The sequence below is a fragment of the Microbacterium sp. Leaf203 genome (genome assembly GCF_001421275.1).
Lineage (GTDB): Bacteria > Actinomycetota > Actinomycetes > Actinomycetales > Microbacteriaceae > Microbacterium > Microbacterium testaceum_A.
This window is the reverse complement of sequence record NZ_LMKF01000022.1, coordinates 756872-813592: the sequence shown is the minus strand read 5'-3', so window position 1 is coordinate 813592 and position 56721 is coordinate 756872. Positions and strand designations below refer to the sequence as shown.

53 protein-coding genes (1 of these 53 running past the window's edge) are annotated in these 56721 nt (G+C 70.6%); 31 read left to right on the top strand and 22 right to left on the bottom strand.

Annotated features, from left to right (window positions below; genetic code table 11):
- The 4 genes from purD to ASE56_RS04965 form a co-directional block, all read left to right on the top strand.
- On the top strand, positions 1 to 950 hold the 3' portion of the coding sequence (gene purD, locus ASE56_RS04980) for a phosphoribosylamine--glycine ligase (RefSeq protein WP_056225748.1). Its footprint begins 322 nt before the window's first position; 950 of the gene's 1272 nt are visible here — the last part of the coding sequence; its start codon lies beyond the left edge, outside the window; it ends in the stop codon at positions 948 to 950.
- Positions 951 to 1042: 92 nt separating this feature from the next.
- Positions 1043 to 1384 carry a hypothetical protein gene (locus ASE56_RS04975; RefSeq protein WP_056225745.1) on the top strand — a complete coding sequence of 114 codons (342 nt, stop codon included), beginning with the start codon at positions 1043 to 1045 and terminating at the stop codon, positions 1382 to 1384.
- 9 nt (positions 1385 to 1393) lie between these two features.
- The gene (locus tag ASE56_RS04970; RefSeq protein ID WP_056225741.1) at positions 1394 to 1984 is read left to right on the top strand and encodes a class I SAM-dependent methyltransferase; all 591 of its coding nucleotides are present in this window, start codon (positions 1394 to 1396) and stop codon (positions 1982 to 1984) included.
- Positions 1984 to 2493, top strand: coding sequence for a hypothetical protein (locus ASE56_RS04965; protein ID WP_162234488.1), 510 nt, complete (start codon positions 1984 to 1986; stop codon positions 2491 to 2493). Before ASE56_RS04970 ends, ASE56_RS04965 begins: the two co-directional genes overlap by 1 nt.
- A 253-nt stretch (positions 2494 to 2746) precedes the next feature.
- Here ASE56_RS04965 and ASE56_RS04960 read toward each other — a convergent pair whose 3' ends face one another.
- The gene (locus tag ASE56_RS04960) at positions 2747 to 3994 is read right to left on the bottom strand and encodes an ice-binding family protein (RefSeq protein WP_056225734.1); all 1248 of its coding nucleotides are present in this window, start codon (positions 3992 to 3994) and stop codon (positions 2747 to 2749) included.
- A gap of 384 nt (positions 3995 to 4378) precedes the next feature.
- Here ASE56_RS04960 and ASE56_RS04955 point away from each other — a divergent pair, with 384 nt between their 5' ends.
- Complete coding sequence (locus tag ASE56_RS04955; RefSeq protein WP_056225731.1) at positions 4379 to 4690, top strand: hypothetical protein; 312 nt, start codon at positions 4379 to 4381, stop codon at positions 4688 to 4690.
- A 134-nt stretch (positions 4691 to 4824) separates the two neighbouring features.
- Here ASE56_RS04955 and ASE56_RS04950 read toward each other — a convergent pair whose 3' ends face one another.
- The 3 genes from ASE56_RS04950 to ASE56_RS04940 all read right to left on the bottom strand — a co-directional run bounded on the left by ASE56_RS04950 (position 4825) and on the right by ASE56_RS04940 (position 8983).
- Positions 4825 to 6381, bottom strand: a complete 1557-nt coding sequence (locus ASE56_RS04950) for a DHA2 family efflux MFS transporter permease subunit (protein WP_056225730.1) — start codon at positions 6379 to 6381, stop codon at positions 4825 to 4827.
- Positions 6378 to 7001, bottom strand: a complete 624-nt coding sequence (locus tag ASE56_RS04945; protein ID WP_056225727.1) for a PadR family transcriptional regulator — start codon at positions 6999 to 7001, stop codon at positions 6378 to 6380. The genes ASE56_RS04950 and ASE56_RS04945 overlap by 4 nt, the downstream gene beginning before the upstream one ends.
- Before the next feature lie 230 nt (positions 7002 to 7231).
- Positions 7232 to 8983 carry a BCCT family transporter gene (locus tag ASE56_RS04940; protein ID WP_056225722.1) on the bottom strand — a complete coding sequence of 584 codons (1752 nt, stop codon included), beginning with the start codon at positions 8981 to 8983 and terminating at the stop codon, positions 7232 to 7234.
- A 78-nt stretch (positions 8984 to 9061) separates the two neighbouring features.
- On the opposite strand from ASE56_RS04940, the gene ASE56_RS04935 reads away from it, so the two are divergent.
- From ASE56_RS04935 to ASE56_RS04920, 4 genes are all read left to right on the top strand, one after another.
- Positions 9062 to 10027, top strand: coding sequence for a phosphoribosylaminoimidazolesuccinocarboxamide synthase (locus ASE56_RS04935; RefSeq protein ID WP_056225718.1), 966 nt, complete (start codon positions 9062 to 9064; stop codon positions 10025 to 10027).
- A gap of 115 nt (positions 10028 to 10142) precedes the next feature.
- A complete protein-coding gene (locus tag ASE56_RS04930; protein WP_056225713.1) occupies positions 10143 to 11480 on the top strand; it encodes a uracil-xanthine permease family protein in 1338 nt (445 codons plus the stop codon).
- A 192-nt stretch (positions 11481 to 11672) separates the two neighbouring features.
- Positions 11673 to 12998 carry a Na+/H+ antiporter NhaA gene (gene nhaA / locus ASE56_RS04925; RefSeq protein WP_056225710.1) on the top strand — a complete coding sequence of 442 codons (1326 nt, stop codon included), beginning with the start codon at positions 11673 to 11675 and terminating at the stop codon, positions 12996 to 12998.
- An 81-nt stretch (positions 12999 to 13079) separates the two neighbouring features.
- Positions 13080 to 13304, top strand: coding sequence for a TipAS antibiotic-recognition domain-containing protein (locus ASE56_RS04920; protein WP_056225707.1), 225 nt, complete (start codon positions 13080 to 13082; stop codon positions 13302 to 13304).
- 19 nt (positions 13305 to 13323) lie between these two features.
- Here the strand turns inward: ASE56_RS04920 and ASE56_RS04915 are convergent, their stop codons facing one another.
- Together ASE56_RS04915 and ASE56_RS04910 are read right to left on the bottom strand one after the other, a co-directional pair.
- Positions 13324 to 13914, bottom strand: coding sequence for a hypothetical protein (locus tag ASE56_RS04915; RefSeq protein ID WP_143017941.1), 591 nt, complete (start codon positions 13912 to 13914; stop codon positions 13324 to 13326).
- A gap of 174 nt (positions 13915 to 14088) precedes the next feature.
- Positions 14089 to 16614: a bifunctional lysylphosphatidylglycerol flippase/synthetase MprF gene (locus ASE56_RS04910; RefSeq protein WP_162234487.1), complete on the bottom strand. Its 2526-nt coding sequence runs from the start codon at positions 16612 to 16614 to the stop codon at positions 14089 to 14091.
- 157 nt (positions 16615 to 16771) lie between these two features.
- Between ASE56_RS04910 and ASE56_RS04905 the strand changes: the two genes are divergently transcribed.
- The gene (locus ASE56_RS04905; protein ID WP_056225696.1) at positions 16772 to 17446 is read left to right on the top strand and encodes a response regulator transcription factor; all 675 of its coding nucleotides are present in this window, start codon (positions 16772 to 16774) and stop codon (positions 17444 to 17446) included.
- A complete protein-coding gene (locus ASE56_RS04900; protein WP_056225695.1) occupies positions 17443 to 18528 on the top strand; it encodes a sensor histidine kinase in 1086 nt (361 codons plus the stop codon). The genes ASE56_RS04905 and ASE56_RS04900 overlap by 4 nt, the downstream gene beginning before the upstream one ends.
- 8 nt (positions 18529 to 18536) lie before the next feature.
- Here ASE56_RS04900 and ASE56_RS04895 read toward each other — a convergent pair whose 3' ends face one another.
- From ASE56_RS04895 to ASE56_RS04870, 6 genes are all read right to left on the bottom strand, one after another.
- Positions 18537 to 19550: a LacI family DNA-binding transcriptional regulator gene (locus ASE56_RS04895; protein WP_056225692.1), complete on the bottom strand. Its 1014-nt coding sequence runs from the start codon at positions 19548 to 19550 to the stop codon at positions 18537 to 18539.
- Between the two features lie 260 nt (positions 19551 to 19810).
- The gene (locus tag ASE56_RS04890) at positions 19811 to 21478 is read right to left on the bottom strand and encodes an HNH endonuclease signature motif containing protein (protein WP_056225689.1); all 1668 of its coding nucleotides are present in this window, start codon (positions 21476 to 21478) and stop codon (positions 19811 to 19813) included.
- Between the two features lie 310 nt (positions 21479 to 21788).
- Positions 21789 to 23243 (bottom strand): GH1 family beta-glucosidase, encoded by a 1455-nt coding sequence (locus ASE56_RS04885; RefSeq protein ID WP_056225685.1) that lies wholly within the window; start codon positions 23241 to 23243, stop codon positions 21789 to 21791.
- A 29-nt stretch (positions 23244 to 23272) separates the two neighbouring features.
- Complete coding sequence (locus tag ASE56_RS04880) at positions 23273 to 24178, bottom strand: carbohydrate ABC transporter permease (protein ID WP_056225682.1); 906 nt, start codon at positions 24176 to 24178, stop codon at positions 23273 to 23275.
- The gene (locus tag ASE56_RS04875; RefSeq protein ID WP_056225680.1) at positions 24175 to 25260 is read right to left on the bottom strand and encodes a carbohydrate ABC transporter permease; all 1086 of its coding nucleotides are present in this window, start codon (positions 25258 to 25260) and stop codon (positions 24175 to 24177) included. The genes ASE56_RS04880 and ASE56_RS04875 overlap by 4 nt, the downstream gene beginning before the upstream one ends.
- 76 nt (positions 25261 to 25336) lie before the next feature.
- The gene (locus ASE56_RS04870; RefSeq protein ID WP_056225676.1) at positions 25337 to 26611 is read right to left on the bottom strand and encodes an ABC transporter substrate-binding protein; all 1275 of its coding nucleotides are present in this window, start codon (positions 26609 to 26611) and stop codon (positions 25337 to 25339) included.
- Positions 26612 to 26853: 242 nt separating this feature from the next.
- On the opposite strand from ASE56_RS04870, the gene purS reads away from it, so the two are divergent.
- The 6 genes from purS to ASE56_RS04840 all read left to right on the top strand — a co-directional run bounded on the left by purS (position 26854) and on the right by ASE56_RS04840 (position 31633).
- Positions 26854 to 27102, top strand: a complete 249-nt coding sequence (gene purS, locus ASE56_RS04865) for a phosphoribosylformylglycinamidine synthase subunit PurS (protein WP_056225673.1) — start codon at positions 26854 to 26856, stop codon at positions 27100 to 27102.
- Positions 27099 to 27806 carry a phosphoribosylformylglycinamidine synthase subunit PurQ gene (gene purQ, locus ASE56_RS04860; protein ID WP_056225670.1) on the top strand — a complete coding sequence of 236 codons (708 nt, stop codon included), beginning with the start codon at positions 27099 to 27101 and terminating at the stop codon, positions 27804 to 27806. Before purS ends, purQ begins: the two co-directional genes overlap by 4 nt.
- Before the next feature lie 125 nt (positions 27807 to 27931).
- Positions 27932 to 28636 (top strand): GntR family transcriptional regulator, encoded by a 705-nt coding sequence (locus ASE56_RS04855; protein ID WP_056225667.1) that lies wholly within the window; start codon positions 27932 to 27934, stop codon positions 28634 to 28636.
- A 101-nt stretch (positions 28637 to 28737) separates the two neighbouring features.
- Positions 28738 to 29232: an ureidoglycolate lyase gene (locus ASE56_RS04850; protein ID WP_056225664.1), complete on the top strand. Its 495-nt coding sequence runs from the start codon at positions 28738 to 28740 to the stop codon at positions 29230 to 29232.
- Entirely contained in the window at positions 29229 to 30707 is a 1479-nt protein-coding gene (locus ASE56_RS04845; protein WP_056225661.1) for an FAD-dependent oxidoreductase, read from the top strand. Before ASE56_RS04850 ends, ASE56_RS04845 begins: the two co-directional genes overlap by 4 nt.
- Positions 30704 to 31633, top strand: coding sequence for a 2-hydroxyacid dehydrogenase (locus tag ASE56_RS04840; protein WP_056225658.1), 930 nt, complete (start codon positions 30704 to 30706; stop codon positions 31631 to 31633). The genes ASE56_RS04845 and ASE56_RS04840 overlap by 4 nt, the downstream gene beginning before the upstream one ends.
- Before the next feature lie 37 nt (positions 31634 to 31670).
- Here the strand turns inward: ASE56_RS04840 and ASE56_RS04835 are convergent, their stop codons facing one another.
- The 8 genes from ASE56_RS04835 to ASE56_RS04800 all read right to left on the bottom strand — a co-directional run bounded on the left by ASE56_RS04835 (position 31671) and on the right by ASE56_RS04800 (position 41270).
- Entirely contained in the window at positions 31671 to 32456 is a 786-nt protein-coding gene (locus ASE56_RS04835; RefSeq protein ID WP_056225655.1) for a lytic transglycosylase domain-containing protein, read from the bottom strand.
- A gap of 100 nt (positions 32457 to 32556) precedes the next feature.
- The gene (locus ASE56_RS04830; protein ID WP_056225652.1) at positions 32557 to 33768 is read right to left on the bottom strand and encodes an ROK family protein; all 1212 of its coding nucleotides are present in this window, start codon (positions 33766 to 33768) and stop codon (positions 32557 to 32559) included.
- A 116-nt stretch (positions 33769 to 33884) separates the two neighbouring features.
- Positions 33885 to 35105 carry a multiple monosaccharide ABC transporter permease gene (gene mmsB / locus ASE56_RS04825; protein WP_056225649.1) on the bottom strand — a complete coding sequence of 407 codons (1221 nt, stop codon included), beginning with the start codon at positions 35103 to 35105 and terminating at the stop codon, positions 33885 to 33887.
- Between the two features lie 5 nt (positions 35106 to 35110).
- The gene (mmsA, locus tag ASE56_RS04820; RefSeq protein ID WP_056225647.1) at positions 35111 to 36640 is read right to left on the bottom strand and encodes a multiple monosaccharide ABC transporter ATP-binding protein; all 1530 of its coding nucleotides are present in this window, start codon (positions 36638 to 36640) and stop codon (positions 35111 to 35113) included.
- Positions 36641 to 36731: 91 nt separating this feature from the next.
- Positions 36732 to 37853, bottom strand: a complete 1122-nt coding sequence (gene chvE, locus ASE56_RS04815; RefSeq protein WP_056225645.1) for a multiple monosaccharide ABC transporter substrate-binding protein — start codon at positions 37851 to 37853, stop codon at positions 36732 to 36734.
- A 261-nt stretch (positions 37854 to 38114) separates the two neighbouring features.
- A complete protein-coding gene (locus ASE56_RS04810) occupies positions 38115 to 39644 on the bottom strand; it encodes a tripartite tricarboxylate transporter permease (RefSeq protein WP_056225641.1) in 1530 nt (509 codons plus the stop codon).
- A 1-nt stretch (position 39645) separates the two neighbouring features.
- Positions 39646 to 40209 (bottom strand): tripartite tricarboxylate transporter TctB family protein, encoded by a 564-nt coding sequence (locus ASE56_RS04805; protein ID WP_056225638.1) that lies wholly within the window; start codon positions 40207 to 40209, stop codon positions 39646 to 39648.
- Positions 40209 to 41270, bottom strand: coding sequence for a tripartite tricarboxylate transporter substrate binding protein (locus tag ASE56_RS04800; RefSeq protein WP_082450314.1), 1062 nt, complete (start codon positions 41268 to 41270; stop codon positions 40209 to 40211). The genes ASE56_RS04805 and ASE56_RS04800 overlap by 1 nt, the downstream gene beginning before the upstream one ends.
- Before the next feature lie 119 nt (positions 41271 to 41389).
- Here ASE56_RS04800 and ASE56_RS04795 point away from each other — a divergent pair, with 119 nt between their 5' ends.
- Positions 41390 to 42670, top strand: coding sequence for an ATP-binding protein (locus ASE56_RS04795; RefSeq protein ID WP_235556931.1), 1281 nt, complete (start codon positions 41390 to 41392; stop codon positions 42668 to 42670).
- Positions 42667 to 43383: a response regulator gene (locus ASE56_RS04790; RefSeq protein WP_056225635.1), complete on the top strand. Its 717-nt coding sequence runs from the start codon at positions 42667 to 42669 to the stop codon at positions 43381 to 43383. Before ASE56_RS04795 ends, ASE56_RS04790 begins: the two co-directional genes overlap by 4 nt.
- 7 nt (positions 43384 to 43390) lie before the next feature.
- On the opposite strand, the gene ASE56_RS04785 is transcribed toward ASE56_RS04790, so the two are convergent.
- The gene (locus ASE56_RS04785) at positions 43391 to 43960 is read right to left on the bottom strand and encodes an NTP transferase domain-containing protein (protein WP_056228182.1); all 570 of its coding nucleotides are present in this window, start codon (positions 43958 to 43960) and stop codon (positions 43391 to 43393) included.
- A 51-nt stretch (positions 43961 to 44011) separates the two neighbouring features.
- On the opposite strand from ASE56_RS04785, the gene ASE56_RS04780 reads away from it, so the two are divergent.
- Genes ASE56_RS04780 through ASE56_RS04755 form a run of 6 tightly spaced genes read left to right on the top strand, consistent with a single transcriptional unit; the run spans position 44012 to position 48411 of the window.
- The gene (locus ASE56_RS04780; protein WP_056225632.1) at positions 44012 to 44977 is read left to right on the top strand and encodes an XdhC family protein; all 966 of its coding nucleotides are present in this window, start codon (positions 44012 to 44014) and stop codon (positions 44975 to 44977) included.
- Positions 44974 to 46272, top strand: a complete 1299-nt coding sequence (locus ASE56_RS04775; RefSeq protein WP_056225628.1) for an amidohydrolase family protein — start codon at positions 44974 to 44976, stop codon at positions 46270 to 46272. The genes ASE56_RS04780 and ASE56_RS04775 overlap by 4 nt, the downstream gene beginning before the upstream one ends.
- The gene (locus ASE56_RS04770) at positions 46269 to 46892 is read left to right on the top strand and encodes a helix-turn-helix transcriptional regulator (protein ID WP_056225625.1); all 624 of its coding nucleotides are present in this window, start codon (positions 46269 to 46271) and stop codon (positions 46890 to 46892) included. The genes ASE56_RS04775 and ASE56_RS04770 overlap by 4 nt, the downstream gene beginning before the upstream one ends.
- Positions 46889 to 47836, top strand: coding sequence for a PDR/VanB family oxidoreductase (locus ASE56_RS04765; protein WP_056225621.1), 948 nt, complete (start codon positions 46889 to 46891; stop codon positions 47834 to 47836). Before ASE56_RS04770 ends, ASE56_RS04765 begins: the two co-directional genes overlap by 4 nt.
- Before the next feature lie 57 nt (positions 47837 to 47893).
- Positions 47894 to 48157 (top strand): type II toxin-antitoxin system Phd/YefM family antitoxin, encoded by a 264-nt coding sequence (locus ASE56_RS04760; RefSeq protein ID WP_056225618.1) that lies wholly within the window; start codon positions 47894 to 47896, stop codon positions 48155 to 48157.
- Complete coding sequence (locus ASE56_RS04755; protein WP_056225615.1) at positions 48154 to 48411, top strand: type II toxin-antitoxin system RelE/ParE family toxin; 258 nt, start codon at positions 48154 to 48156, stop codon at positions 48409 to 48411. Before ASE56_RS04760 ends, ASE56_RS04755 begins: the two co-directional genes overlap by 4 nt.
- A gap of 6 nt (positions 48412 to 48417) precedes the next feature.
- Here ASE56_RS04755 and ASE56_RS16850 read toward each other — a convergent pair whose 3' ends face one another.
- Positions 48418 to 49677: an MFS transporter gene (locus ASE56_RS16850; RefSeq protein ID WP_056225613.1), complete on the bottom strand. Its 1260-nt coding sequence runs from the start codon at positions 49675 to 49677 to the stop codon at positions 48418 to 48420.
- A gap of 382 nt (positions 49678 to 50059) precedes the next feature.
- Between ASE56_RS16850 and ASE56_RS04745 the strand changes: the two genes are divergently transcribed.
- The 6 genes from ASE56_RS04745 to ASE56_RS04720 all read left to right on the top strand — a co-directional run bounded on the left by ASE56_RS04745 (position 50060) and on the right by ASE56_RS04720 (position 56641).
- Positions 50060 to 51310: an amidohydrolase family protein gene (locus ASE56_RS04745; RefSeq protein WP_056228177.1), complete on the top strand. Its 1251-nt coding sequence runs from the start codon at positions 50060 to 50062 to the stop codon at positions 51308 to 51310.
- A gap of 27 nt (positions 51311 to 51337) precedes the next feature.
- A complete protein-coding gene (locus ASE56_RS04740; protein ID WP_200914124.1) occupies positions 51338 to 52114 on the top strand; it encodes an ABC transporter ATP-binding protein in 777 nt (258 codons plus the stop codon).
- Complete coding sequence (locus ASE56_RS04735) at positions 52111 to 53001, top strand: ABC transporter permease (RefSeq protein WP_056225610.1); 891 nt, start codon at positions 52111 to 52113, stop codon at positions 52999 to 53001. The genes ASE56_RS04740 and ASE56_RS04735 overlap by 4 nt, the downstream gene beginning before the upstream one ends.
- Positions 53002 to 53123: 122 nt before the next feature.
- On the top strand, positions 53124 to 54299 hold the full coding sequence (locus tag ASE56_RS04730) for a hypothetical protein (protein ID WP_056225608.1): 1176 nt from the start codon (positions 53124 to 53126) through the stop codon (positions 54297 to 54299).
- Between the two features lie 234 nt (positions 54300 to 54533).
- On the top strand, positions 54534 to 55865 hold the full coding sequence (locus tag ASE56_RS04725) for an FAD-binding oxidoreductase (protein ID WP_056225605.1): 1332 nt from the start codon (positions 54534 to 54536) through the stop codon (positions 55863 to 55865).
- Positions 55862 to 56641: a creatininase family protein gene (locus ASE56_RS04720; RefSeq protein WP_056225601.1), complete on the top strand. Its 780-nt coding sequence runs from the start codon at positions 55862 to 55864 to the stop codon at positions 56639 to 56641. Before ASE56_RS04725 ends, ASE56_RS04720 begins: the two co-directional genes overlap by 4 nt.
- The last annotated feature ends 80 nt before the right edge of the window (positions 56642 to 56721 follow it).

Genomic DNA, 56721 nt, shown 5'->3' with positions numbered 1-56721 from the left:
GGATCATGGATGCCGCGGGCGTCCCCACCGGCGGATCGGTCCGCGCGCACGACACCGCCGCCGTCGAGGCCGCCCTCGACCGGTTCGGCGCCCCGTACGTGGTCAAGGCCGATGGTCTGGCCGCGGGTAAGGGCGTCATCGTGACCTCCGACCGCGCGGCGGCCCTGGCTCACGCCGAGAGCTACCTGCCGAGCGGCGCCGTGCTGATCGAGGAGTTCCTCTCCGGACCCGAGGTCTCGCTCTTCTTCCTGAGCGACGGCGACCACGTCGCCCCCCTCAGCCCCGCCCAGGACTTCAAGCGTCTGCGCGACGGCGACGAGGGCCCCAACACCGGCGGCATGGGGGCGTACTCGCCCCTCCCCTGGCTGACGGAACGCTTCGGCGGCGAGGACGAGTTCGTGGCGCAGGTCACGCGCGACATCGCCGAGCCCGTGATCCGCCAGATGGATGCCGAGGGCACCCCCTTCATCGGGCTCCTCTACGCCGGGCTCATCCTGACCGAGCAGGGCGTGAAGGTCATCGAGTTCAACGCCCGTTTCGGCGACCCCGAGACGCAGGTCGTCCTGCCGCGTCTGATCGACCCCCTGTCCCGCCTCCTGCTGGCTGCGGCTTCGGGCACGCTCGAGGATCAGCCGCGTCCCGCTTTCGCCGAGGCGACCGCGGTCACGGTCGTGCTCGCGAGCGAGGGGTACCCCGAGGCGCCCCTCACCGGTCGCGTGCTGACCGGGATCGACGAAGCCGAAGAGGTCGACGGCGTCCACGTCGCCCACGCCGCGACGGCGCTGCGCGACGGCGACCTCGTCGCGACGGGTGGGCGTGTGCTCAGCGTCGTCGCCACCGGCACGACCTTCGGCGAAGCGCGCGAGGCGGCCTACGCCGGGCTCGAGCGCATCGGGCTCGAGGGCGGGCAGTACCGCACCGACATCGCCGCGCGCGCGGCCCAGGGCTGACGGGCCCGACCCGTTCCGCCGACCCGCGGTCGCCCCCTCGGCGAACCGCTTCGTGCTCGACCCGGGCCGCGCGCGCCGCTAGCGTGTGGGCCATGGTCGACAGGGATGCCACGGCACGGGGCCGTGAGATCTTCGACCCGATCGCCGAACGCCAGTGCGACCTGCCGGGCGTCGACATCGGGCGGATCTTCGGCACCGAGGGGCTGCGCATCCGCGAGAAGGTCTTCGCGTTCGTCGTCCACAGCGGCTCGCTCGTCGTGAAACTGCCCGAGGAGCGGGTCGGCGAGATCGTCGACGAGGGGATCGCCGGCCCCATGATCATGCGGGGGCGCCCGCTGCGCGAGTGGGCTGAGGTCCCGGTCGACGCGGGAGCTGCGCGCTGGAACCAGCTCATCGACGAAGCAGGAGCCTTCGTCGACGCGATCACGCCGTAGCCTCGACCGATGACTTCGACCGCGTACGACGCCCGAGCCGACGAGTACATCGACGCCCTCGGGACGATGGATGCCGTCCACCCGGTCGACCGGAGCATCGTCGAGGCCTGGGCCACCGCCGTCACCGGCCCCGCGCTCGACGCCGGCTGCGGCCCCGGTCACTGGACGGGGCACCTGGCCGGACTCGGACTCGACGTGCGGGGCGTCGATCTCGCGCCGCGGTTCATCTCGCACGCGCGGGCGGCTCATTCCGGCATCCGGTTCGATCTCGGCTCGATCGACGAGCTCGAGGTGGAGGACGGTGGGCTCGGCGGCATCCTGTCGTGGTTCTCGACGATCCACCACGAGCCCGCTCGCGTCGACGTCCCGCTGCGGGAGTTCGCCCGAACGCTCCGTCCGGGCGGGCGACTGCTGCTCGGCTTCTTCGTCGGAGAGAGCATCGAGGCGTTCGATCACGCCGTGACCCGCGCCTATCGCTGGCCCGCCGCTGAGCTGGGCCGGAGAGCGGATGCCGCGGGCTTCGACATCATCGAGACCCACACGCGCGCGACCCTCGGCGCCCGGCCGGTGGGGGCGCTGCTGTGCGAGCGGCGGGCGTGATGCGGGCGCGGAGTGTTGTCGCGCTCGGGCTGAGCGCCGTGGTCCTGGGGCTCGCGGGGTGCTCCTCGGAGAGGGGGCGCCAGGACGTCGACGCGGTGCTCTGGCGGCAGACGATGGCGCACGAGAAGGTGGGGGCGCTCCTCGATGTCTCGCAGCGCGAGACCGGGACCGTGCTCACGGGGCTCCGGAATGCCGCGTGGGATCGCATGGGACAGACACCACCCGATGTCCGCGAAGGCGCGATGGTCGTCTACGACCTGCACATCGCCGAGCCCACCGCTACCTTCTCCGTCTTCCTTTCGTCGGGTCCCCGGCCGGACCTCCCCCGCGATGGCGGCGGGCTCTACAACGGTCCGAGTGAGGTCTACACCTGCTGGGACGTGACCGCGACGTTCGGCCGGACGCCCGCGACGACGACCCGCGAACTGGGCACGGAGTGCCCGCCGGATCTCGTCGAGCAATTGCCCGACGACGCGGCCTTCGTCCGGCGCGACGCCTTCGACGGCTGAGCCCACGGCGACAACGGCGACCACAGATGCGCTTCTCGGCCGGCGGACCCGTCTCGCGGGCTTCGGCAAAGTCGAACGCGGACTCCCACCGCGTCTCGATCACATGGCAGGACACGTCGCGGTCACGCTGGATCACCCCGAAGTCCCGCTGAGGACGGCGGGAGAGGCGTGATGGACGTCCTCTCACCCTGCACAAAAGGCTCGAGGCCGGTAACCCTCAGGGGTCACCGGCCTCGCGTTCGTGGGGAATCGGTCAGGAGCGACGCGCGCGGCGGCGGGCGATGACGACGACCACGAGCCCTGCGGCGAGCAACCCGCCGGCGAGGGTCATCGCCATCGTCGGATCGGTACCCGTGACGGCGAGTCCACCGGGAGTGTTCGCACGCGTGCCCGGGGGCGGAGTCGCGTTTCCAGCCGCCGGAGTGGATGCCGACGGTGCCGGAATCGCGCCGGGCGAAGACGGTGAAGGGCTGGGCGCGGGTGCAGGCTGACCGACGACGAGGGTGACGGTCTGCGTCGCGTCGGGCGAGGTGCCGTTCGACGCGGTGATGACCACGGCGTAGTCGCCGGGGGTCGTGGGCGTGCCCGAGATGACGCCGGTGCTGCCGTCGAAGACGAGACCATCAGGCAGCCCGGTCACGGTGACGGTCGGTGTGGGGTTTCCCGCGGCGGTGATGGTCGCGGTGTAGCCCTCACCGACGGTGGCGTCGCCCGGCGGGGGCGAGGTGATGGTCGGCGCGGTCGTCTCCGACACCGTGCCGGGAGGAGGGCAACCGGTGGACGCGTTGATCGTGTTGGTGTCGAGGGTCACCGCACCGTTCTGAGCGATGAGTCGGCCCTGGACGGTTGCGCCGGTGGTCGCGGTGACGGACTGCTGTGCAAGTACCGTTCCCTGGAAGTCTGCGGCGGTACCGAGGGTGGCCGAACTGCCCACCTGCCAGAACACGTTGCACGAGGTCGCTCCGCCGGTGATCGTGATCCGGCTCCCGGATCCGATCGTGAGAGTGGATGCCGCCTGGAACACCCACACCGAGTCGGCGTCTCCGGCGAGGGTCAGAGCGCCCGTGTCGGCGAGGGCCAGAGCGCCACCTGAATAGACGCCGGGCGACAGCGAGAGCCCGTTGAGCTCATCGAGTCCTGTGCGGATCGGCGTCAGCGAGGCCGCGGTGCCGTACGCCGTCAGAGCGTCCTGCTGCGCCTGGGCGGCCGCGGCATCGGTCTGGTGGACGGTGCCGTTGACCACGCCGTCCGTCGGGCCACCGAAGCCGGTGATGGACGTCCCGGGAGAGAGCCCCAGGTCGCCGTTGACGAGGGTGGGGCCGGTGTTGGTGACGGCGCTGGCACCGAGCACTCCGTAGGTGCTGGCGGTACCGAGATCGACCGGGCCGTCGATGACGGTCGCGGCCGAGGCGGGGGAGATCAACGCGACCCCCATGGCTGCTGCGAGGCCGACACCGGTGGCGGCGAGAGTGAGGGGGCGGAGAAAACGGGACGTGGCCATGAGTGGCCCCTGTCTGATGACGAAGAGGCACAAGGGCGAACGTCGACGACACGCGCATGATCTCCGGTCTTCGAAGTATGCGCCTCTCAGGTTCTCCATAGGCGGATGCGCAGACATTGGCGACCAACTGCCAGCTTCGTCCCCGTTCGAAAGTCTCCACGGCGTACCTGACGCGGGGTCCCGACGGCGCAGACGCCGGATCACCGAGAAATTTCCCACCGCGGCGTGACGAAATGCCCCGTCGCCTCGTCTTCGTCGTGTTCCGCGATGCGGACCTCGAGGCCGCCCGGCCGGTGCGCCCCCCAACTCCGCACCGGCCGGGTGTCGCGGCGTAGGGTTCTCAGGGCGGCGCCCATGCACCGCGAACGGATGAGGGGTGATCGGATGCGGCGCCAGAACGCGCGTGAACGTCTCGCCGCGGCTCTCCTGCCCGGAGAGGTACCCCTCGTCACGGTCGACGCCGACACGTCGTCTGCCGCCCCCGGAGGACTGCTCGCAGTCACTCCCACCCGCGTCGTCTACACCGCGAAGAACGACAGCTGGGCGATGGAACTGGACCGCGTGATGAATGTCTTCTTCGAGCAGGAGTATTCGCGCGGTCTCATCCGCATCGAGTCGGCCGAGACGCGACTCTTCACCGCTGACGCGTCCGACGCGCAGCGGGTCGTCGCCGCGCTGCGCGCCGGGCGTCCATAGGGGCGCACCCTCACATCACGGGCGGAGGCTCCTCCCGGGCGCGGGATCGAGTCCGCGGCATCCCCGAAGCATCCCCCGATGACACGCCGAACGCCGCCGCCCCGCAGAGGGACGACGGCGTTCGATCGCGCGGGTTACTCCCCCGCCGCGGCGGGGGCCGCCTGTGCCGCCTGGGCCGGAGCCGCGTCGCGCGGAGCGCCGTGCGGCCGGATCATCGACGGCCGACGCATGAACAGCACCGCGGCGAGGCCCAGGGCGATCACGATGATCGGCAGGGTGAGCGACTCGCCCATGGCCTGCGAGAAGCCGGTGACGACCTGCGGGGGCAGTTCCCCGCCACCGAAGCTCGCGGACGCATCCGCGGCTCCCGGCAGGTTCGCCTCGAGGCGCGCCTGCATGAAAGCGGCGATGGATGCCGAGCCGATGACCGATCCGACCGTGCGGGTCGTGTTGTAGATGCCGGCACCCGCGCCCGCCTGACGCGGCGGCAGGTTGCGCGTCGCAGTGGTGGCGAGCGGCCCCCACATGCCGGCGTTTCCGATACCCATGAAGACGGAGGGGATCAGGAACATCCAGATCGGGGCGTCGTTCAGGATGAGCGCCACGTACAGCCCCAGCGAGCCGCCGACCAGCAGGAGTCCCGGCACGAGCAGGAAGCGCGGGTCGGTGCGGTCGAGCAGCTTGCCCGCGAACGGCGCGAGCACGCCCGACAGGATCGCGAGCGGCACGAGCAGCAGCGCCGACTCGGTCGGGGTGAGACCGCGGGCGAGCTGCAGGTAGAACATCTGCGGCAGCGCCATGCTCGTCACGGTGAAGCCGACCGCGGCGATCGCGAGGTTGGCGATCGAGAAGTTGCGGTCGCGGAACAGCGCGAGCGGAACGAGCGGCTCGCCCTTGCTGCGCGCCTGCGTCCACACGAACAGCGCCATGACGACGACACCCGCAGCGACCATCGCCCAGATCCACGCGGCCCACGAGTAGTGCTCGCCCTCTTGCAGGCCGAACACGATGAGGAAGAGTCCGACGGCACTGAGCACGACGCCGAGGATGTCGAACTTGTGCGCGGTGCGCGGCAGCTGCGGCACGAGGATGACGGCGGCGACGAAGCCGATGATGCCGACGGGGATGTTGATGAAGAAGATCCACTCCCACCCGAGGCCGTCGACGAGCAGGCCGCCGGCGAGCGGACCGACGAGGGTCGCGACACCGGCGGTGGCGCCCCACAGGCCCATGGCCGCTCCACGGTTCTGCGGCGGGAAGGTGCGGGTGATGACGGCCATGGTCTGCGGCGTCATCAGCGCGGCACCGAGACCCTGCACGGCGCGGGCGACGATCAGCACCTCGAGGGAGGGCGCCAGACCACACGCGAGCGAGGCGAGGGTGAAGAGCGCGAGGCCCGTGAGGTAGATGTTCTTCGGGCCGAAGCGGTCGCCGAGACGGCCGGTGATCAGCAGCGGGACCGCGTACGTCAGCAGGTAGGCGCTGGTGACCCACACGACGTTGTCGAGGTTGTTGGTGTCGGGGTCGAGGGCGGCCTTGATGGCGGGGTTCGCGACCGAGACGATCGTGGTGTCGACCAGGATCATGAAGAACCCGATGACCAGGGCCCAGAGGGCCGGCCAGGGGCTGCGTTCGTGGGTCTTGTGAGACCCGGTGGTGGATGCCGCGGAGGCGGCGCGGGAGTCGGTCATGGGGTGGTCTCCTTTGAGACGCGGTGCTTCTTCTTGATGTGTTCGGGGATTTCGGCGATGCCCCAGGCGAGGGAGCGATCGGCGAGGCGCGCACGCAGGGAGTCCTGCCACGCGAGTTCGGCGTGGAGCAGAGCGGATTGGCGCCGCAGCTCGATGAGGAATTGTTCGGGGGTTTCGCGCTCGGCCGCGGCGGTCAGTCCGTCGTGATGGTCCTCGACCGAGGCGACGAGCTGGGCGCGACGCTGGTCGAGCAGGTCGATGACTTCGGCGCGCTCGAGATTGTGGGCTTCGGAGAGGGCGACGCGGAACTCGCTCGGCCTGTCGATGCGGGGCAATTCGGCACGCACCCATTCTTCGAGGGCCCGATGGCCGGCATCCAGAATCGTGTAGGTGGTGCGTTCCGGTCGATTGCCGTCGCGATCGACGCCGGCTTCGGCGAGGAGTCCGTCGCGTTCGAGGCGGGCGACCGTGTGGTAGATCGTGCCCTTCTGCAGCGGGATGAGCCGGTCGTCGCGGCGTTCCTTCAGCAAGCGCACGAGCTCGTACGTGTGCATGTCGGCCTCGCGGAGCGTGGCCAGGATCATGACGGCGACGGGGGTGAGGCGGCTGGCCTGCAGCATCCATCCTCCTCATGGTCCGTGTCGACTAGTCCACGTGGACTATACGCGGTCTCGCCACGCCTCGCGAACCCGCACGGATGAACATCGGGTGTCCGACGCACCTCCGCCTCGCCGCGCGGGGTCGGTCACCCCGTGGACGCCCGCCGGCGGGGAGGGCGTGCGCCCGACGCAGAGCACGCCGCACCCGGTCAGGGCGCGGCGTGCTCGGGACAGATTCCGGATGCCGGGACTCAGGCCGACGAGGAATCGTTCGCGACCTCAGCAGGCTCGTCCGCTTCGGTCCGGCTCTCTGCCGGCGCCGTCACCGCTCGACGCTGACGCCAGCGCACCGGGATGCCGAAAATTCCACGCTGGTTGGGCTCTTCGACCTCGAGGCCGTAATGCTCGCCGATCGAGTCGCGCAGCTGCGCCCGCTCGGCCTTGTCGTACGCCTTCATCTCGCGGCGGAACGCCACCACCGTGGCCCAGCAGATCGCGAGCAGCACGACACTGAAGGGCAGGGCGATACTGATCGCGGCGGTCTGCAGGGCGTTCAAGCCACCCGCGATGAGAAGCGCGAACGCGATCACCGCGGTGGCGAGGGCGAAGAACACGCGCACCCAGTTCTTGGGCTCCTCTTCGCCGCCGGTGGCGATCATGCTCATCACGAGGGCACCGGAGTCGGCGGACGTCACGAAGAACACCGCGATGAGGATGAGGAAGCCGACGATCAAGATCCCGGATGCCGGGACGTTCTCGAGCATCTGGAAGAGAGCCGTCGACACATCGACCGACCCGTCGGGCCCGGTGTAGGTCGCTGTGCCCGTGAGCTCGCCGTAGATCGCGGTGCCACCGAGCACCGTGAACCACAGGATGCCGACGAGCGTCGGGACCAGGATCACTCCGACCACGAACTCGCGCACGGTACGCCCCCGCGAGATGCGCGCGATGAAGATGCCGACGAAGGGCGCCCACGAGATCCACCAGCCCCAGTAGAACGCCGTCCAGGCGCCCTGCCAGGCGACGCCGTCATCGCCCGCGTAGGCGCTGACGGTGAACGAGAGCCCGACGAAGCTCTGGATGTAGTTGCCGATCGACTGCACCACGTCGCGCAGCAGGAACTCCGTCGGACCGGTGAACAGCAGGAACAGCATAAGGAGACCCGCGAGCACGAGGTTGATGTTCGAGAGCCACTTCATGCCCTTGCCGACGCCGGACAGGAGTGAGAAGAGGACGAACCCCGTGATGATGCCGATGATGATCGCCTGGCTGATGATGCTGGGCGGGACGACACCGAGGAAGTCGAGGCCCGCGCTGATCTGGATGACGCCCAGGCCGAGCGAGGTGGCGACACCGAACAGCGTGCCGACGAGGGCGGCGACATCGATCGCGTTGCCCCACCCGCCCTGGACCAGACGCGCACCCAGGATCGGCTCGAGAGCCCAGCGGATCGTGCGCGGCCGGCGACGGCGGTGGAAGGCGTAGGCGAGCGCGAGACCGAGCACGACGTAGATCGACCACGCGTGCACGCCCCAGTGCAGGAAGGTCTGCGACATCGCCTGTTGTGCGAGCTCGGCGGGAGTGCCCTCGACACCGGGGCGGGGCGAGACGAAGTGGCTCAGCGGCTCACTCACCCCGTAGAAGACCAGGCCGATACCCATGCCGGCGGCGAACAAGAGAGAGAACCACGAGATCGTCGAGAACTCCGGCTCGTCGTCGTCCTGCCCGAGCTTGATGTCGCCGAAGCGGCTGAAGCCCATCGCGAGCGCGAAGGCGACGAAGAACGCCGCGATCAGCACGTAGTACCAATTGAAGGTCGACACGATGAAGGTCTGCACCGAGGCGAAGGTGGCTTCGGCGGCCGCGGGGAAGAACAACGCGAAGGCGATGAACGCGAGGGCGATGCCCGCGGCAGGCCAGAAGACCCAGCCGCGAATCGTCTTGTGGCTGCTGCCCGCGTGGGGGTCGATGGCGACCGCGGGTCCGGGGATGTCATCGGTCATTCCCCCGAGGGTAGTCAGGCGGGTCGTCGCGGCCGGGGGGCAGGCGCGCGCGCGGGCTGTGTGACACAATCCGCGCCGATGCGGGGCGCGCGCACCCGCAATAATGAGCGGGTGACCTCCGCTCCCCCGCTCGAGCTTCCCGGCTGGCGCCACGTCTACTCCGGCAAGGTGCGCGACCTCTACGTCCCCGCCGACACCGCCGAAGACGCCGCGCCCGCGCACCTCCTCGTCGTCGCGAGCGATCGCGTCAGCGCCTTCGACCACGTGCTCTCCCCCGGCATCCCGGAGAAGGGCGAACTGCTGACCACCCTCAGCCTGTGGTGGTTCGACCAGCTCGCCGGCGCCGATGGCGGCCGTTCCATCCCCCACCACCTGGCGGCCGACCACGCACTGCGGGGCGACGACCCGGTGTCGTTGATCCCGGATGCCGTGCAGGGGCGCTCGATGCTCGTCCGGTCCCTCGACATGCAGCCGATCGAGTGCGTCGTGCGCGGCTACCTCACCGGCTCGGGCTGGGCCGAGTATCAGGCGGAGGGCACGGTCTGCGGCGTCCCTCTGCCCGAAGGCCTGAACGACGGCGACCGACTGCCGGAACCGCTCTACACCCCCGCCTTCAAGGCGCCGATGGGCGAGCACGACGAGAACATCACCTTCGAGCGCTCGGTCGAGCTCGTCGGGGCCGAGACAGCCACGGCCCTGCGCGACCTGTCGCTCGAGATCTACCGTCGTGCGTCCGCGACGGCGGAGGCCCGCGGGCTGATCCTCGCCGACACGAAGTTCGAGTTCGGCTACGACCCCGACGGCGTGCTGACGCTCGCCGACGAGGTCCTCACGTCGGACTCCTCGCGGTACTGGGATGCCGAGGCCTGGCGCACCGGCTCCACCCCCGCCGAGCGCATGGCGAGCTTCGACAAGCAGATCGTGCGCAACTGGCTCGCCGCGAACTGGGACAAGCAGGGCGAGCCGCCCGTCCTCCCCGACGAGATCGTCGAGCGCACGCGCGAGCGCTACGCGACGCTGCTGCGTCTGCTGACCGGCGTCTGACCCGCCCCTTCTCGAGACCGCACCCGTTCACCGAAACCGCACCGCATCCTCGACGAAACGGTGCGTTCTCGCCGAGCGCGTACGGTCTCGGCCATACCCCCACCTGAGGAGACACATGTTCCGCTGGAAGCTGCACGGCAACGGCCGCACGGTCGAGCCCGGGGCCGTCGTCGACCCCGGCGAGCGCTTGAACTGGGGCGCGACGATCGCGATCGGCCTCCAGCACGTCATCGCGATGTTCGGCGCGACGTTCCTCGTGCCGGTTCTCACCGGCTTCCCGGTGTCGACGACGCTGCTGTTCTCGGGTGTGGGCACCCTGCTGTTCCTGCTCATCACGAAGAACCGCCTCCCCAGCTACCTCGGCTCGTCGTTCGCGTTCATCGCGCCGATCACCGCCGCCACGGCGACGGCCGGGACGGGCTCGGCCCTGGCGGGCATCGTCGCCGTCGGCGTGCTGCTGGCCGTCATCGGCTTCATCGTGCAGTTCGTCGGTCTCGGCTGGGTCGACAAGGTCATGCCGCCGGTGGTCGCGGGCGCGATCGTCGCCCTCATCGGCTTCAACCTCGCCCCCGTCGCGTGGTCGAACTTCCAGCTGCAGCCCCTGCCGGGCACGATCACGCTCGTCGCGGTGATCCTGTTCAGCGTGCTGTTCCGCGGCTTCCTCGGCCGCATCTCGATCTTCCTCGGCGTGATCGTGGGCTACGTCGCGACCGTGATCATCCAGGCGGTCTCGGGCGAGACGCTCATCGACTTCGACGCCGTGGCGCAGGCCCCGTGGGTGGGCCTGCCGACCTTCGAAATCGCCGACTTCACGACGCCGGCGACCTGGTCGGTCATCGCGATGTTCCTTCCCGTCGTGCTGGTGCTCGTGGCCGAGAACGTCGGTCACGTGCGGGGTGTGGCGGCGATGACGGATGCCACGGCCAACCGCTCCACCGGTCGCGCCCTCATCGCCGACGGTGTCGCCACGACCCTCGCGGGAACTTTCGGCGGCTCGGGGACCACCACCTACGGCGAGAACATCGGCGTCATGGCCGCGACCCGCGTCTACTCGACCGCGGTGTACTGGGTCGCCGGCATCACCGCGATCGTGCTGAGCCTCTCCCCCAAGGTGGGCGCGGTGTTCAACACCATCCCCGCGGGTGTCCTCGGCGGCGTCACGACGGCGCTCTACGGCCTGATCGGCATCATCGGCATCAAGATCTGGGTCGACAACCGCGTCGACTTCTCGCGCCCGGTCAACCAGTACACCGGCGCGGTCGCGCTGGTGCTCGCGATCGCCGGGTTCACCATGCAGTGGGGCGACTTCCAGCTCGGTGCCATCGTGCTCGGCTCAGTCGCGGCCCTGCTGATCTACCACCTCGGCAACGCGATCGCCCGCGCCCGCAAGACCGGCGCCGACGACGGCGGCCCCATCCCCGCGGTGGGCCCCCTGGGCGGCGACCCGAGCTGAACCGCCGGGGTCCCGGCATCCCCTCCCCTCGTCGCCCGCCGCGGCGCCGAGCTCACACGGTTTCCGCGAGGTGACCCGCCATTGCGGGTGATCTCGGCGCGCGGCAAGCGACAGCGGCGGCACGGTAAACTGGATCCCGGTGCGTCGGGAAGTCTGGTCGACATTTCGTCGATCGACCCCTCAGGAGGCCTCATGAGCCACGACACCACCCGCGCGCCGAGCTGGCCCGGCTACGCCGAAGTCCACCGCGTCACGACGCTGCTCCGCCGCGAATCCGTCGGCGGCATGCTGCTGGTCGTCGCCGCGATCGTCGCGATCGTCTGGGCGAACTCGCCGGCCTCCGACGCCTACTTCGCGCTACGCGACTTCCGCTTCGGGTACGAGCCGTGGCACCTCGACCTGAGCCTCGGAACGTGGGCGGCCGACGGCCTGCTCGCGGTCTTCTTCTTCATGGTCGGCCTCGAGCTCAAGCGCGAGATCGTCAGCGGCAGCCTGCGTCGCTTCGGCACGGCGATCGTTCCGGTCACGGCGGCGTTCGCGGGCGTCGCCGTTCCGGCCCTGATCTACGTCGCCATCGTGCACACGCAGCCGAGCCTGCTGGCCGGATGGGCGATCCCCACCGCGACCGACATCGCGTTCGCCGTCGCCGTGCTCGCCCTCGTCGGCTCGCACCTGCCCGGGCCCCTGCGCATCTTCCTGCTGACCCTCGCGGTGGTCGACGACCTCATCGCCATCGCGATCATCGCGATCTTCTACACCAGCGACATCTCGCTGCTTCCCCTGGCCGTCTTCGCGGTGCTCGTGGCGATCTACGGCGTGATCGCGCACCGGGCGCGGGCGTGGTTCTCGCGCCACGCGTGGGGCGCGTGGGTCGTGCTGCTGCCGATCGGCTTCGCCGCGTGGGCCTTCCTGCACGCCTCGGGCGTGCACGCCACGATCGCCGGTGTCGCCCTCGCCTTCACCATTCCCGTCGCCGCCTCGCGCCGCCAGCCCGAGCACCACGGCATGGACCTCGCCGAGCAGTTCGAACACCGCTTCCGGCCGCTGTCGAGCGGCATCGCGGTGCCGATCTTCGCGTTCTTCGCCGCGGGGGTCGCCGTCGGCGGGGGCGAGGGCATCATGCGAGCGCTCACCGACCCCGTGACCATCGGCGTGGTGGCCGGTCTCGTTCTCGGTAAGCCGATCGGCATCCTGCTGGGCGTGCGCATCCTGACCCTCGTGACGAAGGTGCGCCTCGACCCGGCGCTGAAATGGATCGACCTCGCCGGGGTCGGCCTGCTCGCGGGCATCGGATTCACCGTGTCGCTGCTGATCGCCGAGCTGAGCTTCCCCGAGGGCTCCCCGCACACCGACGACGCGAAGATCGCGATCATGGCGGCCTCGCTCCTGGCATCCGTCCTCGCCTCCGCCGTGCTGCTGGTGCGCAACCGCCGCTACAAGCAGCTCGCGCAGGACGAAGCGGTGGATGCCGACGGCGACGACGTCCCCGACGTGTACCAGCGGCCCGACGCCCGCTGAGCGGAGCGCGCGCCGGACGACGTCACGAGACCAGGCTTCGCGACCGGGACAAGACGATTTCCGCAGGAACGGCCTATTCTCGTGACCGGTGGCTCGACCCTCGAGCGTCCCCGCGAGGCCCTATCGGCGCTCTACCCGATCCCGCGGCAGACGAACGTGCACCTCGGGCGCCTGTACGTCACCGACGAGTGCTTCGCCGCCGAGGACGCCCGCGTGCGTCCCGGCGGGGCCGCCTGGCTGCGCGACGCGACCGAGGCGAGCGACCGCGCTCTCGGCGTTGTTCCCGCCACCGCCGAGTGGGCGTGACCGTCGTCGACGGAGCCGGTCAGCCCAGGCCCATGCTCGCGAGGACGTTCGTGTGCGTCCGCGTGAACGCGTGCACCTCCGCATCGCCGTAGCTCTCGTCCGAGGTGGCAGAGAACTGGTCGCTACGCACTCGTTCGCCGAAGAGCGACTCGACAGCGGTCGAGAGCTCAGCGCTGACCAGGCCTCCGTACTCGTTCTTTCGATACCCGGAGACCACGGCAACGTCCACGCGCTGACTCTCCGCGACCGGAACCACGGCGATCAGCGTCTCGCGCAGCACCTCCTCGGACACCCATCGGTCGGGATCATCGACGTCGGCGGGCTCGACGCGCACCGCGACGTAGAGGTTGCACGGGCCCTCGCAGTTCTCGCTCGCGGACTCCGCCACCAGGTGCCAGCGGTCACCACCGGCACCGCTCTCGTCGAGCGCCGCCTGAATCGGGGGAATCGCCTTCTCGATGTCGCTCTCGCTCGATCCGAAGGGGTCGTCGAACGGGGATCGCCCGTCGACGAGGGGGATCATGAAGCAGCCCGACAGCACGACGGCGATCGTCGCGGCGAGCACCGCGGCGAGCGCCCCTCTGATCGGCGCGCGCCCTCGGGTCGGCATCGATGCTCTGTGCACGGCGAGTCCCCCCTCTGAGAAGCGGCGGCACCCCCGCGCTGCCCGTTCAATCCGCCCTCAATGTATCCCCGCTCGCGCGTCGCCTCACGCCCCGGCGCAACCCCCACCGCGCGGCCTGTTCTCGTGGCATCCCCTGTCCTCGTGACGAGACGGACAGCGTCACCGCGAGGCGGCCTCCCGCGGCCGACGCAGCTGCGCGGCGAGCGAGGCGGCGGAGCGGAGGGTGAGTCCCGGGATATAGCAGCGCACCAGCGCGATGGCGATGGCGGGGATCTGCGTGGCATCCGGATAGATCATCCACAGCGGCGCGAAGTCGGGCTGGAACTTCTTCTTGAAGTTCGCGAGCGAGCGGAACCCGTAGGCCGGCTCGAGAAGGCCGCTGATCACGTCCAACCCGCGGTCGAGAGGACCGAGCGCACCCTCGCCGTCGACCGAGTGTCGAGCGAGAGGCGAGCCCGACAGGCTCATCACGGTCATCCCGTCGTCGCGCAGCCGTTCGACGGCGTTGCCGATGAGGAACTCCATGACCCCGGGCATGGCGTCGTCGCGCCGGCGCATGACGTCGAGGGCGTATCCGGCGATCGCCCCGTCGCGGTGGATCGGGATCCAGCTCGTGAACGCCGTGATGCGCCCCGATCCGTCGCGCGCGATCAGCAGGCGCACCTCGGGGTCGTCGAGCTGGTCCGTCGAGCCGAGGGTGAAGCCCATCTCGGGGATCGTCTTGTCCGAGACCCATGCCTCGGAGATCGCGCGGATCTGCCCGCGGTCGAAGAACGACAGCTCGCTCCACCGCGCCCACCGCGCGGTCAGTCCCTCACGCGCGGCACGGTTGGTCGCGGTGCGCACGTCCTGACGTTTCTTGCCCGCGGGCGTCCACGTCTGCGGGTCGAGGAAGGCCTCCTCGGCCACCTGCAGCGCCGACCAGCCGAAGGGGGCGAGCCGCTCGCGCTCGGCGTCGTCGACGCTGTAGAAGACCGGCGTCCACCCGTGCTCCTCGCAGAAGGCGACGAACCCCGCTCCGACGGAGGGGTCGTCCCGATCCGGTCCGAAGGCTCCGCCGAGGGTCACGGCGAACCCTCCGCGTACCCGGTAGGCGATCGCCGCCTCGACCTCGGCCGCGAACCAGTACACGTTGCCCTGCCAGAGGGTCATGTGACCGAGGGTGTCACCTGAGCCCGCGGCGAGGAGCGAGCGCGCGCGCTCGCGATCCGGAGCGGCCTCGGCAGCCCCCGAGCGCACGATGAAGCGGGCGGTCGCGGCGACCACGCTCCCCCAGAAAAGCAGCGGCGGCAGGTACCAGACGGCCTGCGCGAACCCGGTCATGGGCACGAACACGAGCGCCTCGGGCGGAAGGAGCGAGGGCGGAACGAGGCGCAGGGGCAGCGTCGCGAGGACCGTCGTCACGTTCGGCCACGGACGGAAATCGGCGGATGCCACGAGGATCCCGACCAGCGCCAGAGCCAGGGCCCCGAGGCCGGCGATCGCGACCGTCCGCACGAACGCCCGACGCACGGCGGGCGTCGAGCCCACCTGAACGGCCGAGCGGAACCGGATGAGCAGCGCGGCGACGAGGAGCGGGAGGGCGGCACCCACGACCATGCCGACGACCGTCTGCCAGACATCGGCGACGTCGTAGGCGGCGCGCACGGTCGCGAGCTGTTCGAGCGTGTCGGTCTCGCTCAGCAGGAGCAGGATGCTCATCGCGACGAAGGTGAGGGCGTTGACTACCACGGCCAGGTGGAGGGCACCCCGTCGCCCCCGCAGGATCCCCCAGGCCGCGATCAGCAGCACCAGCTGGGGAAGCGCGGCGATCCACCCCGAGGCGGGCTGGAGCTCGGTGTACGTCGCAACGAAGCTCGGGCACGGGGCGCCCGTCGAACCGATCGCGCAGACGAGCCCGTCGGCCACGTTCAGAGGGTCGTACGACAGCCAGCTGTAGACCGACAGCACGCCGGCCCCCGAACCCCAGAGGGTCGCGACGACCGGTCCGATCGCGGTGATGGCGGTGAGCGCGGCGAGCAGCACGCGCTTCTCGCGGAGAGAGCTGCGCGGGATGCCGACGGCCCGCGTCCCGCCGAGCACGAGGCCGGTCGCCATGCCTACGGGCAAGGCGATGAGCGTGTACAGGTCCGACGCCGACGCGGCGTAGAGGAACATCGTCACGGCGAGGACGACCCCGCCGATGCGGATGCGACGGCGCCACAGCGGCGAGGCGAAGCAGCTCGCGACGATCGCGACGCACAGCAGCGCCGCGATGGGCGGCGCTCCGGTGTCGGGGGTGACGTTCAGCGACACCTCGGGGATGACCGTGTCTTCGAACCACCCGATGACCTCGCCGATCGCGCAGACGAGAAGGCCGCCGCCCACGAAGGCGGCGAGCAGTCGACGCGTGCCCATCAGCCCCTCGGCCAGACCGCAGACGACGAGGGTCAGCACGACGGTCGCGAGGAGCACGAGCGGATCGTCGACGCGCACCAGGGCGAGCAGCATGTCGCGCAGGTCGAACGGGCCCGCCTCGAACGTGCTCTGCGTGACGATGGTGATCACGCTGACGACCAGGATCGCCAGCGTCACCCCGAGCGTTCCGACACGACGGCGCAGGAGCCCGGGGATGTCCCACCGGGGCGCGCCGCGCTCCGGCCGCGGGGCCCGAGCCGTCTCTGGCGCCGTCTGCACCTTGTCCATCACCGCGACCATCGGTCCTCCCCGAGCGTGCGCACGCCGACCACCGGCATCCTCTCCATGCTCGCGAGACCCCCGCGTCCGGCACATCAGCCGGTCGGCCCCGGCGGCGGGCCGATCGGGTGATCCGGGCGGCCCCCGGAGTGCCTAGCCTGGTCGCATGGCATCCACCGCCTCTCCGGTCATCCGCGTCGCCGTCATCGACGACGAGGCGCTCATCCGCTCGGGCTTCTCGCACATCCTCAGCGCGGCCGGCGACATCGAGGTCGTGGCGACCGCCGACGGCGTCCACGCCATGGAGGTCCTCGCCGAGGCCCGCCCCGATGTGGTCCTCCTCGACATCCGGATGCCGGGACGAAACGGGCTCGACGTGCTCCGCGACATCCGCTCGGCCGGGTGGGAGATGACGGTGGCGATCCTGACCACCTTCGACTCCGACGACCACATCGCCTCGGCCCTCGACGCGGGCGCGGCCGGGTTTCTGGTGAAGGACACCGATCCGCGTCAGCTCCCCCAGCTCGTGCGCACCCTCCACGGCGGCGGCGTGGTGTTCTCGCCCACCGTGAGTCGCGCGGTGGTGGCCGGGTATCTGCGCCCCGAGCCCGCCGCCGACACCCACCTGATCGACGCGCTGAGTCCGCGCGAGCGTCAGATCCTCGTGCAGCTGGGTCGGGGGCTGTCGAACATCCAGATCGGGGCGGCGATGTTCCTCAGCCCCGCCACCGTCAAGGCGCACATCAGCACGATCCTGGGCAAGCTCGACGTCGACGGTCGCGTGCAGGCGGCCCTCGTGGCGGAGCGCGCGGGGCTGCTCCGCGACGAGGAGGCGCGATGAAGCGCCGCGATGTGCTGATCGACCTGGGGCTCGTCGCCGTCGCCGCGCTCGACGGGGTGCTCGGGCTCTACACCACCGACATGCTCGAGCTGGTGCTGACGCTCGTGGGGGCCGCGGGCCTGCTGCTGCGCCGGCGGCTGCCGCTGCTCTCGCTCGCCCTGGCCCTGCCCGCCCTCTTCCTCACCGGAGGGCCGATCGCCTCGGTCATCGCCCTGTACACCGTCGCCAGCGCGGCGACGGGGATGATCTGGCTCGTCGCCGCGACCGCCATCACCTTCTTGGGCCTGGGTCTGTCGTGGGACACCTTCACCTCGGTCAACGACCATGTCCTCGCGATCGTCTACGCCACGATGACGTCGGGCGGCGCCGTGGCGCTCGGCCGACTGCGTCGGAACCAGAGTCGGCTTTCCGCCAGCCTCGACGAACTCCGCCGCGCTCGGGCGGACGAGAACCGGCGCGTCGCCCGCGAGGCGGTCGCTGAGGAGCGCGCACACCTCGCGCGCGAGATGCACGACGTCGTCTCGCACCAGGTGAGCCTGATCACCGTGCAGGCGGGCGCTCTGATGGTGCGCGCCGACGATCCCGAGGTGGCCGAGACGGCCGACACGATCCGCACCCTCGCTTCCACGACCCTCGCGGAGTTGCGCCAGATGCTGCTCGTGCTCCGCGCCGACGGCCCCGAGGCCGCCCCGCTCGGGCCGCAGCCGACGCTGCGTCACCTCGACGAGATCCTGCATCCCGTCGACCTCGAGGTCGACGCCCGCATCGACCTGCGCGAGGGGCTGCCTCCGGCGACGCAGCGCGCGGTCTACCGCACGATCCAGGAGGGCCTCACGAACGTGCGAAAGCACGCCCCCGGGGCGCGCGTCGAGGTCACGGCCACCAGCACCGACACGGGCGCCGTGCACGTCGCCCTCCGCAACGCCGCCTCTCCCGAGCCCCACCCCGACCCGGCTCCGACGGCGCGGCTCGGACACCTGGGGCTCTCCGAGCGCGCGCACATGCTCGGCGGGTCCTTCCGCGCGGGCCCCCTCGCCGACGGCGGGTACGAGATCGACCTGCGCCTGCCCGCCGCGCACTGATCGCGTCCTCAGGCCGAGGCGCGCTCCACGACCTCGATCGGGAGGATCGTCGCGTGAGCCGCGGGACGCCCGGCGAGGATGTCGAGCAGAACGGATGCCATGTGCCGGCCCTGCGTCAGAGAGGGCTGCCGGACCGTGGTCAGCGCCGGGGTGACGGCGGTCGACACCGCGGAGTCGTCGAAACCGACGACGGCGACGTCGCGGCCGGGTTCGAGGCCGTTGTCGCGCAGGACGCCGTAGACGCCGCGTGCCATGAGGTCGCTGGCGACGAAGACCGCCTCGGGGACGACCCCGCTCGACAGGATCCGCGTCATCGCGAGGGCGCCTCCCATCTCGGTGAAGTCGCCGTTCTCCACGGCCGCCGGTTCGATGCCCGCCTCCGCCATCGCGTTGCGGAATCCCTGCAGGCGGTCGATGCCCGCGGGCATGTCCGACGGGCCCGAGACCGTCGCCACGCGCCGATGACCGCGTGCGAGCAGGTACGCCGTGGCCACGCGCCCGCCTTCGACGTTGTCGACGTCGACGTAGTAGTCGTCGGCACGGATACGGGCGGGCCGACCGCCGTAGACGACGGGGACGACGTCGGCCACCCGGTCGAGGAAGGTGTCGCTCGTGTGGTGCGAAGCGACGATCGCCCCGTCGACGCTCCCGCCGCGAAGGTAGCCGAGCGCCTTGGCGCTGGCGTCGTCGCTCGCGATGAGCATGTTCATGATGTAGTCGGACTCCCCGATCACCTCGCCGATGCCCGCGACGATCGAGGCGAAGAACGGGTCGCCGAAGAAGCGATCGGTCTGCTCCGGAATCACCAGGGCGATGGCGCGGGTCTGCCTGCTGGCGAGAGAGCGTGCCGCACGGTTGGGCACGTACTGCAGCTCGTCGATCGCCCGGCGCACGGACTCGAGGGCGGAGGGCGAGACGGCGGTGGAGCCGTTGACGACACGCGACACCGTCGATCGCGATACTCCGGCACGCGCCGCGACCTCTTCGATCGTGGCGGCGCCGCGCACGGATGCGGGGTCCATCGCTTCCCTCCTTCGGGACGGCGGTGTTGCACCGCGCTTCGGGTGGCCAGGTGCGCTGCGCGCTGCTGCGAGCGTACTGCGGGCGCTGCGGGCGCACGAGTTCATCGTCGCCCGACCAGGTGCATCGGCGGGTGAATCCCAGGAGCCCACTGCGTCTTTCGATGGGGGCCAAGAGCGGCTGCGCACCCGTTCCCGCCCGGTGGCGGGGAGGGAAAGGGGCGAGCCGGTCGCTCACGCGCGGAGCGGGGAGGGCTGCCGCTTTAGAAGGGTGGTGGGTCGGTGTTATAGGTGCCGCCGAGAGGAGATATCCAGGCGGTGTTGCCGTCCGGGTGATCGTCGATGTCCCAGCGACTCTCGTGCCGGAGGCGGTGGTGATGGCGACACGTGGGGTCGAGATTGTCGTCGTCGGTGGTGCCGCCGTCGGCCCAGGCGGTGAGGTGGTCGATGTCGCAGTCTCGTGCGGCGCGAGCGCAGCCGGGGAAGACGCAGGTGGGTGAGGTGATGCCCAGCCACCGCCGCAGGGCGACGGGCACCCGATACGTTCTGCGGTCGAGCACGAGCGGTGCGCCGGTCACGGGGTGGGTGAGCAGCCGGATCCACGACCTCGCGGTGCCAGCCAGGCGTCGGGCGGTGTCGAGGTCGATCGGTCCGTAGCCCTCGAGGGTGGCGGGTTCGGCGTCGTGGCCGAGGAGGGTCAGCGCGGGAACCGTGACGATGACCGTCGCCGGCGGGGCGGAGCGGAACGTGCGTGGGGCGTCCGGGGCCAATCCGGTTGGTGCCGCGGATGGGGGGGCTGCGTTCTCGGCCGAGGTGTCAGCGGTCGGTCCCATGGGCGGGGCGTCCGCGGTCGCGTTCGGGGCGGAAGTGGTGGATGAGACAGCCGGGGCGTCCGTCATCGTGATGAGGTCGGCAAACGCGTCAGCGCGGAGTTGGGCGAGGGTGCGTTCTTCGTCGGGCGCGGCGCGCAGGTGCCGGGCGGCTTTGTCGAGACGCGACATGACGGCCCGAGCCCGGTCAGCGGGGAGCAGCGCGTGGAGGGAGGCCATGCCATCCAGCTCCGCTCTCATCCACACCCCCCGATCCACCGCGGCGCGGCGATGGCGGGCCTCGATCGATTCAGCGTGCACGCGTTCGCGGATCGCGCGCGCCGCGACAGCGAACTTCGCCGGGGTCAGCACGAGCGCCGGCGGGCACGCCTCGTCGTCGAAACGCTCGAACGCGTCGGCGTCACCGGCGGGAAGCGTCGACGCCAACCGAGCTGAATCGACGGCGTGCTTTTCGGAGAGACGCCCTTCGCTGAACGCGGCCCACAGCTTCGGGCACCCCACCGCCAAGGTCTGCGCGTGCGCCGCGCGCGTGCGGACCGTCTGCTCGGACAGGTGAAGCCGCACCGCAATCTCCGCGACCGCGGCCCGCTCGGCGAGATCGACGCGGTCCCGGCGCACCGCACCCGGGGTGCGGCCCCGCGAATCAACCCAGGCACGGTCGAGCGTGGGGTCGGGCCCGACCCAGGGGGTGGGGTCGAACGCGGCGTCGTCGAGGATTGCCAGGATCAGGCGGTACTCCTCAGCAGTGGCCCGCTGCCGCTCGGCGACCACATTCTCCAGGTGCCCCACCCGCGCATCGACATCTGACATCGCCAGAACCGTGCTGTCGAGCGGGCGCACGAAGACGTCCCCCTCCCACGCATCGACGTCGCCGGGACCGTCGGGTGGCACATACCCGCGCGGCTCGCTCGGCACAGGAGAGGCCAATCCGTCACCGGGCGCCGGGGTGCCGGCATCCGTCCCCCACTCGACATCGCCGCTCTCACGAAACGCCGCCCACTCCGCTTCGAACTCCAGCTCGTCATCGCTCGGCCACGGCGCTCCATCGCACTCCCGAAGCGCCGGCATCGGCCGGTGCGCGGAGGGTGCGGGGCGGGTCATGGCAGAACGATATCGCCGACCTCCGACATTGGATCGGGGCGATATCGAGGGCCAGCTGTTCGCCGACACCCCCCGCATGGTCGAGCCGTTATCCCCGGCTCGGCAACGTCCGAGACGCCTGTTCGACCCCATCGCCTGTCCCGCCGTCGAACACAGCGCGGCGCAGCCCCGCTCATGCTCCACCGTCCCGTTGCACCCGCCAGAGCGCGCGCAGCAGAACCCGCACGCCCGGCAAGGGGGCATGCGGCTTCTGGGGCGCGTTATGCGTCGCGTATGGACCGTTGCGTGACCGGCCCCGGAGAGATGACCGTCAGCCGACGGTCGCCGACTCCAGCGCGCGGTCCGCGATCACCCACGCGTACGCGAGCCCCGAGTCCTTGATCGTCCGCTCCTGCGTGGCGTAGTCGACGTAGACGATGCCGAAGCGCTTCTCGTAGCCCCAGGCCCACTCGAAGTTGTCCATGAGCGACCAGTAGAAGTAGCCGCGCACGTCGACGCCCTTGTCCACGGCATCCAGAACCGCTCCGAGGTGCGCTTCGACGAACTCCACGCGTTCGACGTCGTGCACGCGGGGCTCGCCGCCGTCGGTGACCAGCTCGTCGTCGTACGACGCGCCGTTCTCGGTGACGTAGAGCGCCACGCCCGCGTCGGCCGAGTAATCCTCGCTCACCCGCTCGAGGAGGCGGGTCAGCCCCTCGGGCTGCACCTCCCAGTGCATGTTGGTGCGGGCGAGGCCACGGTCGTGCCAGTACAGGTTCTCGTGGGCCGGGAAGGGCTTGCCGACCGGGCGCGGGGTCGGCGCGTCGCCCGCGGGCGGGTCGACCTCGGGCGCCGTGCCGCCGACGAACTCGCCGTGGTAGTAGTTCACGCCGAGCGAGTCGATGGGAGTCGAGATGACGTCGAGGTCGCCGGGCTGCACGGCCTCCTGCCAGCGCGCCACCGCCTCGGCATCCGTCGTGCGGAAGTCCTTGATGATGTCGGCCGGGTACTCCCCGCGGAACACCGGGTCGAGGAACCACCGGTTGAACTGCCCGTCGATGCGACGCGCGGCGTCGAGGTCGGCGGGATTCGCCGGGTCGACGGGATCCGCGACCGTGAGGTTCAGGGTGAGTCCGAGGTTGAGCGACGAGTCGCGCGCGCGCAGTTCGCGCACGGTCTGGCCGTGGCCGAGCAGCAGGTGGTGAGCGGCGAGCATGCCCTCGGCCTGCGAGTAGTGGCCCGGGGCGTGGATCCCCGCGGTGTAGCTGAGGAACGACGAGCACCACGGCTCGTTCAGGGTGGTCCACACGTCGACGCGGTCGCCGAGGGCGTCGTGCATGTCGAGCGCGTACTCCGTGAAGCGGTCGCTCGTCTCGCGGACGGTCCACCCGCCCTTGTCCTGCAGCGCCTGCGGAAGGTCCCAGTGATACAGGGTGAGCCAGGGCAGGATGCCGGCATCCAGCAGCTCGTCGACGAGGCGCTTGTAGAAGTCGACGCCCTTCGCGTTGAGCTCTCCCCCGTCGGGGCGCACGCGCGACCACGAGGTCGAGAAGCGGTACGTCTGCAGGCCGAGCTTCTTCATCAGCTGCACGTCACCGGCGTAGCGGTGATAGTGATCGCACGCGACATCACCGTTGTCGGCGTTGATCACCGCATCGGGCACGCGGCTGAACGCGTCCCAGATCGAGGCCGTGCGGCCGTCTTCGAAGGCCGCCCCCTCGATCTGGTAGGCCGCGGTGGCGGCGCCGAAGAGGAAGCCTTCGGGGAACGAACGGGAGTGGGACATGGATCGGGTTCCTTCCGTGGGCGCGAGGGTCATCCCTTGACCGCCCCTTGCATGATGCCACTGACCAGCTGCTTGCCCGCGAAGACGAACAGCACCAGCAGCGGAATCGTCGACAACAGCACGCCCGCGAGGACCTTCGAGTAGTCGACGAAGTAGTTGGACTGCAGGAGCGACAGGGCCACCGGCAGCGTCGGATTCTGGCGATCGAGCACGATGAACGGCCAGAAGAAGTTGTTCCACGCGCTCACGAAGGTGAACAGTCCGAGCATCGCGGCGGCCGGGCGCGCGGCGGGCACGCCCACCGTGAGGAACGTGCGGAACGAGCTCGCCCCGTCGACGCGCGCGGCCTCGATGAGCTCGTCGGGGACGGCCTGGCGCAAGTACTGGGTCATCCAGAACACCCCGAACGCGCTCGTGAGCGCCGGAACGATGATGGCACCGAGCTGACCGGTCCACCCGAGCTCGCTGAAGAGGATGTACAGCGGCACCACGCCCAGCTGCATGGGCACCGCCATCGTGCCGACCACGAACAGCAGCAGCCACGGGCCGCCGCGGAAGGTCAGCTTCGCGAAGGCCCACCCGGCCAGCGTCGAGAAGAAGACGACGGATGCCGCGATGATCCCGGAACTGATCACCGAGTTCATCAGCGCGGGCCAGAAGTTGACCGCCGGATCGCCCATGACGGCCGCGGCATTGGCGAGGAAGTTCCCACCCGGGATCCACGACATGTTCGGGTCGCGGACGGTGGAGGCGTCGCCCGAGCCGATCAGCAGCGACCAGTAGAACGGGAACACGCTGGCCAGCAGCACGGCGCCGAGGGCGGCGTAGACGAACCAGCCGGGGCGCGATCCGCGCACGGCACGCGGACGGCGGCGCCCACGGGCGGGCAGGTCGCGATCGATCACGGGCACGGGGGCCGGGGTCACGGCGGTCATCGACGCGCCTCCTTCGTGGGGGTGGACAGGCGGGCGGCGTCCGCCGCGAGACGTTGCTTTGCGGCGCGCGCCTGTGCGCGTCGCTCTCGACGGGACCGCTGGTCGCGGCCGCCTTCGTCGCGGACGAGCGAGCGGGTCACGAGCATGTTCATCGCGCCGATGATGAGGATGATCAGGAAGAGGATCCACGCGAGCGCAGCCGCCCGGCCGAAGTTCCACTCGCCCCACCCGATGTTGTAGAGCCACAGCGTCACGGTCAGCCACTGGTTGTCGGCTCCGCCCGTGCCGTACTGGTCGTACATGCGGGGCTCGTCGAAGATCTGCAGTCCGCCGATGGTGGAGGTGATGATGACGAAGATGAGCGTCGGCTTGAGGCTGGGCAGGGTGATCGAGAAGAACTGACGAACCTTGCCGGCACCGTCGACGGTGGCCGCCTCGTAGAACTCCCGGGGAATGGCCTGCATCGCCGCGAGGAGGATCAGGGTGTTGTACCCGGTCCAGCGGAAGTTGACCATCGTCGCGATCGCGACGTGACTCGCGAGGGCGTCGGAGTGCCAGGGCACCGCGGGAAGACCGAGGTTCTGCAGGGTGGTGTTCACGACGCCGTACTGGTCGCCGAACATGTTGCTGAAGATGAGGGCGACGGCGACGGGGGCCATCACGTAGGGGATGAGCACGCTCATGCGCCAGAACGTCTTGGCGCGGATGTTCTGGTCGAGCATCGCCGCGATGAAGATCGCGAGGATCAGCTGCGGAACGCTCGAGAGCAGGAAGATGCTGAAGGTGTTGCGCAGAGCGACCCAGAACTTGGGCTGCGAGAGCACCCACGCGTACTGGTCGAAGCCGATGAAGTGGCCGGAATTGCGGACCAGGTCCCAGTCCATGAACGAGATCACGGCCGTGTACGCGATGGGGAAGAGGCCCGTGATCGCGAACAGGATGAAGAACGGCGAGATGTAGAGGTACGGCGAGAACTTCAGGTCCCACGCGCTGCGGCGCTGGCCGAAGCCGATGCGTCGCGGCTGCCGCGCGCCGGCGGGCGCCGGCGCCGACCGAGTGGGCCGTTCGAGTGTGCTTGTCACGGTGGTGTCTCCTCCTCGAGACGAGGGGCGGATGCCGGGGGCCGGTGCTGCGACCCCCGGCATCCGCCCGCGTCGGTCACTTCAGGGCGTCGATCTCGGTCACCCACTGCTGCCACGAGGTGGCGGCATCCTGGGTTCCGTCTTCCACTCGTGTGAGCGCCTTCTGCATGGCGTCGTTGATCTGGAAGTAGAACGTGCCCTTGTACGGCGACACCTTCACGGCCTCGGCGCGATCGGTGAGGATCTGACCGACCGGGGCGTTGTTGAAGTAGGCGTTGGTGTTGCTCAGGAGCGTCTCGTTCTTGAGCGCGTCGGTCTGGCTGGGGAAGGTCCCCGCGTTCTCGAACGCCTTGATCTGGGTGTCGGGGCTGGTCAGCCAGTCCGCGAGCTCCTGCGCCGCGGCGACGTTCTTGCCGTTCGAGGGGACGGTCAGATACGAGCCGCCCCAGTTGCCGCCGCCGCCGGGGAAGGCGTTGGCGATGTCCCAGCCCTTGACCTCGGGGGCGTTGCCCTCGATGACGCCGAGCATCCAGCCCGGGCAGAGCATGGTCGCGAAGGCGCCGTTGGACAGTCCCGCCATCCAGTCGTCGGACCACTGGCCGAGGTGCGCCGACTGCGTGGCGCTGGCCTTGAGCACCTGGTCGTAGATCTTCTTGACCTCGGGGTTCTCGGTGGCGGTGATCTCGCCGGTGTCGGGGTTCTCGTAGGCGTCCTCGACCTGGTTGATGGCCCCCTGGTAGGTGCCTCCGGCCGAGTCGAAGAACGGCTTGCCGGTCGCGGCGACGTACTTGTCGCCCGCGGCGAAGTACGTCGACCAGTCGCCCTGGAGCATCTTGGCGACCTCTTCGCGGTCGGTGGGCAGGCCCGCGGCGGCGAACAGGTCGGAGCGGTAGCAGACGCCCTCGGGGCCGATGTCGGTGCCGTAGCCGATGAGGTTGCCTTCGGAGCTCGTCGCGGCCTTGACCTTGTAGTCGAGCCAGCGGCTCTTCAGGTCGTCGGGGACGGGGGCGAGCAGGTCGGCGTACTCCATGACCTCGGGGAGCCAGTCGACCTCGATGGCCTCGATGTCGGCGAGGCCGGTCTTTCCGAGCTTCTGGAAGTAGTTGGCACGGGCGTCGTTGCTCGTCGCGGCCTTGTTGTGCACGATCTTCACGTTCGGGTGCGCGTCCATGTACTCCTTGAGGAGCGCATCGGTGTACCCGAAGTCGTTGAAGGTGGCGACGGTGAGCGTCACCGGTCCGTCGCCGCCCGAGGCGGAGCCCCCGCCGCCGGAGCAGCCGGCGAGCACGAGGGCGGAGGTGGAGGCGACGGCGGCGACGAGGGCCACACGACGCAGGGCGCGGTTTTTCACAGATCACTCCTTTGTGGTGGGTGCTGACCGGCGCTGCGGAGAGCTCCACCAGCATCGCGTGGGAGCGCTCTCACCGATCGGGGTAGACGCTATGGGATCGCTCCCACGAGGTCAAGGAAAAGCATCCGGATCGTTACCTCACGTCACCCGGGGCATCGCTAGAGCGCCGAAAGCAGGGCGGAGACGAAGGCGGGCCTCCCGTAGACTGGCCTTCACCACGCCACCCGACTCCTGGAGCTGCAATGCCCACCATCGTCGTCGACGTCATGCCCAAGGCCGAGCTCCTCGACCCCCAGGGAAAGGCCGTGGCCGGCGCCCTCTCGCGCCTGGGTGAGCACCGCTTCTCCGACGTGCGCATCGGCAAGCGCTTCGAGCTCACCGTCGAGGGTGAGGTCGACGAGGCGACTCTCGCCCGCGCCCGCGAGCTCGCGGACGAGATGCTCTCGAACGCCGTCATCGAGGACGTCGTCAACATCGAGGTGGTCGAGTGACCGCTCGCATCGGGGTCATCACCTTCCCCGGTTCCCTCGACGACCGCGACGCCCAGCGCGCCATCCGCCTCGCCGGCGGCGAGCCCGTCGCCCTCTGGCACGGCGAGCACGATCTGAAGGGCGTCGACGCTCTGGTCCTGCCCGGCGGCTTCAGCTACGGGGATTACCTGCGCGCCGGCGCCATCGCGGCCTTCGCGCCGATCATGGCCGAGGTCAAGGACGCCGCGGGCAAGGGCATGCCGGTCCTCGGCATCTGCAACGGCTTCCAGATGCTCGTCGAGGCGCACCTGCTGCCCGGCGGCCTCATCCGCAACGCCCACCAGCAGTTCATCCGCCGCGACCAGCGCCTGCGCGTCGAGAACGCCTCGACCGCGTGGACGAGCGACTTCACCGAGGGCGACGAGATCGTCATCCCGCTGAAGAACGCCGACGGCGGATACATCGCGGATGCCGAGACCCTGGCGCGCGTGAACGGCGAGGGGCTCGTGACCTTCCGGTACGTCGGCGTGAACCCAAACGGTTCGCTCGACGACATCGCGGGACTGACCAACGAGCGGGGCAACGTCGTGGGCCTCATGCCGCACCCCGAGCACGCCGTCGAGCCCGGCTTCGGCCCGGGAACCCCCGCGGCCATGCGTTCGGGTGTCGACGGCCTGGGCTTCTTCACCTCGGCGATCGCCGCCGTGGTCGGCGCCGCGGCCTGACGTCACCCGCGACCTCGCCCCCCGCACGGGGGGGCCGGGGATCGTCGCCGGAGGACGGCGCCCCCTCGGACTCCCGCGACGCGCGGGGAGTGATGGACACGGGGTCGATCAGGGAGGATGAGTGCGTGCGCGTACCCGATCCCGACCCGATCATCGAGGGCATCCTGGCCCTGTGGAGCAGCGAGGGAGCGCCCCTCCCCTCCGAACCGCGTCTCGCCGAGATGCTCGGGGCGAGCCGCAACTCGGTGCGCGAGGCGCTGATCCGACTCGAGGAGCGGGGTTACGTCCACCGCACCCAGGGGGCGCGGACCACGTCGAACCGTCGACTCGCGGGCGTCGGCCGCCGCATCGACCAGCAGTTCGATCATTCGCTCTCGATCCGCTCCGCGGGGTACGAGGCGTCCCTCGACCTCGTCTCGTCCGAGCGCCTCGACCTCGCCCCGGGTGCGCACCGCTTCGACGATCTCCCCGACGGCACCCGCGTACTGCGGACGGTGAAGATGTGGCGCGCGGACGGCGCCCCCTACGCCCTGGCGGAAGATCTCGTCCCCGTTGCACGTGACGCCGCGCTCGACCCTCATCGCCCGGTCTTCGATCTCGCTGAGGCCGCGAACGGCGTCCGCGTGGCCTGGGAGACGCTGTGGATGGAGGCGGTCGGACTGGACGCCGAGAGGGCGGGGATCCTGTCGAGCGCACCCGGTACGCCCGTGATCGAGATGACCTACTGCGGGTACGGCGCCGACGATGCGATCGGGTACTGGTCGCGCGAGGTGCAGCTGGCCGCCCCGACGGGCCTGCGCAACGCGCTGATCCGCCGGGTGCGATCGTGAGCGTTTCCCTCGCGTAACAGCGTGGTGAACATGTCGGACAAGTACCATCACGGCTTGTTGGACAAGCGTACGGTCGAGGGACCCGACGAAAGCGAGCTCCCGTGTCCGACACCCTCACCGTCCACCGCCTCACCGCCGAAACCGTCACCCCCGCGACCTTCGACCCCTTCGGCGTCGTCCTGACCCCCATGGAGGACGGCACCCCGTTCACCGCCGAAGAGGCCGTACTCGATGTGTCGAACGGCATCCCCCGCTTCTACCTCATGCACCTCGACGACAAGGCCCCCGAGTTCGTGCGCGTGACGCGCCACCTCGAGACTACCCAGACCCTCATGGCGGTCGGCGACGTCGAGTGGACCATCGCCGTGGCCGCCCCGGGCATCGACGCCCCCGCTCTCGACGACCTGCGCGCGTTCCGCATCCCGCCGCGCACCGCCATCACGATGCGCAAGGGCACGTGGCACGCCGGTCCCTTCTTCGCCGAGCCGAGCATGGACTTCGTCAACCTCGAGCTCGACGACACCAACGTCACCGACCACCACATCCACCGCTTCGACGACACCCTCGGCGTCCGCGTCGTGGTCGACGGGGAATGACCGTGCTGACCCCGCTCCCCGACGCGGCGGCCCGACTCGCCGCGCTCGAACGGGAGGCCGCGCATCAGAGCGCCCTCAGCGCCGGCGACGGACGCTCGTGGGTCGGCCAGCGAGACGGCATCCGTCCCGTGGTCATCGTCGGGGCCGGTCAGGCCGGACTCGTCCTGGCGCGCGGACTGCGTCGGCGAGGGATCGACGACGTCGTGGTGATCGACGCCGCGCCCGCCGATGCGACCGGCCCCTGGAGCACCTACGCGCGCATGCACACGCTGCGCACGCCCAAGGACATCGCCTGGCCGACCTGGGGAACGCCCGCGGTGAGCCCGCGCGCCTGGTTCGAGGCCGTCTACGGAACCGACGCGTGGGACGCGATCGAGTACTTCCCCACCGTCGCCTGGCAGGGCTTCCTGCGGTGGTACCGCGAGGTGTCCGCCCTCACGGTCGTCCCCTCCACGCGCGTGCGGTCGCTCACCCCGACCGGAGGGGACGGGCCGATCGAGGTGCACCTCGAGGGCCCGGACGGCGAATGGATGCTGCCCGCTCGGCACGTCGTCCTCGCCACCGGGATCGAGGGAGCCGGGGGGCGGCATGTCCCCGCCCTTCTGCAGGGGCTCCCCGCCGGCCGCGTGCACCACACGCACGACGACATCGACTTCTCCTCCCTCGCGGGTCTGCGCATCGGCGTGCTGGGCGCGGGGACGGGGGCGTTCGACAACGCCGCCACCGCGCTCGAGCACGGCGCCGCGAGCGTCGAGGTGCACATGCGGCGCCCCGCCATGCCGCAGGTCAGCCCCTACCGCTGGATGGAGTTCGCCGGTCTCATCGAGAACTACGGCGCCTTCAGCGACGCGCAGAAGTGGGCCTTCAACGTGCACCTGTCGGCGGTCGACCAGCCCGCCACGCAGAACGCCCTCTGGCGCGCCCACGCGTTCGACGCCTTCCGCTTCTTCACGTCGTCGCCGTGGCAGCGCGTGGAGTGGACGGGCAGCGACATCGCGGTGACCACGCCGCACGGCATCCATCACTACGACGTCGTCCTGTCGGCGACCGGGATCGTGGCCGACCTGGAGCGGAGGCCGGAGCTGTCGGCCATCGCCGCGGATGCCACGCTGTGGAGCGACCGCCTCGCCCCGGAGGCCGCGGCGCAGAACCCCGGGCTCGCCGCGTTCCCCTACCTCGACGACGACTTCGGCCTCGTCAGCCGGAGCGCTCCCGACGCCTCGGCGCTGGCGCGGATCCACATGTTCAACCACGGCGCGCGCCTCAGCCAGGGGATGCTGAGTCACCAGATCCCCGGGCTCGTCGGTGGAGCGACCAAGCTGGCCGCCGCCCTCTCTCGACGACTGTTCGAGCGCGACTCCGACGAACTGATGCGGGAGTACCTCGCCTACGACGTGCCCGTCGGTGTGCACATCGGGCGCCGCCCGCAACCTCCGCAGCCCGCCGAGGCGACCGGAGTAGCGTCTCTCCGGTGACCACCCCGACCCCCCTCATCGTGTCCGTGCCCACCGACGAACTCCGTGACGACCTCGGCGATCTGCCCGAGGGCGTCGAGGTGGTCGTCTGGGACATGACGGGACCGGCCCCGCGCGACAGGTTCGACATGATCGTCCCGCCGTACATGTCGATGAACGACGTGATCGGGCGCCTCTCCGAGATCGAGGTCGGCCTCGTGCAGGGCCAGTCGATCGGCTACGACAACGTCGAGGGGCGCCTGCCCGAGGGGATCGTCTTCGCCAACGCCTCGAGCGTCCACGAGACCGCCACCTCGGAGCTCGCCGTGGCCCTCGCCCTCGCGGCGCAGCGGCACCTGCCGGACTTCGTCCGCGCGCAGGATCGCGGCGAGTGGACGAGCGGCATGACCCCCGGGCTCGCCGACGCCCGCGTGACCCTTCTCGGTTTCGGCGGCGTCGGCCGCGCGATCGCCGCCCGCCTCGCGCCGTTCGAGGTGACGCTGCGCGCCGTCGCCTCGCACGGGCGACTGCAGGACGGCGTGGAGGTGTTCCCCCTCGGCAAGCTCGAGGAGGTGCTCGCCGACACCGACATCCTGATCGCGTCCCTTCCCGGCGGCGACGCGACCCGCCACCTCCTCGACGACCGCGCGCTCTCGGCGCTCCCCGACGGCGCGCTCGTCGTGAACGTCGGCCGGGGACCGCTCATCGACACCGACGCCCTCGTCGATCACGTGCGCCGTGGCCGCATCCGCGCGGCCCTCGACGTCACCGACCCCGAGCCCCTCCCCGCGGACCACCCGCTGTGGGCTCTCGACGGGGTGCTCATCGCTCCGCACGTGGGAGGGGCGACGGATGCCATGCGCCCGCGCATCGCCCGACTCGTGCGGCGGCAGATCGAGCGCCTGCACCGCGGCGAGGAGCCGCTGAACGTGGTGCTGGGCGGCTGATCGCCCCCGCTTTCCGCCCGCGCGCCGCGACCCGACGTCAGCCGGCGAGGCGCGCGTAGGCGTTCGCGGTGGCGGCGACGTCGTCGACGTAGCTGTCGAGGTGGTTGTACGAGAAGACGGCCCGCCGCCACCCCGCGGGGCTCGTCATCTCACCCGCGGCGCACAGGTAGCGACCGGCCGCGAGGGCCGCGTCGTCGATCTGGTTCGGATCGGCGATTCCGTCGCCGTTCGCGTCGGCACCCCATCGTTCCCACGTCGCCGGGATGAATTGCAGCGGTCCGACGGCCCGGTCCCAGGTCGCGTCGCCGTCGAAACGGCCGCCGTCGGTGTCGGGGATCACCGCGCTCTGCGATCCGTCGAGCGCGATCCCGCGGATCGGGGGATCCGGGTAGCCCTCCGCATCCAGAGTCCCGCCGGAATGCGTGCCGTGGCCCGACTCGATCGCCCCGAGTCCGGCGAGGGTGTTCCAGCCCAGACCGCACGAGGGCTGCTCCCGCTGGACGGTGAGCGCCGCCGACGCGTACGCCCGCAGAGCCCGTTCCGGGATGCCGACGCGCCCCGCGACGGTGATGCTCCACTGCGCGTCGACCGCGACCGCGGTCGGCGTCCGTCGCTCGGTCTGCGCGGGAACCGCCGGAACCGCGTCGGTCGCGCTCGACGAGAGGGACGCGGGAGCCGGCCACGGTGCGGCCACGCCGCCGCGCTCGGCATCGCGCGCCATCGCCTGCGCCTGAGTGAACAGGACGCCGACGGCCACCAGCGCCACGAGCAGGGCGAGCACCCACGGCCAGAACGGCCGGCGCGGAGCCTGATCGAGGTCCACGGACACCTCCCGACGCCCGTCGGGTCGAGCGCACCCCGCGACGGTAGACGCGCGCGGCGACGGCGCGGTGAACGAGCGGGATACGACGCGGGGCGCCGCGTCAGCCGCGGAAGCCGGCGGGGTTCGCCAGCAGGTCGGCGAACGCGAGCTCGGCCGGGCCCACGAGCATGAGGCGCGAGCGCAGATGCGCCCTCTCGAGGCGGATCGTGCGCCCCTCGGCACCGAGCGGGTGCACGCGCACCGCGTCGGCGAGGCGCTCACGACTCACCGACAGCAGGGCTCCGAGATAGCCCGAGAGCACCACGGTCTCGGGCGCGAAGGCGTTGACGAAGTTCGTCAGGGCGAGCGAGAGCATCTCGACCTGGCGGGTCACCTCGGTCATGACCCGGGGGTTGCGGGCGACGCCGAGCTCGACGTCGAGTTCGTCCTCGTCGAGCTTGCGCCGACCCAGGAGCGGTTCGATCAGGTCGAGGCTGACCTCGGCCTCGAGACACCCGCGCCGCCCGCACACGCACGGCCGGCCGCGGGGATCGACGACGGTGTGGCCGAGCTCGCCGGCGTAGCCCGACGTCCCGCGCAGGAGCGTGCCGTCGATGATCAGTCCCCCGCCGATGCTGTGCATCGCGCCGCCGAGGTACAGCAGGTTGCCGACGCCGACCCCCACGCCGAACCGCGACTCCGCGAGAGCGCCGATGCTGGCGTCGTTGCCCGCGGCCACCGGCATCCCGAGCTCGTCACTCAGGCGCGCCGCGACGGGATCGCGCTTCCAGCCGAGGGTCGGCGAGACGAGGACGGAACCGTTGGCGTTGACAAGACCGGGGACCGCGAGGCCCGCCCCGACCACGCGGTAGTGCCGATCGATGTCGGCGCGCATCGCCTCGACGGACGAGGCGACGATCTGCACGAAACGCTTCGGCGACGGGGCGGTCGCGGTGTCGTGGCGGAGCCGCGCGTGGACCACCCCGCCGAGACCCACGAGAGCCACCGTGACCGCGTGCGGTTCGGCGCGGACGCTGAGCGCGGCCACGTGGTCTTCGGGCTCGAGGTCGAGGGTGGGGCGGCCGACCTTGCCCGTGCGCTCCCCGCTCGGCGCTTCGCGGACGAGGCCGAGCTCGGTCAGCTCCATCACGAGACCCGTGACGGTGGAGCGGTTCAGTCCCGTCGTCGCGCCCAATTGCGCGCGCGAGAGGGCACCCCGGGAGTGGAGGAGCGACAGGACGGACGAGAGGTTCTGCTGACGGATCAGATCGTTCGTCGTACGGCCAGCCGGCGGCGCGAGCGGGGTTGCGGGCTCGAACACGGCAGGGGTCATGAGAGGCGCACCTCCCCCATCATCGCATCACGACGCGGTGGGGCCGAAAGCGGGGATCGCGGGTGAAACAGCAGAGCGGATGGGGAGCGGGCCCCGGGGCCGCGCTCCCCATCCGATCACGCACCGCCGTTGCGCCGCTTGTTGAAGATGTCGAACGCGACCGCCAGGAGCAGCACGATGCCCTTGATGGCCATCTGCCAGGCGGCGTCGACGCTGAGGATCGACAGACCCATGTTCAGCACGCCCATGACCAGACCACCGACGACCGCGCCGACGACGGTTCCGATGCCACCCTGGACCGCCGCACCGCCGATGAACACCGCCGCGATGGCATCCAGCTCGTAGTTCTGACCGGCCGAGGCCACCGCGCCACCGGCGCGGGCCGTGCTGACCACGGCGGCGAGACCGGCGAGAGCACCCATGTTGACGAAGATGAAGAAGTTGACCCACTTCGTCTTCACGCCGCTCATCACGGCCGCGAAGAGGTTGCCGCCCATGGCGTAGATGTGACGACCGAACGTCGTGCGGTTCAGCACGAACGTGTAGGCCAGCACGAGCACCGCGAGGATGATCAGCACGATCGGCGTGCCGTTGTACGCGGCGATCGTGAACGCGGTGGCCATGATCGCGATGACCGCGACGAGGTTCTTGGCCCAGAACGACCAGGCGACCTCGCGCGGCAGCTCGAGGCGGCGCAGCGTCGCGCGGGTGCGCAGCTGCTGCACGACCAGCAGCACGCTGGCGATGGCACCCAGCGCGAGGGTGAGGGCGTCCCAATTGCCGAGGTAGCCGAGGAACGGCGGCAGCCAGCCCGCGCCGATCGCGGTGAAGCCGTCGGGCAGACCGCTGATGGTGCCGCCGGTGAGCAGAACGAGGGTGAGACCGCGGAACAGCAGCATGCCTGCCAGCGTCACGATGAACGCGGGTATGCCGACGAAGGCGACCCAGAAGCCCTGCCAGGCACCGACCACGGCGCCGACGACGAGCGACAGCAGAACCGCCACGTACCAGGGCAGACCCCACTGGTTCATGGCGATCGCCGCGATCGCGCCCACCATCGCCACCACCGAACCGACCGACAGGTCGATGTGTCCGGCGATGATGACCATGACCATGCCGATCGCGAGGATCAGCACGTACGCGTTCTGCTGGATGAGGTTGTTGACGTTTCCGGGCATCAACAGGCGACCGCCGGTGAGCACCTGGAACAGGACGATGATGATGACGAGGGCGGCGAGGATGCCGAACTGCCGGAAGTTGATGCGCGACAGGATGCCGCGACGTCGCGGCCCCGGCTGGGTCGGCGCCTCGACCGTCTGGGTGGATGCGGTGGCCATTGCTGTCAATTCCTTCCGGCGGTCATGTGCCGCATGAGGTTCTCCTGCGTGGCGTCGTCACGGCTGACCTCGGCCGTGATGCGTCCCTCGGAGATCGTGTAGATGCGGTCGGAGAGGCCGATGACCTCGGGCAGCTCCGACGAGATGACGATGACGGCCTTACCCTGGGCCGCGAGTTCGTTGATGATGCCGTAGATCTCGTACTTCGCCCCCACGTCGATGCCGCGGGTCGGCTCGTCGAGGATCAGTACGTCGGGTCCGGTGAACATCCACTTCGACAGGACGACCTTCTGCTGGTTGCCCCCGGACAGTCGCCCGGTGATCGCGGCGACGCTGGGCGCCTTGATGTTCATCTTGTAGCGGTACGAGTCGGCGACCTTGTACTCGCGGTAGCGGTCGACTACGCCCAGCCGCGCGAGACGGGCGAGGGCGGACGCCGAGACGTTGACCTGGATGTCGCCGATGAGGTTCAGTCCGTACTTCTTACGGTCCTCGGTGGCGTACGCGATGCCGTGCTTGATGGCGGCGTCGACGGTGCGGACGTCGATCTGCTGCCCGTTCTTGTAGACCTCGCCCGAGATGCCGGTGCCGTACATGCGGCCGAAGATGCTCATCGCGAGCTCGGTGCGACCGGCACCCATGAGGCCGGCGAAGCCGACGATCTCGCCGGCGCGCACCATGAACGAGGCGTCGTCGATGACCACGCGCTCGGTGTCGACGGGGTGATGCACGGTCCAGTTCTCGACGCGGAAGAGCTCGTCGCCGATGTCGGGTTCGCGCGGCGGGAAGAGGCTGTTCAGATCGCGACCGACCATGGCGCGGATGATGCGCCCTTCGTCGGTGTCGGCGTCGGAGCGGTGCATCGTCTCGATCGTGCGACCGTCGCGGATGATCGTGATGCGGTCCGAGATGCGCAGCACCTCTTTGAGCTTGTGGCTGATGATGATGCAGGTGATGCCCTGGGTGCGCAGCTGGTCGATGAGGTCGAGCAGGTGGGCGGAGTCGTCGTCGTTCAGCGCGGCGGTGGGCTCGTCGAGGATGAGGAGCTTGACCTCTTTCGCGAGGGCCTTGGCGATCTCGACGAGCTGCTGCTTGCCGACACCGAGCTCGAAAATCTTCGTCGCGGGGTTCTCACGCAGGCCCACCCGCTTGAGCAGCTCGGCTGCCGCGGTGTTGGTGGCGTTCCAGTCGATGACGCCGCGACGCGACTTCTCGTTGCCCAGGAAGATGTTCTCGGCGATCGAGAGGTACGGGCTCAGCGCCAACTCCTGGTGGATGATGACGATGCCGGCGGCCTCGCTGTCGTTGATCGAGCGGAACGCCATCTGCTCGCCCTCGAGGGTGATGCTGCCCTCGAAGCTCCCGGCGGGATAGACGCCGCTGAGGACCTTCATCAAGGTCGACTTGCCGGCGCCGTTCTCGCCGCAGATCGCGTGGACCTCGCCGCGGTAGACGTCGATCGACACGTCGGCCAGAGCGGGAACCCCGTTGAACGACTTCGAGATCCCCGACATGCGCAGGATCGGTTCGGTCATGTGTGCTTGTCCCTCCGCCGCCCGCCGGGCGGCATTGTGGCTCCGCCGCCCGCCGGGNGGGGCGGGCGAACCCGCCCCGCCGCAGGGTGAATCAGAGTCCGACGTCGGACGCCTTCAGGAAGCCCGAGTCGATGAGCTTCGACTGCACGTCGTCCTTGGTGACCACCTCGGGGGTCAGCAGGTACGAGGGGACGACCTTCTTGCCGTTGTCGTAGGTCTTCGTGTCGTTGACCTCGACGTCCTTGCCGTCCTTGATCTCCTGGATCATCGTGAAGACGCGGTCGCCGAGGGCACGGGTGTCCTTCCAGACCGTCATCGCCTGGGCGCCGTCGAGGATCGCCTTGACGTTGGCCTTGTCGGCATCCTGACCCGTGATGATCGGGTAGTCGGCGCCGGGGGTGTAGCCGGCCGACTTCAGCGACGCCTCGATACCGATGGCGAGGCTGTCGTTGGGCGAGAGCACCACGTTGACCTTCTTACCGTCGCCGTAGAACGACGAGAGGCGGTTGTCCATCTCGGACTGCGCCTTGTCGGACGCCCAGCCCTGGATGCCGATCGACGCCCATGCGTCGTCGTTGGCGGGCGACTTGCCGCTGGGGACGACCAGCTTGCCGCTGTCGACGTAGGGCTTGAGCACGTCCCAGGCGCCGGCGAAGAAGAACTTCGCGTTGTTGTCGTCGGGGCTGCCGGCGAAGGGCTCGAGGTTGAAGGGACCCTTGCCGTCCTTCAGGCCGAGCTGCGACTCGATGTACTGACCCTGCAGCGTGCCGACCTTGTAGTTGTCGAACGTGGCGTAGTAGTCGACGTTCTCACTGCCGTTGATGAGGCGGTCGTAGGCGATGACCTTGGCGTTCTGCGCCTTGGCCTCCTGCAGCACCGGGCCGAGCGTCGAGCCGTCGATCGCGGCGATGACGAGGATCTTCGCGCCACCCGAGATCTGGTTCTGGATCTGGCTGATCTGCTGGTCGGTCTTGTTGTCGGCGTACTGCAGGTCGACGGTGCACCCGGCATCCTGGAGCTTCTTCTGAAGCTGCTCGCCGTCGTTGATCCAGCGCTCGAGGCTGCGGGTGGGCATCGCGATGCCGACGTTGCACTCGGTCGAGCCACCGCCCGCGGCGTCTCCACCGCCGTCTGCCGGACGCGTGGAGCTGCACGCCCCGAGACCGACGGCGAGTGCGGCGATGGCCGCACCGGTCAGGATTTTCTTCAGCATGTGATCTGCGTTCCTCTCTGAACAGCAGGGATCCTCGGATCCGTACCCGCGCCCTCCCCGGCGTCGGATCGGGTACGTCTTCGTTCCCGGCACTCTGGTCCGTCGAATTATGACGGCTCCGAAAAAATATCCACCCGAGGGGGTTTTGTCTATAGCCGCGTCAAAATTGCGCACACCGTGACCGGAGCGTGATTTTCCGCCCCCGGACGCACGAGAACGGGCGGGCCGCCGAAGCGCCCCGCCCGTCACCGATCCTGGCGATCAGACCCCGACGGTCTCTTTCTGCGTCGTGTTCGCCCGGCGACGCGCCACCACGCGATTGCGCCCGGCCGCGACCAGCACCACGAGCAGCACCGCGTAGATGGCGATGACGATCGGCCCCTGGAAGAGCGTCGTCAGGTCGCCGTTGGCACTCATCGCGGCATCGCGCAGGCTGGTCTCGGCCAGCGGCCCGAGCACCATGCCGATGATGAGCGGCGCCAGCGGGTAGTCGTGCGCCCGCATCACGAAGCCGAGCAGACCGACCGCGAGCAGCAGCACGAGATCGAACGTCGCACCCGAGGTGGCGTAGATGCCGAGCCCGCAGAACACCGCGATCGCGGCGTACAGGTACGGGCGCGGGATGACCAGGAGCTTGGCCCACAGCATCGCGAACGGCAGGTTGAGGATCAGCAGCACGACCATCGCGATGAAGAAGCTCGCGATGAGCGCCCAGACCAGATCGGGTGCCCGCTCGAACAGCAGGGGTCCGGGCTGCAGACCGTACTGGCGGAAGGCGGCGAGCATGATGGCCGCCGTCGCCGACACCGGGAGCCCCAGCGCCAGGAGCGACCCCATCGCCATGCCCGTGGTCGAGTTGCCCGCGGCCTCGGGGGCGGCGAGGCCCCGGATGGCGCCGGTGCCGAAGCGCGGCTTCTTGCGCCGCCCGTCGAGGCGCTTCTCGATGCCGTAGGCGAGGAACGTGGGGATCTCGGAGCCGCCGGCGGGGATCACGCCGAACGGCAGACCGATCGCCGTTCCGCGGAGCCACGCCGGGGTGGCCTCGGCGAACTCGCGGCGGGTCAGCCACGGTCGGCCGGTCGGCCGGATCATCTGCTTGTTGCTGATGTGCCGCTCCAGGCACGCGACGTAGATGACCTCGCCGAGGGCCAGGATGCCGACGGTCACGGTGATCAACGAGATGCCGTCGAACAGGTTGGGCGAGTCCATCGTGAAGCGCGGGGCGCCGGTGACGCCGTCGATGCCGATCACCGCGATGCCGAGCCCCAGCAGCAGGGACGCGAGGCCCTTGCCGGCGTTGTCGGTCACGACCGACGAGGTCGCCGCGAACGCGAAGATCGCGAGCGCGAAGAACTCCGCCGGTCCGAAGCTGCTCGACAGCCCCGCGAGCACGGGCGCGAAGAACACCAGCAAGATGGCGGCGATGATGCCGCCGATGAAGGCGCCGATCGCCGCGGTGGCGAGCGCCTGCGCGGCGCGTCCGTTGAGCGCCATCTTGTGGCCCTCGAAGGTCGACGCGATCGCAGAGGCCTGGCCGGGCGTATTCAGCAGGATGCCGGTGATCGAGTCGCCGAACAGCCCGCCGAAGTAGACGCCCGAGAACATGATGAACGCGGCGGTCGGGTCGAGCGAGAAGGTCACCGGCAGAAGCAGTGCGACCGCCATCGAGGAGCCGAGGCCGGGCATGACGCCGACCGCGGTTCCGAGCACGCAGCCCACGAACACCCAGATGAGGTTCTGGGGGGTCAGGGCACCGGCGAATCCCTCGCCGAGGAGAACGAGAACGTCCATGTCAGAAGGCCCATCCGAGGATTCCGGAGGGCAGGGACAGACCCAACCCCATGTCGAAGGCGATGTAGCTGAGCGAGCTGATGGTCAGCCCGACCAGGAGGGCGAACAGCACCTTGCGCTGGCCGAACCCGCGGGCGATGCCCGTGAACAGCAGGGCCGCGGCGATGATCCAGCCCAGGATGCCGAGCAGGAACGCGAACGCGAGGAACGAGCCCGCGACCCAGGCGAACGAGCGCCCGTCGACGCCGACCGCGCGCCCGCCGGCCTCCTCCTCTTCGATCGAGGGGGTGACCAGCGCCGCGCGCACCGCCTGGATGCCGAGGATGATGGCGAACGCGGAGAGCCCTGCCGCGATGATGCCGGGGAAGAACTGCGGGCCCGGGAAGGCCGCGCTCGGCGGCACCTTCATCACGACGATGCCGTACAGGAGGTACGTCGCGAAGGCGGCGAGGATCGCGGGCATGATGAGCGCCTTCGCGATGCCGCGGGGGCCGCTCCCCCGCTGGAACCGCAGGCGGTTGCCGACGGTCGCCGAGACGGAGGTGGGGTTGTTGCTCGACGGCATCACAGGCCCATCTCCTCGTACAGGCGCTCGATGCGCTCGCGCTCGTCGGCGAGGAACACGTCGAGCTGGTCGCCGGTGATGACGCGCTCGGTCCAGTGGTAACGGGCGCGGGCGTCGGCCCACTCGGGCGTCGCGATCGAGTCGAGGACGAGCTCGGTCAGCCCGTCGACCTGCTCGTCGTCGAGCCCGCTCGGGGCGGCCAGCATGCGCCAGTTGGTCAGGCCCACCTGGTAGCCCTGGTCGACCGCGGTGGGGATGCCGATGCCCTCGATGGGGTCGGACGCGACCAGGGCGAGGGCGCGCAGGCGCCCCGACTCGATCTGGTCGATGTTGTCGGGGTAGCCGCCCGCCGCCGCCCGGGCGGTGCCGTTGAGCAGGGCCTGGATGGCCTCGCCGCCACCGTCGGACGAGATGTAGGTCATGTCGACCGGCGCGATGCCCGCGGCGAGCGCGAGCTCGGCCACGACGAGCTGGTCGAACGAGCCGCCGCCGGTCCACGGCAGGGCGCGGGGGTCCTGCTTCCAGTCCTGCACGAGGTCGTCGAGGCTCTGGTAGGGCGAGTCGGCCGGGACGACGATGACGTCGTATTCCTCGACCATGACGGCCAGCGGAGTGACGTCGTCGAGGGTCGCGGCCGAGTTGAACTGCACGGTCGCGGCGAGGAGCCCCGTGCCGCCGACCAGGAGGTTTCCGGCCTGCCCGTTGAGCACCGAGACGTTGCCGAGGGCGATGGTGCCGCCGGCGCCGGGCATGTTGACCACCTGCACGTTGTTGACCAGGCCGTTGGCCTTCTGCGCCTGCTGCAGCTCGCGGGCGACGCCGTCCCAGCCGCCGCCTGCGGCGGCGGGCGCGATGATCGTCATCGACGCGTGGATGTCGTCGCCGGCGGATGCCGAGGTGATCGACCCGTACGAGGCGACGGCGATCGCGGTTACGGCGACCGCTCCCCCCGCGAGGCGGCCGATCCAACGGCGCCGCGGCCGGTCGACCGGTGCGCTGTCGGTCCGGGCACTGCCGGCCGGCGGATGGTCGGGGACAGATGAAGGCGTAGGCTCCGTCATCACAGCTCCTCCTCGCGGACGTCGTCGTTCCGCGGAATGTGAAGACGCTCCCAGGAGGGGTGGCACGGCGCAGCCCCCGCGCGCTTTGTGCTCATATTGCGTGCGACAGGAAGCCCACCATGCGCGAGTACTCCCCGGCGCTCACCCCGCGAGCGGTGAGGCGCGTGCTCGTGGTACTGCCGAGCGTCATCGTTCTGTTCGCCGTGGGGCTGACCACCGTGATCGCCGCCTCGGTGCAGGAGCGCCGCATCCGCGACGACACCGTCGAGCGCGTGTACGACGTGGCCTCCGGGCTCGCCGAGCTCGACGACGTGCGCCTGGCCGCGGCATCCGTGTCCCGCGCCGGAACGGCGGATGATCTCGCGGACGCCGGAGACCTCTCGCCCGCGATGGCGGTGCTGCAACCGCTGGCCGATCTCGTCGAGCGCACGACCGGGGTGTTCTACGTCGTCATCACCGACGACGAGGGCGTGCGCATCACCCACCCCGAGGTCACGCAACGCGGCGTGCTCGTCGAGACCGCCAACGCGAGCGTGCTGGCGGGGACGCCGTTCGTCGGCATCGAGACGGGACCCTCGGGCAGCACGGTGCGCGCGAAGGTCCCCATCAGCTCCGACGGCACGATCGTCGGCATGGTCGCGGTGGGGGTGCTCGAATCGCGCATGCTGGCGGACCGCGACGAGGCCCTCGGTGCCCTGCTGCCCTGGGCGCTGGGGGCGCTCGTGGCCGGCACCCTGTCGTCGTCGCTGCTGGCCGCCGCGATCGAACGGCGCTTCCGGCAGGCCGACGCGCTCGCGGCGGAGCAGGAGCAGAGCACCCGGACGATGGCGGCCCTGCGCGAGCAGGCGCACGAGTTCGGCACGCGGCTGCACGTGCTGCACGGTCTGGTCTCGCACGGAGACACGCGCGACGCACTGGCCTACATCGCCGACGCCGCCCCGACGCTCACCGCCCGCCCGGCCTCGGACACCCGGCTCGGCCCGTCGGTGGTGGGAGCGAGTCTCGAGGCGCTGCGCGCGGAGGTCGCCGCCCTCGGGGCGCACCTCGAGGTGCAGGTCGACCGCGACCTGCCCGTCGATGAGACGGTGCTGGTCGTCCTCGCCAACCTGTGTCGCAACGCCGCCGAGGCGGGTGCCTCGCGCGTGCGCTGCACGCTCTCGCAGATCGGCGACCGGCTGCACGGAGCGGTCGACGATGACGGTCCGGGGCTCGATGCGAACGACGTCGAGCGCGCGTTCTCGGTGGGCCACTCCTCGAAGCCCGACGTCACCGGCACCGGGCGCGGACTCGGACTCGGGCTCGTCCGTCGCGCCGTCGCCGAGCGCGGGGGCGAGGTCACCGTCAGCCGATCGGCGTGGGGCGGCGCGAGCTTCTCGTTCGAGATGGCGGTGCCGCGATGACCGACGATCCGGTGCGGGTGCTCGTCGTCGACGACGACGGCGCGGCGCGCGCGCTGCACGGCCGCTTCGTCGACGAGACACCGGGCTTCCGGGTGATCGGCTCGGCGGCGACCGGGATCGCGGCCGTCGAACGCGCGCGACAGGACGTCGACCTGGTGCTGCTCGACATGCGACTGCCCGACATCAGCGGGGTCGAGGTGCTGCACCGCCTGCGGACGCTGGGGGCCGAGGGGCTCGACGTGCTCGTCATCAGCTCGTCGCAGGACCAGGTGACCGTGCGGCAGGCGCTCGCTGCACACGTCGTGGGCTACCTCGTGAAGCCGTTCACGCAGGAGATGCTGCAGCGTCGCCTCGACACGTACCGCCGCGAGCGGCAGGCGCGCGCCGAGGCCGACCGCGATCGCGCTCTGACGCAGGGCGACATCGATCGCCTGCTCGGCACGGGCACGGTGCGCGTGCCCGAACGTTCGTCTCCGGCGCCGCTGCCGAAGGGCCTCGCCCAGGTCACCCTCGACCGGGTGCGGGCGAGTCTCGACCCGGTCGCCTTCGTCTCGGCATCCGACGTCGCTTCCGCCTGCGGCCTGTCGCGGGCCACGGCTCAGCGCTACCTCGAGCACCTGGTGTCGACAGGGGTCATCGACCTCGCGCACCGGTACGGCGCCCGCGGGCGCCCGCGCATCCTTTACCGACTGGCCCCGTCGCCGCCCGGCTGAGCCCGCGTCAGCGCGTGTCGCGGTCGGTTCCCGACCAGAGGTCGCCGCACTCCACGAGGTCGGCCTCCTGCGCGATGAGGTACGGGCGGGCCCCGATGTCACCCGTCACCGCCACTGAGATCCCCGCCCAGTGCGCGCGACCGAGCAGCACCGGGTGACCGGGCGCGCCGTCGTAGGTGGCCTGCGCGAGGGCGCCGGGTTCCGCTCGGCGCGCGAGGCGGGCGACGGCTGTCGCCGGGACGTCGGGGGTGTCGACGGGCAGCACCACGACGGCGTCGGAGGACCCGGATGCCACGACCTCGAGCCCTGCGCGCAGCGATGCGGCCACGCCGGTGGCCCACTCGTCGACGCGCACGATCGCCGTACCCGCCGGGACGAGACCCGCGGCCTCGTCGAAGCCGGCGCCGAGCGCGACCGCGACGTCGCGGCATCCCCCCTCCCGCAGGGCCCGAACGGCGAGGGCGAGCCACGGGGTGCCGGCGGAGGTGCGCGCGAGGGCCTTGGGCCCCCCGAACCGACGCCCCGCGCCCGCGGCCAGCACGAGTCCCGACACGGTTCCGGGAAGTGCGGCGGGCATGGTCACGACAGCGTAGCGTGCGCGAAACACGCCCCGATTACGGTCGCATCCATGCTCGAACTGGCCGCCGACCTGGTGCCGCTGATCGACGCGGGCGTACCCGTGGCGGCCGTCACCGTCACGGCCGTCGTGCGCAGCGCCCCCCGCGGCGTGGGCGCGACGCTCGCCGTCACGCGGGACGCGCGGGTGATCGGATCCATCTCGGGTGGCTGCGTCGAGAGCGACGCGGTCATGCTCGGTCTCGACGCGCTGCGCACCGGGACCGTGCGCCGAGCGCGCTTCGGCTTCGGCGACGACGACGCGATCGCGCCCATCGCCGCCGGGCTCGCGTGCGGCGGAGCCGTCGACGTCGTCGCCTACCGGGTCGACGCCGCGCACCGCGACGCGCTGATCGCGGCGCGAGACGGTCGCGAGGCGTCGCTGCGCCTCGAGCTCGACGGCGAGCCGCTGGTGCTCCACCGCCCCGCTCCCCCGCGGCTGATCATCCTCGGCGCCGGCGAGCACGCCGCGGCCCTGTGCCGAGTGGGCGCGGCGGCCGGCTTCGCGGTGACCGTATGCGACGACTGGGCGCTGCTCGTGACGCGGGACCGCTTCCCCGACGCCACCGACCTCGTCGTCGGAGCACCCCACGAGGTCCTCGCCGCTCTCCCCGCCCCCGACGAACGGACGGCGGTGTGCGTCCTCACCCACGACGAACGCCTCGACGTCCCCGCGATCCGCGTGGCGCTGCGCCTGCCGGTGGGCTTCGTCGGCGCGATGGGAGCCCGAGCCACCGTCTCGCGCCGCGCCGCCCTGCTCCGCGCCGCCGGAGTGACGGATGCCGAGCTCTCCCGCCTCCACTCCCCCCTGGGGCTCGACCTGGGTGGACGCTCCCCCGAAGAGACAGCCCTGTCGGTGATCGCCGAGATCGTGGCATCCCGGAACGCGGCCGACGCCCGCCCGCTCCGCGACGCCGGCGAACGCCGCCTGCACGCGATCGCGGGCGGCAGCGCGTCCTGCGCGGTGAGGAGCGCGTGAGCGTCGTCGTCGTCCGCGGAGCGGTCGCCGTCGTGGAGGGACCCGGTCGCGTGCGCACGGGCGACGTCGTCCTCGTCGACGGGATGGTCGTCGAGGCAGCGGACACGACGGATGCCGAGATCATCGACGCGACCGGCTGCGTCGTCACACCGGGTCTGGTCAACGCCCACCATCACCTCCTGCAGACGGCGTTCCGGACGTTGCCAGGAACCCGCGGCATCCCGATGCGCGACTGGCTCCCGGCCATGGCCGGGGCCTACGCCGAGGCGCGCGTCGATCCCGAACTGACCGGGCTCGCCGCCCGCGCCGGCCTCGCCGAAGCACTGCTGAGCGGAGTGACGACCGTGGCCGACCACCACCTGACCTGGCCCGCCGAGGCGGACGGCGTCGGGATGGCCCGAGCGGCGGCCCGCGCGGCGACCGACCTCGGCGCCCGCCTGGTGTTCGTGCGAGGAGCGGCGCGCGACGACCCGCAGACCGCGGCCGCGTCGGCGGAGGCGATCGTCTCGGCCCTCGTCCCCGGCCGCCCCGGCGGGATCTCGGCCGACGGCATGCTCCAGGTCGCCGTGGGCCCGGCCGGTGCGCACAGCGACCCCCGCGAGACCTTCACCCTGCTCGGCGAGGTCGCCCGGCGCCACGGACTCCGTCGGCGCACGCAGGCCAACGAGGTCGTCGACGTCGCGATCGCCCTCGAGCGCTACGGCAGGCGTCCCCTCGATCTGCTCGACGACTGGGGCTGGCTCGCCCCTGACGTCACCCTCGCCCACCTGTGCGACATCTCGGATGACGAGATCGCCCGGGTCGCGGCATCCGGAGCCTCCGCCACCCATGCGCCCGGCTGCGACGTGCCCATGGGGTGGGGGGTCGCGCCGGTGCGGCGCCTCCTCGACGCCGGCGTCGCCGTCGGACTCGGAACGAGCGGAGGGGGCAGCAACGATGCGGGGCACCTGCTCGCCGACGCGCGCTTGGCGATGCAGGTGTCGGCCCTCGTCGGTCCGCAGCTCGCGGCATCCGACGTCCTGACCATGGCCGGCGCGGGCTCGGCCGACGGGCTCGGCCGACCCGAGCTCGGCCGTCTCGTCGCGGGCTCGGCCGCAGACCTCTGCGTGTGGGACGTGTCGGGTGTCGCCGACGCCGGCGTAGCCGATCCGGTCGCGGGGCTGCTCTGGGCGGCACCCGGTCGTCGCCCCCGCACGGTCGTCGTCGGTGGACGCACGGTCGTCGACGACGGGCGACTCGTGCGCGCCGACGAGCGCGAGATCGTCGGCGCACTGTTCGAGAGGGTGGGACGATGACGACCATGGCTCCCGTGATGGACACCCCGAGCAGCGACGAACGCCTGGGCGCGCACCTGCGCGGTCTGCGCAAGGCGCGCGGACTCACCCTCACCCAGCTCGCCGAGGCGGCGACCCTGTCGCACCCCTTCCTCAGCCAGTTGGAGCGGGGCCTGGCCCGGCCCAGCATGGCCAGCCTGGAACGGCTCGCCCGGGCGCTCGGGACCAGCCGCGTCGAACTGCTCGCGGGATCGGAGCCGCCGCGCGCCGACCACGACGCCGAACCCTCGTTCGTCGCCGCCGACGAGGGCGTCATCGGACCGTACGCCGAGGGCACCGCCCGGCTCCTCGCCGAGGGCCCGCGCCGTTTCGAACCCCTCGAGTTCACCGGATCGAACGCCGCGGCCGGCGACCACTACGTGCACGACGAAGACGAGTTCCTCACGGTCCTCGAGGGGTCGATCATCATCTCGTTCGGCGGGTTCGGCGAGCGCACTCTGCGCGTCGGCGACTCGGTCTACTGCCGCTCGGGTACCCCGCACCGCTGGCACTCGCCCGACGGCTCGACGTACCGACTACTCATCGTGAAAGAGCTCGTGCACGGCGGGGCCGACGACCTGATCGAACAGGAGAACACGTGAGCGCAGGCGTCACCTTCGAAGCCGTCGTGCGCCGGCGGCGCGATGCCGCGGACGGTGTCGTCGTCCTCGATCTCGAGCGGTCGACCGGCGCCCTGCCGCACTGGTCACCCGGGGCGCACATCGACGTCGTCCTGCCCGGTGGGATCGAACGGCAGTACTCGTTGTGCGGCTCGCCGACCGAGCGCGGCACCTGGCGAATCGGCGTCCTGCGGGAGCGCGAGGGATCGGTCTGGCTGCACGAGAACGCCCACGTCGGGTCGGCCCTGCGGGTGCGCGGGCCCGCCAACCACTTCCTGTTCGCCCCCACCGCGGGGCGCTCGTACGTCTTCGTCGCGGGAGGCATCGGCATCACCCCGATCGTGCCGATGATCGAGGCCGCCGAGGCCGGGGGCGCCGAGTGGACCCTGCTCTACGTCGGGCGGTCGCGTTCCACCATGACCTTCGTCGACGAGCTCGAGGCGCAGTACGGCCCCCGGGTCGAGGTGTACGCCGCGGACGAGGGCCGCCGCCTCGACCTCGCCGCCCGTTTCGAGACGCCCGTGACACGCACCGTCGTGTACGCGTGCGGACCCGCGCGCCTTCTCGAGGGACTGGATGCCGCGATGTCGGGCTGGCCCCGCGGGAGCCTCCACGTCGAGCGGTTCGAGGCGAAGGTGCTCGGCCCTCCCGTGTGGCAGGAACCGTTCGAGGTCGACCTCATGATGTCGGGGCTGACGGTGACGGTGCCGCCCGAGCGGTCGGTGCTCGACGTCATCGAGGAGCAGGGCATCGTCGTCCCTTCGAGCTGCCGCGTGGGCACCTGCGGCACGTGCGAGGTCGCCGTGATCGACGGCGACATCGAGCACCGCGATTCGGTGCTCTCCCCCGAGGAGCAGGATGCCAACCGCTCGATGATGCCGTGCGTCTCGCGCGCCGCCTGCCCGCGGATCACGCTCGAGCTGTAGGCGCTCGCGAGTGAGTACATTCTGTACAATTTGCACATTCGAGACTATGCTGTCGTCATGAGTCAGATCGCCGTGACAGACGCCCGTGCTCGCCTGTCGGCGATCATCGACGACGCCCGTGACGAGCCGGTCTATCTCACTCGTCACAATCGCCCCGTCGCCGCGATCGTCGACGCGGCTCAGTTGGAGCAACTGCTCGAGGACGCCGAAGAACTGGCCGACATCCGGGCCGTGGACGCCGCGTGGGACGAGACGGACCGGCTCGCCGAGACTCCCGTTCCCTGGGATGAGGTCAAACGCGACCTCGGCCTTCTCTCGTGACGTATCGGATCGACGTCCTCCCCGCCGCTGTCCGCGCAATCCGGAAACTGCCCCCCGAGGCGAAGCGGCGCATCCAGGCCGTCATCGACGTCTTGGCCGAAGAGCCCCGGCCGCCCGCGGCGAAGAAGTTGACCGCGCGGCCGGAATGGCGAGTGCGAACAGGTGACTATCGGGTGCTGTACCGGATCGAAGACGAGGTGCTGACGATCGTGGTCGTCCACGCCGGTCATCGCCGAGACGTTTACGAGAAGTAGCCACCCTCAGCATCCACCCGCCTCGTTCTCGTCGCCTGACGCCCGCCCCGCGGAGGCCGCGACCGGAGGGGCCCAGACGGCGGCGACCACGAGCGGAACGGCGAGCAGCAGCCAGGCCGCGGCCGGAACCGCGGTCCAGCCGAGCAGCGCGCCGACCGCGACGTTGCCGAGGAGCACGGCCACGCCGCCGCACGTCGAGAGCAGACCGAAGAACGATCCGGTCGGCAGCATCTCGGCGAACCGTGGGACGAGTCCCTGCGCCGTGGGATTGGTGGTCAGGTGACCGATGACGACGAGCCCCGCGGCGACGAACACGGCCACCACGCGCCCCGAGGCGTCGAGCGGAACGACGACACTCGCGGCGACCACGACGAATCCGGCGGACGAGAGCCCGTACCCCGCCCGCAGGGCACGGGCCGCGCCCACGCGGTGGCACCAGCGCGACACCGGCAACTGCAGCACGAGCGTGAGCGCCGAGACCCACGCGAACATCGCCGCGACCACCCCCGGGCCCGCGTCGGCACGCGCGAGCTGGAGGGGAAGCGCGAGGTAGAGCTGATTGAAGGCCAGCAGGTCCGCCGCGTGCAGGGCCGAAAAGGCCACGAACCGTCGGTCGCGGAGCGACCACCAACGTCCGTGGATCCCCCGCTCCGTCGCCGCGGGCGTCCGACGCGGCAGAGCGAGGGCGAGGAACACGGCGATCAGCACGAACAGGGCGGCCCCGGCCAGAGCCACCACCACGAACCCCCACCCGACCAGAGCGGCTCCCAGCAGCGGGCCGAGCACCGCCCCGAACTCACCCGCGACGCTCAGCCACGCGAACAGCGAGGCGCGGGACCTCGCACCCGCGGGGGCGCGGCGCTGCTCGGCATCCGCCACGAGGATGTTGACCCCCGGCGAGAAGAGGGCGCCGCCGAGACCCGTGAGCACGGTCCCCCCGATGAAGAGGGCGAGCTGCGGGGCCGGCGCGAGCAGTGACAGGGCGAGCGTGGCGAAGCCGAGCACGCGCACGGCACACCCGGCGAGGATCGTCCGCCGCGCACCGAAGCGGTCGGCGAGCACCCCGCCGACCAGGAACATGCCCTGCTGCGCGAAGGTGCGCACCCCCAGGACCAGCCCTACCGCGGCGGCGGTCAGCCCGAAGTCATCGGTGAGCACGAGCGCGAGGAACGGGACGACGGCGAAGAAGCCCACGTTGAACAGCAGCTGGGTTCCCAGCAGCACCGGTGTGCGGGCGGCACGGGGCGGGGCGGGAATGACGGGCACGGCGATCTCCGGGGGTGGGGGGGCGGTGACCGCCCGGACGATCCTGCCACTTCCGCGGGCGAGCTCACCAACGCGGGGCGGCGGACGTGGGCGCGGTGCGGGCGACGGCGGCGACGAGAACAGGCTGATCGAGCGAAAATCAGCCTGTTCCCGTGGCATCCCCTGTTCTCGTCGCGCCCGACACGACGGATGCCGCAGCCTGTCCGACAACTTTGTCGAGAGGGTCACGCGGGGGAAATACAGCGGAAACGCGCGGTTCCTAGCATCGGAACATCGCCGGATGTTGGTCACACCAACACTGACGCCGCCGCCTCGAGCGGCTCGCCCCGCTGCTGTGGCTCCCGTCTCGACGCCTGTCTTCTCGACTCCTCCGGAGGCCCTCGTGTCTGCCGCTCCACCCGTCTCGATCGCCGCACTGCGCGGCGTGCGCCTGGCCTCGGGCGCCCTCGTCGACATCGCGATCGACGGCGACGAGGTGCTCGCCGTGGTGCCGGCCGGCAGCCCCCTCCCCGAGACCGACGGAGACATCCTCGACCTCGACGGGTACGTCGTCACGGCCGCGGGAGCGGAACCGCACGCGCACCTCGACAAATCCCAGTCCTGGGATGCCATCGACCCCCCGTTCGGCGACCTCGAGCGCGCCATCGAGAGCTGGCACGCCTTCGCCCTGACCCTCGACGAGGACGACACCCTCGAGCGGGCGCGCGCCACGGCATCGCGGATGCTCGCATCGGGCATCACCGCGATCCGGACGCACGTCGATCTGCTGCGCGGAGAAGACGCGCTGACCGGCGTGCGCGCCCTCGTCCGCTTGCGCGCCGAGCTCGACGGGATCATGGACCTCGAACTCGTCGCCCTCGGCGGACCGACCGTAGCCGACGAGGTCTTCGACGCCGCGCTGGACGCGGGAGTCGACCTGGTGGGCGGAGCTCCGCACCTCGCCGAGGACCCGATCGCCGACCTCGAACGACTCATCGCCCTGGCTCGCCGCCGCGACGTCGGGCTCGACCTGCACACCGACGAGAGCCTCGCCGGAGCCGACACCCTCGCCGCCTACGCGAGCGCGGTCACCGGGTGGCATCGCCCTCGCACCGCGGGGCACTGCGTGCGCCTGAGCATGATGCCCGCGACCGACCTCGAACCCCTCGCGGCCGCCGTCAGAGCCGCCGACATCGGCATCATCGCCCTCCCCATCACGAACCTCTACCTCCAGGGCTGGGGCGCCGACCACGCCACCCCTCGCGGTATCGCTCCGATCCGCCGCCTCAAAGACGCGGGAGTGCGCGTCGCGGCCGGCGCCGACAACGTGCGCGACCCGTTCAACCCCGTCGGACGGTGCGACCACCTCGAGACCGCCTCCCTGCTGGTCAGCGCCGGTCACCTCGCCCCCGCGGACGCCCTCGACGCCGTGACCGTCGGCGCCCGAGACGTGATGAACCTCCCCTTCGCCGGACCCGTCGCCGGCGCACGCGCCGACCTCGTCGCGGTGAAGGCCGACTCGCTCGGCGACACCGTGGCCTTCGCCAGCGCCGACCGCGTGGTGCTGCACCGGGGTCGGCTCGTGAGCCGCACCACGGTATCGACCCGAACCGCCGTCCCCACCCCGACCGCCGCGCCCGCGACGGCCTCCTGACCACCCGAACGGAAAGCGAGCGCCCCCGTGACCTTGGCCTCTCCCGCTCCCGCAGACGTCGCGGCATCCACCGCCCCGCTGCTGGACTTCCGCAACGTCGCCATGACGTTCCCCAACGGCACCACCGCCCTCTCCGGCGTCGACCTCACCGTCCAGCGCGGCGAGTTCGTCAGCGTCGTCGGCCCCTCCGGCTGCGGCAAGTCGACCCTGCTGCGCATCGCCTCCGGCCTCGAGACGGCGAGCGAAGGCACCGCCACCGTCGCCACCGACCGCATCGGCTACGTCTTCCAGGACGCGACCCTGCTGCCGTGGCGCGATGTGCGCTCCAACGTCGAGCTGCTCGCCGAGCTCAACTGGCAGCCCAAGCGCGTCCGCGCGCCGAAAGCGCAGTGGGCGATCGACCTCGTCGGCCTCAACGGCTTCGAGAAGCACCTGCCCAAGCAGATGTCGGGCGGCATGAAGATGCGCACCTCGCTCGCCCGCTCCCTGACGCTCGACCCCGAACTGTTCCTCTTCGACGAGCCGTTCGGCGCGCTCGACGAGATCACCCGCGAACGCCTGAACGATGAACTGCTGAAGATCTTCGTCGCGCAGAAGTTCGGGGGGCTGTTCATCACCCACTCGGTCTCCGAGGCCGTCTACCTCTCCACCAAGGTCGTCGTGATGTCGGGCCGCCCCGGTCACCTCGTCGACACCTTCGAGGTCCCCTTCGATATGCCCCGCGATCCCGAGATCCGCTACACCGGCGAATTCGCGAAGCTCGTCGGCGAGGTCTCCCACGCCCTCCGGGAAGGACACTCATGAGCACCACCTCCGCAGAGCCCGTCGTCTCCGACACGGCCGAGTCCTCGGCATCCGTTCCCCCCGTCGAGCCGCCCCGCCCCCGCGTGGCGAAGGCCCGACGCGGGTTCGGGGCCCGGGCAGCGCTCCTGGGCCCGCCCCTCGGCGTCCTCGTCGTGCTGCTGGGCATCTGGTACGCGATCTCGCTCACCCTGAGCGCCTCGGGCAAGGGCTTCCTCATGCCCATGCCGCACGAGATGTTCACCTCGGGCTTCTTCGACCCGCAGGTGAGCAGCGACATCTGGGTCGCCCTGTTCCGCACCACGGGTGTCGCCCTCGCCGGCCTCGGCATCGCGATGATCATCGGCATCGGATGGGCCATCGCGATGTCGCTCGCCCGGTGGGTCGAGCGCTCCACGTACGCCTACGCGGTGGTGCTCCAGTGCATCCCGATCCTCGCGCTCGTGCCCCTGGTGGGCTTCTGGTTCGGCTACGAATTCCTCGCCCGCGTGATCGTCTGCGTCCTGATCGCCCTGTTCCCGATGGTCTCGAACACGCTCTTCGGTCTGCAGTCGGTCGACAAGTCGCAGCGCGAACTCTTCCGCCTGCAGAAGGCCGACAAGTGGACGGTGCTCACCAAGCTCACCCTCCCGGCCGCGCTCCCCTCGATCTTCGTCGGCATGCGCACCTCCGCGGGACTGTCGGTCATCGGCGCGATCGTCGGCGACTACTTCTTCCGCCGCGGCGAACCGGGCATCGGCTCGCTCATCGCCAACTACCAGTCGCGTCTGCAGAGCGCCGAACTGTTCGCGGCGATCCTGGCCGCCTGCCTGCTGGGAGTTGCGATCTTCGCCTTCTTCGGCTGGTTGTCGAAGGTGGCCGTCGGTCGCTGGTACGACAGCACCCTCTGACCAGACCCTCCGACCTCCGGATGCCACGCCCTCCGCTCGCGCCACGGCGCGGGTGGCGGCATCCGGCGTACCCGAAACACCCCGCACCCGAGAGCTCCACCCGTCACAGAAAGCGAACCAGCATGCAGCGCTCCACCCTCCTTCGCGGCACCGCCGTCACCGGCGCCGTCGCGATCGCCCTCACGCTCAGCTCCTGCGCCGGCAGCGCCGCGGAGACCGCTCCCTCGACCGACCTGAAGATCGGCTCCGTCGACCTCTCGGCCGACTGCCCCTCGACGGTCGTCATCCAGACCGACTGGAACCCCGAGGCCGAACACGGTCACCTCTACGAGATGATCAAGGACGACTACACGATCGACGCCAACACCAAGGCGGTCACCGGGCCGCTGATGTCGGACGGCGAGTACACGGGCGTGAACCTCGAGATCCGCGCGGGCGGCCCCGCGATCGGCTTCCAGACGGTCTCGGCGCAGATGTACCAGGACGACAAGATCACCCTCGGCTACGTCAGCACCGACGAGGCGATCCAGCTCTCGGGAACCACGCCCACCAAGGCCGTCTTCGCCCCGCTGGACATCAGCCCGACCATGGTCATGTGGGACCCGGCGACCTACCCCGACGTCAAGACCATCCAGGACGTCAAGCCCGCCCTGGAGAAGAACAAGGGCGTGTGGCGCTACTTCGACGGCTCGGCCTACATCGAGTACCTCAAGAGCTCCGGCCTCGCGTCGTCGGACGTGCTCGACGGTTCGTACGACGGCACCCCGTCGAACTTCGTCGCCGCCGGCGGCAAGGACATGCAGCAGGGCTTCGCCTCGGCCGAGCCGTACGTCTACCAGAACGAGGTCTCGGCCTGGGGCAAGCCGGTGAAGTTCGCCCTCATCCACGACTCCGGATGGCAGACCTACCAGTCGTCGGTGTCGGTCAAGGCGGACAAGTTCGACGAACTCTCGCCGTGCCTGTCGAAGCTGGTCCCCGTGCTGCAGAAGGCCGGCGTCGCGTACTACAAGGACCCGAAGGCCGCGAACGACCTGATCCTCAAGCTCGTCGACGAGTACGCCACCGGCTGGACCTACACGCAGGGCGTGGCGGACTACTCCGACAAGACGCAGGTCGACCTGGGCCTGGTCGGCAACGGCCCCGACTCGACCTACGGCAACTTCGACGACAGCCGCTTCTCGGACTTCTTCACCAAGGCGAGCAAGGTCTACACCGACCTGGGCACCCCGCCCGCGTCGGGCTACACCCCGGCCGACCTCTACACGAACGAGTTCATCGACAAGAGCATCTCGTTCTGACCGACCGGCCCGGTCCGCCTCGCGCGGGCCGGGCCGCTGGGGGCGGTCCGGCCGCACCCGCGCCCCGAAACCCGGTCACCGCTCCGTCGCGTACACAACGCAGGAGATCCGCTGCCCCGCGCCGACTGACACGCGAAATCGGGCCAGTCGGTCGGAGAACTCCTGCGTTGTGCACCGCTGCTCGGCGCCCCCAGCGGCACCCACCCCCGCCCGTTCCACCCGGAGACACACCCCATGAGCGACACCGCCACCCGCGTCCTCTCCCTCGAGGACGAACTGCTCGACCTGCTCGGCCCCGCCGCCGTCAGCACCGAACCGCGCGTGCGCGAACGCGCCAGCGTCGACGGCTCGCCGATGTCGCCGATCATCGCCGCGAAGCTCCCGCTGGGCCTGGCCGACCTCGTCGTCTTCGCCGCGGATGCCGAGCAGATCGCCACGGCCGTCGCAGCGGCATCCCGTCACGGTGTTCCGATCACGGTGCGCGGCAAGGGCACCGGCAACTACGGACAGGGCATTCCGATGCAGGGCGGCCTCGTCATCGACACCACGCGGGCCAAGGCGATCGTCGAGGTCGGCGACGGCTTCATCACGGCCGAGGCCGGCACCCCCATGGTCATGCTCGAGCAGGCCGCGTGGGCGAGCGGCCAGGCGCTGTGGATGTATCCCTCGACCGCGCAGTCGACGATCGGCGGCTTCCTCTCCGGCGGGTCCGGGGGCACCGGATCGATCGAGCACGGCTCGAACGACCGCGGCTTCGTCGCGGCCCTCGACGTCGTGCACGCCGACGGCAGCGCCGAGATCCTCCACGTCGAGGGCGACGAGGCCCAGAAGTACGTGCACAATTACGGCACCGCGGGCGTGATCGTGCGCGCGACCGTGCGCCTCGAGCCGCTGCGCGAGTGGCGGGGACTCTGGGCGAGCTTCCCCGACTTCGCCGGGACCCTCTCCGTCGTGCAGACGATCGGCAACCTCACCCCCACCCCGCGCCTGGTTTCGGGCGACGGCGTCGAGATCTCGGCGGCCCTTCCCGCCGACGAGGCGATCCCCGAGGGGCGCTCGAGCCTGCGCGCCATCATCGACGCCTCGCTCATCGACGAGGTCACCGCCATCATCGAGGGTGCCGGAGGTCGCGTCGAAGCGGTGCGCGAGGGCCCGCAGGCCAGCATCCGACTGTCGATGCTGAGCTACAACCACCCGATCGAGTGGTACCAAAAGAGTCAGCCGCACGAGGTGTTCCACCTCGAGGTCGCGGGCGCCCCGCTGGCCGACGACATCGAAGCCGTCGAGTCGGTGTTCGCGGGGGGCAAGCTCCACATCGAGTCGACGAAGGCCTTCCCGATCGGCATGCTCGCCGCGCCGTACGTGAGCGAAGAGGACGTGTACCGCGGCATCGCCGAGCTCAACGCGATCGGTGTCGGCGTGCACAACCCGCACCAGTGGAACGTCGACTTCAACGTCGAGCAGACCGCCGAGACCGCCGCCGTCACCGACCCGAACGGCCTGTTGAACCCCGGAAAGCTCAACCCCGACTACACCGGAGCGCGCAAGGGAGCGATCATCTCATGACCCGTCTGCTGGCCGAACTGAGCGGCCCCGCGGCCGCCGAGGCCCTCACCGAGAAGTCGATCGTCGTGCTGCCCACCGGCGCGATCGAGCACCATGGACCCCACCTCCCCTTGGCGACGGATGCCATCGTCGCCGAGGCCTCCGCAACGGCCGCCGTCGCGCGGGCCGCCGCGCAGGGCCTCGACGTGTGGCAGCTGCCGACCCTGTCGATCACGAAGTCCGACGAGCACTCGTGGGCGCCGGGCACCCTGTGGCTGACCCCCGAGACGATGATGCAGACGATCGTCGACATCGGCCGGTCGCTCTTGACCACCCGGGCCCGCACCCTCGTGTTCCTCAACGGCCACGGCGGAAACGTCGCGCTGCTCAACGTCGCCAACCGCGAGCTGCGGCGCCGCTTCGGGCTGCGCACGTTCTTCATGCCCGCGGCCCGCGTGCCCTCGTTCGACGGCACCGACGGCGGACCCGATGAGCACGGCACCGGCATCCACGCCGGCCACGGCGAGACGAGCATGATAATGCACCTGCGCCCCGAACTCGTGGACGCCTCGAAATTCGAGGCCACGGTCCCGGCGCACATCGGCGACTTCCGCCACATCGGCTTCAACGGCAAACCCGTGACCTTCGGGTGGCTCTCGAACGACTTCGGCCCCACCGGCGTGCTCGGCGACCCGACCGGAGCGAACGCCGCGCACGGCGCGCAGCTGTTCGAGGACAGCGTGTCGTTCGTCGTCGAAGCGCTCGAGGAGATCAGCCGATTCGACTACACCGCGTGAGTCGCTCGGGGCGGGCACAACTCCTGCAAACGTGGCGGTTTCGCGAGCCGTACGGCTCGATCGGCCCGTTCTGCAGGAGG

Coding starts and splice junctions, on each gene's coding strand:
- ASE56_RS04885 (WP_056225685.1), bottom strand. CDS start 23,243: ATGTCCCACTCCCGTTCGTTCCCCGAAGGCTTCCTCTTCGGCGCCGCC.
- ASE56_RS04910 (WP_162234487.1), bottom strand. CDS start 16,614: ATGGACAAGGTGCAGACGGCGCCAGAGACGGCTCGGGCCCCGCGGCCG.
- ASE56_RS04890 (WP_056225689.1), bottom strand. CDS start 21,478: ATGACCCGCCCCGCACCCTCCGCGCACCGGCCGATGCCGGCGCTTCGG.
- ASE56_RS04895 (WP_056225692.1), bottom strand. CDS start 19,550: ATGGACCCCGCATCCGTGCGCGGCGCCGCCACGATCGAAGAGGTCGCG.
- ASE56_RS04720 (WP_056225601.1), top strand. CDS start 55,862: ATGACCCGTCTGCTGGCCGAACTGAGCGGCCCCGCGGCCGCCGAGGCC.
- nhaA (WP_056225710.1), top strand. CDS start 11,673: ATGAGCCACGACACCACCCGCGCGCCGAGCTGGCCCGGCTACGCCGAA.
- ASE56_RS04795 (WP_235556931.1), top strand. CDS start 41,390: ATGCGCGAGTACTCCCCGGCGCTCACCCCGCGAGCGGTGAGGCGCGTG.
- ASE56_RS04790 (WP_056225635.1), top strand. CDS start 42,667: ATGACCGACGATCCGGTGCGGGTGCTCGTCGTCGACGACGACGGCGCG.
- ASE56_RS04830 (WP_056225652.1), bottom strand. CDS start 33,768: ATGACCCCTGCCGTGTTCGAGCCCGCAACCCCGCTCGCGCCGCCGGCT.
- chvE (WP_056225645.1), bottom strand. CDS start 37,853: ATGCTGAAGAAAATCCTGACCGGTGCGGCCATCGCCGCACTCGCCGTC.
- purS (WP_056225673.1), top strand. CDS start 26,854: ATGCCCACCATCGTCGTCGACGTCATGCCCAAGGCCGAGCTCCTCGAC.
- ASE56_RS04725 (WP_056225605.1), top strand. CDS start 54,534: ATGAGCGACACCGCCACCCGCGTCCTCTCCCTCGAGGACGAACTGCTC.
- ASE56_RS04730 (WP_056225608.1), top strand. CDS start 53,124: ATGCAGCGCTCCACCCTCCTTCGCGGCACCGCCGTCACCGGCGCCGTC.
- ASE56_RS04800 (WP_082450314.1), bottom strand. CDS start 41,270: ATGACGGAGCCTACGCCTTCATCTGTCCCCGACCATCCGCCGGCCGGC.
- mmsB (WP_056225649.1), bottom strand. CDS start 35,105: ATGGCCACCGCATCCACCCAGACGGTCGAGGCGCCGACCCAGCCGGGG.
- ASE56_RS04950 (WP_056225730.1), bottom strand. CDS start 6,381: ATGACCGACTCCCGCGCCGCCTCCGCGGCATCCACCACCGGGTCTCAC.
- ASE56_RS04770 (WP_056225625.1), top strand. CDS start 46,269: ATGACGACCATGGCTCCCGTGATGGACACCCCGAGCAGCGACGAACGC.
- ASE56_RS04940 (WP_056225722.1), bottom strand. CDS start 8,983: ATGACCGATGACATCCCCGGACCCGCGGTCGCCATCGACCCCCACGCG.
- mmsA (WP_056225647.1), bottom strand. CDS start 36,640: ATGACCGAACCGATCCTGCGCATGTCGGGGATCTCGAAGTCGTTCAAC.
- ASE56_RS04905 (WP_056225696.1), top strand. CDS start 16,772: ATGGCATCCACCGCCTCTCCGGTCATCCGCGTCGCCGTCATCGACGAC.
- ASE56_RS04955 (WP_056225731.1), top strand. CDS start 4,379: ATGCGGCGCCAGAACGCGCGTGAACGTCTCGCCGCGGCTCTCCTGCCC.
- ASE56_RS04970 (WP_056225741.1), top strand. CDS start 1,394: ATGACTTCGACCGCGTACGACGCCCGAGCCGACGAGTACATCGACGCC.
- ASE56_RS04960 (WP_056225734.1), bottom strand. CDS start 3,994: ATGGCCACGTCCCGTTTTCTCCGCCCCCTCACTCTCGCCGCCACCGGT.
- ASE56_RS04735 (WP_056225610.1), top strand. CDS start 52,111: ATGAGCACCACCTCCGCAGAGCCCGTCGTCTCCGACACGGCCGAGTCC.
- ASE56_RS04930 (WP_056225713.1), top strand. CDS start 10,143: ATGTTCCGCTGGAAGCTGCACGGCAACGGCCGCACGGTCGAGCCCGGG.
- ASE56_RS04760 (WP_056225618.1), top strand. CDS start 47,894: ATGAGTCAGATCGCCGTGACAGACGCCCGTGCTCGCCTGTCGGCGATC.
- ASE56_RS04780 (WP_056225632.1), top strand. CDS start 44,012: ATGCTCGAACTGGCCGCCGACCTGGTGCCGCTGATCGACGCGGGCGTA.
- ASE56_RS04785 (WP_056228182.1), bottom strand. CDS start 43,960: ATGCCCGCCGCACTTCCCGGAACCGTGTCGGGACTCGTGCTGGCCGCG.
- ASE56_RS04880 (WP_056225682.1), bottom strand. CDS start 24,178: ATGACCGCCGTGACCCCGGCCCCCGTGCCCGTGATCGATCGCGACCTG.
- ASE56_RS04965 (WP_162234488.1), top strand. CDS start 1,984: ATGCGGGCGCGGAGTGTTGTCGCGCTCGGGCTGAGCGCCGTGGTCCTG.
- ASE56_RS04900 (WP_056225695.1), top strand. CDS start 17,443: ATGAAGCGCCGCGATGTGCTGATCGACCTGGGGCTCGTCGCCGTCGCC.
- ASE56_RS04915 (WP_143017941.1), bottom strand. CDS start 13,914: ATGCCGACCCGAGGGCGCGCGCCGATCAGAGGGGCGCTCGCCGCGGTG.
- ASE56_RS04845 (WP_056225661.1), top strand. CDS start 29,229: ATGACCGTGCTGACCCCGCTCCCCGACGCGGCGGCCCGACTCGCCGCG.
- ASE56_RS04810 (WP_056225641.1), bottom strand. CDS start 39,644: ATGGACGTTCTCGTTCTCCTCGGCGAGGGATTCGCCGGTGCCCTGACC.
- ASE56_RS04805 (WP_056225638.1), bottom strand. CDS start 40,209: ATGCCGTCGAGCAACAACCCCACCTCCGTCTCGGCGACCGTCGGCAAC.
- ASE56_RS04945 (WP_056225727.1), bottom strand. CDS start 7,001: ATGCTGCAGGCCAGCCGCCTCACCCCCGTCGCCGTCATGATCCTGGCC.
- ASE56_RS04935 (WP_056225718.1), top strand. CDS start 9,062: ATGCGGGGCGCGCGCACCCGCAATAATGAGCGGGTGACCTCCGCTCCC.
- ASE56_RS04975 (WP_056225745.1), top strand. CDS start 1,043: ATGGTCGACAGGGATGCCACGGCACGGGGCCGTGAGATCTTCGACCCG.